52 protein-coding genes are annotated in these 57,671 nt (G+C 42.8%); 28 read left to right on the forward strand and 24 right to left on the reverse strand.

Going from position 1 to position 57,671, the window contains the following annotated elements; translation table 11 throughout:
• Nucleotides 1-188: 188 nt before the first annotated feature.
• Nucleotides 189-1,352: a methionine aminotransferase gene (locus M8998_RS15445; RefSeq protein WP_249994460.1), complete on the forward strand. Its 1,164-nt coding sequence runs from the start codon at nucleotides 189-191 to the stop codon at nucleotides 1,350-1,352.
• A 7-nt stretch (nucleotides 1,353-1,359) separates the two neighbouring features.
• Here M8998_RS15445 and M8998_RS15450 read toward each other — a convergent pair whose 3' ends face one another.
• Nucleotides 1,360-2,370, reverse strand: coding sequence for a LacI family DNA-binding transcriptional regulator (locus tag M8998_RS15450; protein ID WP_249994462.1), 1,011 nt, complete (start codon nucleotides 2,368-2,370; stop codon nucleotides 1,360-1,362).
• A 155-nt stretch (nucleotides 2,371-2,525) separates the two neighbouring features.
• On the opposite strand from M8998_RS15450, the gene M8998_RS15455 reads away from it, so the two are divergent.
• Both M8998_RS15455 and M8998_RS15460 read left to right on the forward strand, forming a co-directional pair.
• A complete protein-coding gene (locus M8998_RS15455) occupies nucleotides 2,526-4,772 on the forward strand; it encodes a GH92 family glycosyl hydrolase (protein WP_249994465.1) in 2,247 nt (748 codons plus the stop codon).
• Between the two features lie 48 nt (nucleotides 4,773-4,820).
• Nucleotides 4,821-5,141 (forward strand): DUF493 domain-containing protein, encoded by a 321-nt coding sequence (locus M8998_RS15460; protein ID WP_249994468.1) that lies wholly within the window; start codon nucleotides 4,821-4,823, stop codon nucleotides 5,139-5,141.
• Between the two features lie 74 nt (nucleotides 5,142-5,215).
• Here the strand turns inward: M8998_RS15460 and pnp are convergent, their stop codons facing one another.
• From pnp to rimM, 4 genes are all read right to left on the reverse strand, one after another.
• On the reverse strand, nucleotides 5,216-7,372 hold the full coding sequence (pnp, locus tag M8998_RS15465; RefSeq protein ID WP_249994470.1) for a polyribonucleotide nucleotidyltransferase: 2,157 nt from the start codon (nucleotides 7,370-7,372) through the stop codon (nucleotides 5,216-5,218).
• Between the two features lie 176 nt (nucleotides 7,373-7,548).
• A complete protein-coding gene (gene rpsO / locus M8998_RS15470) occupies nucleotides 7,549-7,827 on the reverse strand; it encodes a 30S ribosomal protein S15 (RefSeq protein ID WP_116776837.1) in 279 nt (92 codons plus the stop codon).
• A 112-nt stretch (nucleotides 7,828-7,939) separates the two neighbouring features.
• Nucleotides 7,940-9,157 carry an acyltransferase family protein gene (locus M8998_RS15475; protein ID WP_249994473.1) on the reverse strand — a complete coding sequence of 406 codons (1,218 nt, stop codon included), beginning with the start codon at nucleotides 9,155-9,157 and terminating at the stop codon, nucleotides 7,940-7,942.
• A gap of 61 nt (nucleotides 9,158-9,218) precedes the next feature.
• The gene (gene rimM / locus M8998_RS15480) at nucleotides 9,219-9,746 is read right to left on the reverse strand and encodes a ribosome maturation factor RimM (RefSeq protein WP_249994475.1); all 528 of its coding nucleotides are present in this window, start codon (nucleotides 9,744-9,746) and stop codon (nucleotides 9,219-9,221) included.
• 120 nt (nucleotides 9,747-9,866) lie between these two features.
• On the opposite strand from rimM, the gene M8998_RS15485 reads away from it, so the two are divergent.
• Nucleotides 9,867-10,814, forward strand: a complete 948-nt coding sequence (locus M8998_RS15485; protein ID WP_249994476.1) for a hypothetical protein — start codon at nucleotides 9,867-9,869, stop codon at nucleotides 10,812-10,814.
• A 65-nt stretch (nucleotides 10,815-10,879) separates the two neighbouring features.
• Here the strand turns inward: M8998_RS15485 and M8998_RS15490 are convergent, their stop codons facing one another.
• Nucleotides 10,880-11,416: a 30S ribosomal protein S16 gene (locus M8998_RS15490; RefSeq protein ID WP_249994477.1), complete on the reverse strand. Its 537-nt coding sequence runs from the start codon at nucleotides 11,414-11,416 to the stop codon at nucleotides 10,880-10,882.
• Nucleotides 11,417-11,573: 157 nt separating this feature from the next.
• Between M8998_RS15490 and M8998_RS15495 the strand changes: the two genes are divergently transcribed.
• Both M8998_RS15495 and M8998_RS15500 read left to right on the forward strand, forming a co-directional pair.
• Nucleotides 11,574-14,936, forward strand: coding sequence for a UvrD-helicase domain-containing protein (locus M8998_RS15495; protein WP_249994478.1), 3,363 nt, complete (start codon nucleotides 11,574-11,576; stop codon nucleotides 14,934-14,936).
• Nucleotides 14,937-14,971: 35 nt separating this feature from the next.
• The gene (locus tag M8998_RS15500) at nucleotides 14,972-17,908 is read left to right on the forward strand and encodes a PD-(D/E)XK nuclease family protein (RefSeq protein WP_249994479.1); all 2,937 of its coding nucleotides are present in this window, start codon (nucleotides 14,972-14,974) and stop codon (nucleotides 17,906-17,908) included.
• A gap of 22 nt (nucleotides 17,909-17,930) precedes the next feature.
• On the opposite strand, the gene M8998_RS15505 is transcribed toward M8998_RS15500, so the two are convergent.
• The gene (locus M8998_RS15505) at nucleotides 17,931-18,533 is read right to left on the reverse strand and encodes an NAD(P)H-dependent oxidoreductase (protein ID WP_249994480.1); all 603 of its coding nucleotides are present in this window, start codon (nucleotides 18,531-18,533) and stop codon (nucleotides 17,931-17,933) included.
• A gap of 92 nt (nucleotides 18,534-18,625) precedes the next feature.
• Here M8998_RS15505 and M8998_RS15510 point away from each other — a divergent pair, with 92 nt between their 5' ends.
• Nucleotides 18,626-19,525, forward strand: a complete 900-nt coding sequence (locus M8998_RS15510; protein WP_249994481.1) for a LysR family transcriptional regulator — start codon at nucleotides 18,626-18,628, stop codon at nucleotides 19,523-19,525.
• Between the two features lie 60 nt (nucleotides 19,526-19,585).
• Here M8998_RS15510 and M8998_RS15515 read toward each other — a convergent pair whose 3' ends face one another.
• The 3 genes from M8998_RS15515 to M8998_RS15525 all read right to left on the reverse strand — a co-directional run bounded on the left by M8998_RS15515 (nucleotide 19,586) and on the right by M8998_RS15525 (nucleotide 22,413).
• Nucleotides 19,586-20,458 carry a cupin-like domain-containing protein gene (locus M8998_RS15515; protein WP_249994482.1) on the reverse strand — a complete coding sequence of 291 codons (873 nt, stop codon included), beginning with the start codon at nucleotides 20,456-20,458 and terminating at the stop codon, nucleotides 19,586-19,588.
• 207 nt (nucleotides 20,459-20,665) lie between these two features.
• Nucleotides 20,666-21,433 (reverse strand): uroporphyrinogen-III synthase, encoded by a 768-nt coding sequence (locus M8998_RS15520; protein ID WP_249994483.1) that lies wholly within the window; start codon nucleotides 21,431-21,433, stop codon nucleotides 20,666-20,668.
• A 14-nt stretch (nucleotides 21,434-21,447) separates the two neighbouring features.
• Complete coding sequence (locus M8998_RS15525) at nucleotides 21,448-22,413, reverse strand: DUF4271 domain-containing protein (RefSeq protein WP_249994484.1); 966 nt, start codon at nucleotides 22,411-22,413, stop codon at nucleotides 21,448-21,450.
• A 101-nt stretch (nucleotides 22,414-22,514) separates the two neighbouring features.
• Between M8998_RS15525 and M8998_RS15530 the strand changes: the two genes are divergently transcribed.
• Nucleotides 22,515-23,081 carry a DNA-3-methyladenine glycosylase I gene (locus M8998_RS15530; protein ID WP_249994486.1) on the forward strand — a complete coding sequence of 189 codons (567 nt, stop codon included), beginning with the start codon at nucleotides 22,515-22,517 and terminating at the stop codon, nucleotides 23,079-23,081.
• A 16-nt stretch (nucleotides 23,082-23,097) separates the two neighbouring features.
• Here the strand turns inward: M8998_RS15530 and hpt are convergent, their stop codons facing one another.
• Together hpt and M8998_RS15540 are read right to left on the reverse strand one after the other, a co-directional pair.
• Nucleotides 23,098-23,658 carry a hypoxanthine phosphoribosyltransferase gene (gene hpt, locus M8998_RS15535; protein ID WP_249994488.1) on the reverse strand — a complete coding sequence of 187 codons (561 nt, stop codon included), beginning with the start codon at nucleotides 23,656-23,658 and terminating at the stop codon, nucleotides 23,098-23,100.
• A gap of 11 nt (nucleotides 23,659-23,669) precedes the next feature.
• Nucleotides 23,670-25,736, reverse strand: coding sequence for a transglycosylase domain-containing protein (locus tag M8998_RS15540; protein WP_249994490.1), 2,067 nt, complete (start codon nucleotides 25,734-25,736; stop codon nucleotides 23,670-23,672).
• 127 nt (nucleotides 25,737-25,863) lie between these two features.
• Between M8998_RS15540 and M8998_RS15545 the strand changes: the two genes are divergently transcribed.
• On the forward strand, nucleotides 25,864-26,922 hold the full coding sequence (locus M8998_RS15545; RefSeq protein ID WP_249994492.1) for an Mrp/NBP35 family ATP-binding protein: 1,059 nt from the start codon (nucleotides 25,864-25,866) through the stop codon (nucleotides 26,920-26,922).
• Between the two features lie 41 nt (nucleotides 26,923-26,963).
• Nucleotides 26,964-28,739, forward strand: coding sequence for an aminopeptidase P family protein (locus tag M8998_RS15550; RefSeq protein WP_249994494.1), 1,776 nt, complete (start codon nucleotides 26,964-26,966; stop codon nucleotides 28,737-28,739).
• Nucleotides 28,740-28,798: 59 nt separating this feature from the next.
• Here M8998_RS15550 and M8998_RS15555 read toward each other — a convergent pair whose 3' ends face one another.
• Complete coding sequence (locus M8998_RS15555) at nucleotides 28,799-29,929, reverse strand: hypothetical protein (protein WP_249994496.1); 1,131 nt, start codon at nucleotides 29,927-29,929, stop codon at nucleotides 28,799-28,801.
• Between the two features lie 141 nt (nucleotides 29,930-30,070).
• On the opposite strand from M8998_RS15555, the gene dacB reads away from it, so the two are divergent.
• The 4 genes from dacB (at nucleotide 30,071) to msrC (ending at nucleotide 34,962) form a co-directional block, all read left to right on the forward strand.
• Nucleotides 30,071-31,483 (forward strand): D-alanyl-D-alanine carboxypeptidase/D-alanyl-D-alanine endopeptidase, encoded by a 1,413-nt coding sequence (gene dacB, locus M8998_RS15560; protein WP_249994498.1) that lies wholly within the window; start codon nucleotides 30,071-30,073, stop codon nucleotides 31,481-31,483.
• 71 nt (nucleotides 31,484-31,554) lie between these two features.
• On the forward strand, nucleotides 31,555-33,831 hold the full coding sequence (locus M8998_RS15565) for an NADP-dependent malic enzyme (protein ID WP_249994500.1): 2,277 nt from the start codon (nucleotides 31,555-31,557) through the stop codon (nucleotides 33,829-33,831).
• A gap of 19 nt (nucleotides 33,832-33,850) precedes the next feature.
• Nucleotides 33,851-34,435 (forward strand): Holliday junction branch migration protein RuvA, encoded by a 585-nt coding sequence (gene ruvA / locus M8998_RS15570; protein ID WP_249994502.1) that lies wholly within the window; start codon nucleotides 33,851-33,853, stop codon nucleotides 34,433-34,435.
• A 41-nt stretch (nucleotides 34,436-34,476) separates the two neighbouring features.
• Nucleotides 34,477-34,962 carry a free L-methionine (R)-S-oxide reductase MsrC gene (msrC, locus tag M8998_RS15575; RefSeq protein WP_249994504.1) on the forward strand — a complete coding sequence of 162 codons (486 nt, stop codon included), beginning with the start codon at nucleotides 34,477-34,479 and terminating at the stop codon, nucleotides 34,960-34,962.
• Here msrC and M8998_RS15580 read toward each other — a convergent pair.
• The 11 genes from M8998_RS15580 to M8998_RS15630 form a co-directional block, all read right to left on the reverse strand.
• Complete coding sequence (locus M8998_RS15580; RefSeq protein ID WP_249994505.1) at nucleotides 34,959-35,858, reverse strand: WD40 repeat domain-containing protein; 900 nt, start codon at nucleotides 35,856-35,858, stop codon at nucleotides 34,959-34,961. The two genes, msrC and M8998_RS15580, sit on opposite strands and share 4 nt — an antisense overlap.
• 295 nt (nucleotides 35,859-36,153) lie before the next feature.
• Nucleotides 36,154-36,744 (reverse strand): bifunctional phosphoribosyl-AMP cyclohydrolase/phosphoribosyl-ATP diphosphatase HisIE, encoded by a 591-nt coding sequence (hisIE, locus tag M8998_RS15585; protein ID WP_249994506.1) that lies wholly within the window; start codon nucleotides 36,742-36,744, stop codon nucleotides 36,154-36,156.
• Between the two features lie 17 nt (nucleotides 36,745-36,761).
• Complete coding sequence (gene hisF / locus M8998_RS15590; RefSeq protein WP_249994507.1) at nucleotides 36,762-37,517, reverse strand: imidazole glycerol phosphate synthase subunit HisF; 756 nt, start codon at nucleotides 37,515-37,517, stop codon at nucleotides 36,762-36,764.
• Nucleotide 37,518: 1 nt separating this feature from the next.
• Nucleotides 37,519-38,271 carry a 1-(5-phosphoribosyl)-5-[(5-phosphoribosylamino)methylideneamino]imidazole-4-carboxamide isomerase gene (locus M8998_RS15595; RefSeq protein WP_249994508.1) on the reverse strand — a complete coding sequence of 251 codons (753 nt, stop codon included), beginning with the start codon at nucleotides 38,269-38,271 and terminating at the stop codon, nucleotides 37,519-37,521.
• A 110-nt stretch (nucleotides 38,272-38,381) separates the two neighbouring features.
• Entirely contained in the window at nucleotides 38,382-38,972 is a 591-nt protein-coding gene (gene hisH / locus M8998_RS15600; RefSeq protein ID WP_249994509.1) for an imidazole glycerol phosphate synthase subunit HisH, read from the reverse strand.
• A 29-nt stretch (nucleotides 38,973-39,001) separates the two neighbouring features.
• Entirely contained in the window at nucleotides 39,002-40,141 is a 1,140-nt protein-coding gene (gene hisB, locus M8998_RS15605; RefSeq protein WP_249994510.1) for a bifunctional histidinol-phosphatase/imidazoleglycerol-phosphate dehydratase HisB, read from the reverse strand.
• Between the two features lie 6 nt (nucleotides 40,142-40,147).
• A complete protein-coding gene (gene hisC, locus M8998_RS15610; RefSeq protein WP_249994511.1) occupies nucleotides 40,148-41,200 on the reverse strand; it encodes a histidinol-phosphate transaminase in 1,053 nt (350 codons plus the stop codon).
• Nucleotides 41,201-41,291: 91 nt separating this feature from the next.
• The gene (locus M8998_RS15615; protein ID WP_249994512.1) at nucleotides 41,292-42,212 is read right to left on the reverse strand and encodes a ribonuclease Z; all 921 of its coding nucleotides are present in this window, start codon (nucleotides 42,210-42,212) and stop codon (nucleotides 41,292-41,294) included.
• Nucleotide 42,213: 1 nt separating this feature from the next.
• A complete protein-coding gene (locus tag M8998_RS15620) occupies nucleotides 42,214-42,588 on the reverse strand; it encodes an STAS domain-containing protein (protein ID WP_249994514.1) in 375 nt (124 codons plus the stop codon).
• Between the two features lie 2 nt (nucleotides 42,589-42,590).
• Nucleotides 42,591-43,553 (reverse strand): phosphoribosylaminoimidazolesuccinocarboxamide synthase, encoded by a 963-nt coding sequence (locus M8998_RS15625; protein WP_249994517.1) that lies wholly within the window; start codon nucleotides 43,551-43,553, stop codon nucleotides 42,591-42,593.
• Between the two features lie 86 nt (nucleotides 43,554-43,639).
• Nucleotides 43,640-44,626, reverse strand: a complete 987-nt coding sequence (locus tag M8998_RS15630; RefSeq protein ID WP_249994519.1) for a PhoH family protein — start codon at nucleotides 44,624-44,626, stop codon at nucleotides 43,640-43,642.
• Nucleotides 44,627-44,877: 251 nt separating this feature from the next.
• Here M8998_RS15630 and M8998_RS15635 point away from each other — a divergent pair, with 251 nt between their 5' ends.
• The 14 genes from M8998_RS15635 to M8998_RS15700 all read left to right on the forward strand — a co-directional run bounded on the left by M8998_RS15635 (nucleotide 44,878) and on the right by M8998_RS15700 (nucleotide 57,617).
• Nucleotides 44,878-45,666: an SAM hydrolase/SAM-dependent halogenase family protein gene (locus tag M8998_RS15635; RefSeq protein WP_249994520.1), complete on the forward strand. Its 789-nt coding sequence runs from the start codon at nucleotides 44,878-44,880 to the stop codon at nucleotides 45,664-45,666.
• Nucleotides 45,667-45,699: 33 nt separating this feature from the next.
• The gene (locus M8998_RS15640; protein ID WP_249994521.1) at nucleotides 45,700-46,266 is read left to right on the forward strand and encodes a hypothetical protein; all 567 of its coding nucleotides are present in this window, start codon (nucleotides 45,700-45,702) and stop codon (nucleotides 46,264-46,266) included.
• A 74-nt stretch (nucleotides 46,267-46,340) separates the two neighbouring features.
• Nucleotides 46,341-48,176: an ABC transporter ATP-binding protein gene (locus M8998_RS15645; RefSeq protein ID WP_249994522.1), complete on the forward strand. Its 1,836-nt coding sequence runs from the start codon at nucleotides 46,341-46,343 to the stop codon at nucleotides 48,174-48,176.
• A 99-nt stretch (nucleotides 48,177-48,275) separates the two neighbouring features.
• Complete coding sequence (locus M8998_RS15650) at nucleotides 48,276-48,650, forward strand: YtxH domain-containing protein (protein ID WP_249994523.1); 375 nt, start codon at nucleotides 48,276-48,278, stop codon at nucleotides 48,648-48,650.
• A 55-nt stretch (nucleotides 48,651-48,705) separates the two neighbouring features.
• The gene (locus tag M8998_RS15655; protein WP_249994524.1) at nucleotides 48,706-49,365 is read left to right on the forward strand and encodes a heme exporter protein CcmB; all 660 of its coding nucleotides are present in this window, start codon (nucleotides 48,706-48,708) and stop codon (nucleotides 49,363-49,365) included.
• 24 nt (nucleotides 49,366-49,389) lie between these two features.
• Nucleotides 49,390-50,067 carry a cytochrome c biogenesis protein CcsA gene (ccsA, locus tag M8998_RS15660; RefSeq protein WP_249994525.1) on the forward strand — a complete coding sequence of 226 codons (678 nt, stop codon included), beginning with the start codon at nucleotides 49,390-49,392 and terminating at the stop codon, nucleotides 50,065-50,067.
• Between the two features lie 5 nt (nucleotides 50,068-50,072).
• Nucleotides 50,073-50,276: a CcmD family protein gene (locus M8998_RS15665; protein ID WP_249994526.1), complete on the forward strand. Its 204-nt coding sequence runs from the start codon at nucleotides 50,073-50,075 to the stop codon at nucleotides 50,274-50,276.
• Nucleotides 50,277-50,288: 12 nt separating this feature from the next.
• Nucleotides 50,289-51,272, forward strand: a complete 984-nt coding sequence (locus M8998_RS15670; protein WP_249994527.1) for a DUF6427 family protein — start codon at nucleotides 50,289-50,291, stop codon at nucleotides 51,270-51,272.
• A 141-nt stretch (nucleotides 51,273-51,413) separates the two neighbouring features.
• On the forward strand, nucleotides 51,414-52,730 hold the full coding sequence (bamG, locus tag M8998_RS15675; RefSeq protein ID WP_249994529.1) for a BamG family beta-barrel-assembly machinery protein: 1,317 nt from the start codon (nucleotides 51,414-51,416) through the stop codon (nucleotides 52,728-52,730).
• Nucleotide 52,731: 1 nt separating this feature from the next.
• Nucleotides 52,732-53,328, forward strand: coding sequence for an LPS export ABC transporter periplasmic protein LptC (gene lptC / locus M8998_RS15680; protein ID WP_249994531.1), 597 nt, complete (start codon nucleotides 52,732-52,734; stop codon nucleotides 53,326-53,328).
• A 219-nt stretch (nucleotides 53,329-53,547) separates the two neighbouring features.
• A complete protein-coding gene (locus M8998_RS15685; RefSeq protein ID WP_249994533.1) occupies nucleotides 53,548-55,641 on the forward strand; it encodes a peptidylprolyl isomerase in 2,094 nt (697 codons plus the stop codon).
• Nucleotides 55,642-55,707: 66 nt separating this feature from the next.
• Entirely contained in the window at nucleotides 55,708-56,223 is a 516-nt protein-coding gene (locus tag M8998_RS15690; protein ID WP_249994535.1) for a DUF2480 family protein, read from the forward strand.
• A 31-nt stretch (nucleotides 56,224-56,254) separates the two neighbouring features.
• Nucleotides 56,255-57,043, forward strand: coding sequence for a DUF3108 domain-containing protein (locus tag M8998_RS15695; RefSeq protein ID WP_249994537.1), 789 nt, complete (start codon nucleotides 56,255-56,257; stop codon nucleotides 57,041-57,043).
• Between the two features lie 7 nt (nucleotides 57,044-57,050).
• Nucleotides 57,051-57,617: a DUF3109 family protein gene (locus tag M8998_RS15700; protein ID WP_249994540.1), complete on the forward strand. Its 567-nt coding sequence runs from the start codon at nucleotides 57,051-57,053 to the stop codon at nucleotides 57,615-57,617.
• The last annotated feature ends 54 nt before the right edge of the window (nucleotides 57,618-57,671 follow it).

Raw genomic sequence — 57,671 nt, forward strand, 5'->3', positions numbered from 1 at the left:
AAACCCACTTTTATATCCTTTCACCACTCTTCCTCCCTTGCGGAGTGGTGCAAAGGTAGAATAAACTTTTACTCCCGCAAAACCTTTTCTACATTTTCATGTTTACACCTCCCTAACTGCCTTATCCACAAGGAGATTTTTTTGATCGATAATTCTATTATCTTCGCGTAGACGATTAATACCCTAGCATGACAACACCCAAAAATATCCTATTGACTTCCAAACTACCGAATACAGGAAACAGCATATTCTCTAAAATGACGGCCTTAGCACAGCAATATCAGGCCATCAACCTTGCGCAAGGTTTTCCAGACTTCCCCGTTGATCCAAAATTATTGGACTTGGTGAGCTCGGCGATGCATCAGCAGGCTAATCAATATGCCCCGATGCCAGGCCTTCCGTTGCTTCGTGAGCGTATCGCAGAAAAATACCAAAGTTTCTACCATGTAAATGTGGACCCCGAAAGTGAAATCACCATTACGAATGGGGCTACACAAGCGATATTTACCACTATCGCTACAATTATACATGCGGGCGACGAGGTTATTATTTTCGAACCAGCATACGACTGCTATCGCCCAACCATCGAACTTTTTGGCGGTAAAGTGATCGCTATACCTTTAGTAGCACCGGAATTCACCGTAGATTGGCAACAGGTCGCCGAACAAGTAACGGATCGCACGCGTATGGTTATCATTAACAATCCTGGAAACCCCAGCTGCACGGTGTGGACCAAGGAAGATCTCTTGCAATTGCAGAAGATCATAACTCGCCATGAACTAATTGTACTCAGCGATGAGGTGTACGAACATATTATATATGATGAAAGGCAACATCAATCGGCGTTGCTGTTTGACGAGCTTCGTGCGCGCAGCTTTGTAATTGCCTCGTTTGGAAAGTTATTGCATTGCACGGGTTGGAAATTGGGTTATGTGGTCGCACCAAAAGAACTCACTGCTGAATTTCGAAAAATACACCAGCAAAATGTATTCAGCGTGAATACTCCCATGCAGCACGCCATTGCAGCCTATCTGGATAACCCAGAATATTATCACGAACTTTCTACCTTTATGCAGGGAAAGAGAGATAGGGTAATCAATGGACTGGCTTCCTCTGCTTTTCGAATCACACCCTCCGCTGGAACCTATTTCTTACTGTTAGATTATAAGAACATTAGCCACAAAACAGAAATGGATTTTGCCATGCAACTCATCGAACAACATGGTGTGGCTTTGATCCCAATAGCTCCATTTTATCATCATGCTACCGAGCAACATACCCTTCGTTTGTGTTTTGCAAAAAAAGAGGAAACCTTAGATCGCGCTATTCAACTATTAAACAAGGTGTCTTAATAGGCTACTATTTACCCGAAGTAGATGTAGAGGAGTCTCTGATCTTAAGGTCACACGGCACCACAATGTGCTTGACATCTGCCTGCGGATTACGGATTTGTCGCAACAATACCTTCACGAGCTCTTCGGCAATGGTCTCAAGTCGTTGAGATACAACGGAAATGGATGGCTCGTGCAATTTAAACAAGGTATGATCATCGAACGCGACCATGGCTGGTAGCTTTCCATACTTTTTGTGCACCTTCAATCCAGTAATTGCCAAGTAATTCGTCGCGAATAACACTGCATCCAATTTATTTTCTTCAATGAACTCAAAAATTTGAGCGATAGCGATATCCTCTTGTTCGTCAATTTGAATTTTTTTGATGTAAGCCTGGCGTTGGTATTGATCCAATGCTTTCATGTACCCATCCATACGATCACGCATTTGTGTCTGATCCGAATACAACGATACGAAACCTATACGACGATTATCAGCATTCTCCAGAAGGTGCTTGGTAGCACGAAAGGCACCATTAAAATTATCCGACACCACATAGTTGGTTTCCACTTGTGGTATATATCGATCGAAAAGCACCACCGGCACATTGTTTTTTAATAAAAGTGCCACGACATCTTCTAGGCCTTCTGTTGGGGTGATGATAAAACCATCCACTTGCCTATCATAAAATAACTGAATCAACTCCTTTGCCTTTACGGTATCATTCCCCATACTACAATACAGCAAATGGTAGCCGCTAGAGTAAGAAAATTCCTCGATATGCTTAGCGATATTGGCAAAAAACGAGTTGGAAATATCTTCTACTAATAACCCCAGAATTTTCGTTTGCCCAGTACGCAAACTTTGCGCTAACTGATTGGGCTTGTATCCCACTTTTTTGACATACTCTAATACCCTGTTGGTCAATGCATCACTGATCCGTTTTTCTTTGGCTTTGCCATTTAAAATAAAGGAAATGGTGGTGACAGATACGCCTAGTGATTTAGCGATATCGCTGATCAGGATTCTTTTACTCATAATTTATTGGAGTTGTTTTTTGTCTAAAATATATAATTTTTAGCAAAATTTTTAGCACATGACAATATTTAACACAGAGTCTTTTTTGCTAAAAGGTTTTAATAGTGGTCAATATAAATTTTGTAGATTTACATATTCAATATTCCTAAACACAGATGTTAAGAAAACTAATAAAGCAAACTAAATTCATTTTAGCCATCGCAGTTGCATCGACTGCGCAAGCACAGCAAAAGCCGACTGCCTTTGTAGATCCATTCATTGGCTCGGCCGAGCACGGACACGTATTTGTAGGAGCCAACGTACCTTTTGGTGGTGTGCAACTAGGACCAACACAAATTGCCCAAACCTGGGATCAGTTTAATGGATGGGACTGGTGCAGTGGTTATAATTATATCAGTGAGGATATCCTCGGATTTACACATACGCATTTAAGTGGTACTGGTATTGGCGACCTGAATGATATTATGATTGTTCCTGCGACAGGCCAACTTCAACTAAAGCCAGCAGAATTCGACAAAATGCATACAGGGTATGGTTCTCACTTTAAGAAAGAGAACGAAATTGCTAAACCTGGTTTTTACAGCGTATACTTAGACGATTACAAAGTAAAAGCAAATTTAACAGCCTCCGAACGTGTTGGCTACCACCAATACATATACGACAACACGGATAATGCCCACGTGTTGGTAGATCTGGGATTTCGTATGAATTGGGATAAAGCCACGGATACGTATTTAAAGCAGATCGATGAAACCACATTTGTAGGCTATCGTTTCTCTTCTGGTTGGGCAACCGACCAGAAAGTGTACTTTGCGATCAAAACCTCCAGACCAATCAAGGAAGTAAAATATTTCGATGGTGATGTATCGCGAACTGGCTACAATGCTTTTAAAGGTCTAGCCATTAAAGCAGCATTATTTTTCGACGCCGCTAAAGACAATACCATCGAACTTAAGGTCGGGCTTTCTCCGGTTAGCACCGAGAATGCATTGGACAATATTGAAAAGGAACTTCCTAATTGGAATTTTCAAGAGGCAACCGCTTCGGCAGATGCAAAGTGGAATGAGACGCTCGGAAAGATTGACTACGACAGTACCGACGAATTAAAGAAGGTATTTTACACAGCATTATATCATTCGTACTTCGCTCCTACTATTTTCGATGATCACAATGGCGATTATATGGGTACGGACAAACAAGTTTATCGTAATGCGGACTTCGTCAATTACACGATTTTCTCTTTATGGGATACCTACCGTGCACTACATCCGTTGATGACTATTTTGGAGAAACCAAAAATAACATCTGATTTCATAAAAACATTTTTGTCTATCTATCAGCAACAAGGAAAATTGCCAGTATGGCATTTATGGGCTAATGAAACCAATACGATGGTTGGCTTACCTGCAATTCCAATTATCGCCGATGCATTTTTAAAAGGATTAGTAGCCGAAGAAGATCACGAGCTATTGTGGGAAGCGGTGAAAACAACGGCTATGGGCGACGATTATGGCTTGAAATTCGTTAGAGAGCTCAGTTTCATCCCGATCGACAGCATGGATAATGAATCCGTAGCCTGGGGACTGGAGTACGCAATTGCGGATTATGGTGTGTACCGCATTGCCGAAAAACTAGGTAAAACGGAAGATGCGGAATATTTCAAAAAACGTTCGAAGCTGTACGAAATCTATTTCGATAAAGACGAGCGCTTTTTCGTAGGCCGCTACGCTAACGGTGATTTCCGTCGTCCGTTCGATCCGTTGATGGCAGAACACCGCAAAAATGATTATTGCGAGGGCAATGCTTGGCAATACCTTTGGTTGGTACCGCATGATGTAGATGGGTTGATGGGCCTATTAGGCGGAAAGAAAGCATTCATTGATCGCTTGGATGAATTTATCAACTTGCCCGAAGAGTTGGATAATGCATCACCGGATATCTCCGGATTGATCGGCCAATATGCGCAAGGAAACGAGCCAAACCACCATGTACCTTATCTATATGCGATGGCGGGCGAGCACTGGAAAACAGCCAAATTGGTCAACGAAGCGATGGTGCAAAACTATACCTCAGCGCCAAACGGCCTATGTGGAAATGATGATGCTGGGCAAATGAGCGCCTGGTATGTATTTTCGTCTATGGGATTGTATCCTGCTAACCCGATGAGCGGCGAGTATGTACTAGGATCACCTCGGATGAAGCAGGCATCGATCAACCTGCCAAATGGTAATACCTTTGTGATCGATGCAAAAAATCAAAGCGATGCCAACATTTATATTACATCAGCCAAATTGAACGGTGTGGCATTGAAACGCACGCATATCACACACGAAGAACTCCTAAAAGGCGGCAAGCTGGAGTTGGAAATGAGCAACAAACCAAACAAAAAATTTGGCAAATAACACAAAAGTTAAGTATACTTATTGCTAAACCAGTAGAGAGGATTACATATGTCAGATATTAGTAACATCAATGTCCAGGATATGGAAGATGGAAATGACAAAGATTTCTATCAAAATTTTAAGGAGAAATTGCTCGATGTAGAGCAATTTCCTTCCGTATATAAGTTTAAGTTCATTGTGAAAAGCGACTTGAATAAGGAGCCGGAAATTGAAAAGATTTTTGAGCAGACCAATTCCAAGTTTACCTTTAAGGAATCTAGCGGTGGTAAGTATAAATCTATCACCGTAGCCACCTATGTACAAAGTGCCGACGAAGTGGTGAATTATTACAAATCGGTATCAGAGATTGAATCGGTGATGATGCTTTAGATAGCAATGACGTTATTACATAATAAAGGCTCGCTAAAATAGCGAGCCTTTATTATGTAATATGAAAAACCGGATTATTCTGCTGGTGCAGCAGGTGCTGGCTTCTCTTCGCGTGGAGGGCGTGGTAGTAATGCTTTTCGAGAAAGCTTCAACTTACCTTGCTTATCCACATCTAATAGTTTCACTTTTACAATCTCACCTTCGGTGAATACACCGTCCATATTTTCTAGACGAGTCCAATCGATTTCTGAGATGTGCAACAAACCATCTTTTCCTGGCATAATCTCTACAAAAGCACCGAAAGCCATAATAGACTTCACTTTACCTTCGTACACTGCGCCAACCTCTGGTTTAGCAGCGATCGCTTTGATGCGTCCTAAAGCAGCATCAACCGCTTCTTTGTTGTCCGCGAATACCTGTACAACACCTTTGTTGTCCACTTCTTCGATAGAGATCGATGCACCAGTTTCGCGTTGCATCTCTTGAATGATTTTACCACCGGGTCCGATTACCGCACCGATAAATTCTTTATCAATCGTGATAGAAACCAAACGAGGCGCATGAGATTTGTAATCTTCACGTGGCGCTGTCAACGTTTTGTTCATTTCGCCCAAGATATGAAGACGCGCTTCTTTCGCTTGATCTAAAGCTTGTGTCAACACTTCCCATTTTAGACCATTGATCTTCAAGTCCATCTGGCAACCTACGATACCTTTTGCAGTACCAGTTACTTTGAAGTCCATATCTCCTAAGTGATCTTCATCACCTAAGATATCAGAAAGAATCGCGTATTTACCCGATTTCTCATCGGTGATCAATCCCATCGCAATACCAGATACTGGTGCTTTAATTTTTACACCGGCATCCATCAATGCTAGCGTACCCGCACATACGGTAGCCATAGAAGAAGAACCGTTTGATTCCAAAATATCAGAAACAATACGAATCGTGTATGGGTTTTCGTCTTGAGCAGGCAATACTTGCTTCAACGAACGCATAGCCAAAGCACCGTGTCCTACTTCACGACGACCAGGGCCTCTATTTGGTCTTGCTTCACCAACAGAAAATGCAGGGAAGTTGTAGTGTAAGATAAATTTATTGTAACCGTTGATGAATGCACCATCGATCATTTGCTCATCATCTTTACTTCCTAATGTAACAGAAGTCAATGATTGCGTTTCGCCACGCGTAAATACTGCCGAGCCGTGTGCAGCAGGCAAGTAATCTACTTCAGTCCAGATCGGACGTACTGTTGTCGAGTTACGGCCATCCAAACGGATACCTTCGTCCAACAAAAGGTTACGTACCGCATCATACTGTACATCGTGGAAATATTTTTTTGCTAAAAATGTCGTATCCGCATCCAACTCTTCGCCTAATGTCTCGAAGAATGCTTTGCCGATAGTCGCAAATTGCTCCGAACGCTCGTGTTTCGTTGAACCCGATTTCGCTACAGCATAAACTTGATCGTAAGTAGCTTTGAAAGCCGCTTCGCGCAATTCTGGATTTGTCGGCTCGTGGCTGTAAGTACGTTTTACTGTTTTGCCTACTTGCTCTGCCAACGCAACAACAGATGCTACTTGTTTTTTGATCGCATCGTGCGCAAAAGCAATCGCTTCTACCATTTCGGCTTCCGAGATCTCATTTGCTTCACCTTCTACCATCACGATATCCTGTGCAGATCCAGCAACGATGAACTCTAAGCTCGCTTTTTCTAATTCAGTTCTTGTCGGATTGATAACCAATTGACCATCGATTTTCGCTACGCGAACTTCAGAAATCGGTCCGTTGAAAGGAATATCCGATACTGCAAGAGCAGCAGAAGCTGCTAAACCTGCTAATGCATCTGGCATCACTTCTTTGTCTGAAGAGATCAAAGAAATCATTACCTGCGTATCAGCGTGATAATCTTCAGGGAACAAAGGACGTAGCGCACGGTCCACAATACGAGAAATCAACACCTCGTAATCAGATAATCTTGCCTCTCTACGTAAAAAACCACCAGGTATACGTCCGGTAGCTGCATATTTTTCTTGATAATCTACAGATAATGGAAGAAAATCCACTCCTGGTTTTGCCTCTTTGGCAGACACTACTGTTGCCAACAGCATGGTGCTTCCTTGTTTCAACACCACCGATCCGTCTGCCTGTTTGGCCAGCTTTCCAGTGGATAGCTCGATCTGGGCTCCATTGCCCATATCGATGGTTGTTTTGATTTCGTTATAACTCATTTTGTGTTCATTATGGTATGTTTTCGTCATGGCGACATACCGAAAATACTAAGACTTTTAATTTCAGCACAAAGGTACACTAAATATCGATAGCTTATTCAATTTTCTGAAGGGTGGAGAAAAAGAAAAAGCCACCCGATTTATCGGATGGCTTCTCATTTGTTTTTTACTAAAACTTATTTGATGATTTCACGCAAGCCTAAGCCTTTGATAATCGCACGATATCTTTCGATATCTTTCTTGTGCAAATAAGCTAACAATGAACGACGTTTACCTACTAATTTTTGTAGTGAACGTTGTGTATTGAAATCTTTTCTGTTTTTTTTCAAATGCTCTGTTAAGTGAGCAATTCTTTTAGTAAATAAAGCGACTTGTCCTTCTGCAGAACCAGTGTTTGTTGCTCCACCTCCGAACTCTGCGAAGATATCTGCTTTGTACTCTTTACTTAAATACATTCTTGAATAATATGAAAGCTGTAAATAAAAATTGTTAATTATGCCGCAAAGCTACTAAATCTCAAACAAATAGACAAGCTATTATTAGTATGATGCCTATCTTTTCCCTGCATTACACCTTGATATAGATTTTATTTTTGTCAAGGATGGCACAAATCAACCACATAATCACTAAAAAACACAGGGAATAAAAAAATGAGCCTACTTCGGCTGGGCCAGGCAATGGCGCGCAAACATGATCGTAGAACCATTGTAATGGTGTGGTATAGATGGCACTCCCATTTTCGTCAGTGTCCTGCCCTATCCGGATTAGCCCAGATATTCTGGGTAGCATACCGCTCAGGACAAAGATAAACAGTGGATTTTTCCCAAATACGTCGAAAAAGCGAGTAATTCCATTGCGAATGCCTTGCAGATCAGTGTACCAGATTACACCACCCAAGGACAGTATGGCTAAACCGGTCGTGTAAAACACGTAAGAGCTCGTCCATATTTTTTTGTTGATAGGAAAACCCAAGGACCAGACCCAACCTAGCACCAATAAGAGAAATCCAGTTACCATGGCACCAGCGATTAACTTAAAATGTGATTCCTGCAATGCTGGCACACTACCCCAAAGCCAAGACACGGATCCTTCTTTGCGAATAAACACACCGGTCAGAAAACCAAAAACAACTTGAATGATAGCCGGCAGTGTGCTGGCGATTCCTTCCGGATCGAAAGGCACTCCTTCGCCTTTGTATAGGTGTGGCACTCCAATCAGTATCTTGTCGATATCTGTACCGAACCATCCTGCCAAGGAATAAGGATCTCCCGTTCCGAGCAACGCGCATAGTGCCCAATAAACCAGCAACAACGCGACGGCAGTATAGATCAAAACTTTTGGCTTTAAATAGTAAGCTAATACCGAAGCGCCTAAATAAGCAATAGCAATGCGTTGTAAGACGCCGAAAATCCGGACTCCACTATCCCCATTACTACTACTAATCCACTCTTTGAAAACTAGACCATCGGATGACCAGCTGACAAATGGAAACCAGTTCAAGAACAATCCGATTAAAAAGATCAGCACACTGCGCTTGAGCACCTTTTTCCAGAAAACAGCATCACCCGCTTCCTGTAAACGAGGCATAACAAACGCCATCGCATTACCGACCGCAAATAAAAAGAACGGAAAAACCAGATCGGTCGGCGTACAACCATGCCAAGGGGCGTGCTGCAACGGAGCAAACATATGAGACCAGCTCCCGGGATTATTGACGAGAATCATCAAAGCCACGGTAGCACCGCGAAAAATATCTAAAGAATAATAACGGGGTTGCATATTCATAATGACGTAGATCGGCACCTAATATAAAAATAAATCCCCGACCAATGTCGAGGATTTATTTTTATACTTCTCGGTAGAGTGCCACTAAGCCTTCTGGCAAATCCACTTCCAACAACTTGTCGTCCTTGCCTACATTAATAATCAATTGCTCTGTAAGCGGAAACATCAGCTCTTTCCCTTCCATATCTACTGTGGCGACATGTTGTTGTGGCAACTCCTGCACGGCAGTAACGATTCCTAGCTTCCCTTCTACTCTATCGGACACCTCGTAACCAACGAGGTCGCTATACCGAAAATCCTCTGGATCGCGTACCGGCATTTTATCATTCGGTAGATATACCTTTTTACGCACGAGTGCCTGCGCTTTATCAATATGATCCACATCTTCCAGATTTACGTATGCGGTGCTGTTGTTTTGCACTTTTATCTGATCGACGAAGAAGGGCACTAATTTTTTTTCAATCTCGACGAAAATAACATCAAATTCCAGATCGCGATAATCTTCAAATTCGAAAAAGAACTGTAATTCTCCTTTTAATCCACGCGTTTTGGAGATGTAACCGATATAGAAACTTTCTGTTATGTTCATGCTGCAAAATAAGCAGATATATTCCAAACAGGAAAGCTCTTGTTAGAGAAATTAACTATATTTACCTTTCTAACCCTTTATTTTGACACATAAAGGCACGCGCTAACCACGATTTCTCCTATGAAACGACTAAACATGTTTTCCAAGCTATTGCGTTCGATTTATGCTTTTACGCTCAGCACATCGTTGATCCTCATTTACACCTCCTGCCAAAAAGAACAAACGCCTACTGTTCCGCTTGTAGACGACAGCATGAAGGAACTCACACTACATGGCGGTAGCGCTGGCACCATTCCTATTCAGGCAACAGATTGGAAAGTTAATTATGTACGACTCGAAGATCCGCTACGTTTGTTAAGAGATACGGCCGGAGTGGTTATGGAGGTCAATAGTACAGATACTGTATCGGCAAGTGGTGGTTGGTTGCGTCTGGCGAAGTCTGCTCAAGGCGATAGCCTATTCTTTGATTTGAAAGAAAATTTCGCAGATACACCGCGGACTCTACTTATAGGCTTACATGCTAACGGTCAAGAAGAAGTAATTCGCATTACACAACGCCGTCCAAAAAGCTATAAAATCACAAACAAAAAGATTACAGAACTCGAAGAACATCGAAAAATATATAAAAGCGATCACGAATGTACCACTATCGTACTATCCAATAATACCTCAGAAACCAAAAGGATGGAAGCTGATGGTGTCTTCCGGTCCGTAAAACATGTATCTACTTTTGAAAGTGACGATTATGGCGCTTTTGACTGGATACATGGTCAGGATTCGTTGTTATTTATGCAGGAGCTAATCATGGATGGAAAAAATTGGTGGTCGAAACAGGTTCCCTACCGAAAGGGAACCCTTCTGACACCCTATCTGAGCCTAACTGGCTCTCGCACGCTTTTCCACGTCGACCCCTATACAAATATCACAGTAAGTGGAGAGATGACTTATGTGGAGCGCGTATGTCAATATACGTTTACCATTCAGAACGAAGAAACCGGCCATACATTCAATGTATCTGGAATATGGAGACATACTCTGCCTCTAATCCCTTCTCTCACCATAATATAATTAAGCGCATAAAAAAGCCGATCCTGTTGGGGATCGGCTTTTCTAAATACCTTTTGGAGAAAGAATTATCCTTCTGTCTCTTCCGTGTTTTCTTCTGTACCTTCAGCAGCTACTACTTCCTCTTCAGGAGCTTCTTCTGCTACGGGTGCATTTTTAGCCGCGATTGCCGCTGCTTTGTCTTCTTTTTTCTTAGCTTCTGCAGCTAGAGCAGCTTTCTTAGTATCCTCTTTAGAAGATGCTAAGTTAGATTTTTTGCCTTCGATGCGAGACTCTTTACCTTCAGACCAAGTAGCGAAAAGCTCTTCCGCTTTAGCTTCGTCGAAAGCACCTTTTTTCACACCACCTTGCAAGTGTTTTTTGTACAAAACACCTTTGTAAGAAAGGATAGCACGAGCTGTATCCGTAGGTTGCGCACCTTTGTTGACCCAATCCAATGATTTTTCGAAATCTAATACGATAGTCGCTGGATTAGTGTTCGGGTTGTACGAACCAATACGCTCGATGAATTTACCATCACGTGGAGCACGAGAGTCTGCCACTACTACATAGTAAAAAGGCTTTCCTTTTTTACCGTGTCTTTGCAATCTGATTTTAGTTGCCATTTTCTTTTAATTATTTATGTATTCAACATATCCCCCGAGCTTATCACAAGAGGGGACGCAAAGGTAACTATTTGATTGGTAAAGACAAAATGAAATCTACACCTCGGATCAAGTTCTGCCTTTTCCAAATGCCAGCCTTAGTTATTACCTTCACAAGATGAAGACGGTACCTCCTTTAAAGATTCTCAAAGCATCCGCCGGCTCGGGCAAGACGTTTAGCCTCACCATTCACTATCTCACGCTGCTGTTGAATAACGAGAACAGCTATCGGGAGATTCTAGCCGTCACCTTCACCAATAAGGCAACTGCAGAAATGAAAGAGCGCATTTTATCGGTACTACAAGGATTGGCCGAGGGAAATCAGAACCCTAAAATAGTCGACTTCAGAAACATCCTATTAGCGCAATCGCCTGAGTGGACGGAAGCGATTATCCAAGAAAAGGCACACCAGGTATATCGAAGAATATTACATGACTACAGCCATTTTACGGTGAGCACCATCGATGGATTCTCCCAAAAAGTAATTCGCAGCTTCACCTACGAATTGCACCTGGATGCGGGCTATAAGGTAGAGATGAATATCAATAAGGTAAAAGCCGAACTGACCGTGATGCTCAATCAACTATTAGATGATCGGCCGGACTTACTGGAATGGATCATCGAGTATGCCGAGAAAAAGATCGCTAACAATGAAAATTGGAATTACCGACAGCAACTGCTGTCGCTGGCTGGATTAATCTTTTCAGAAAACTTTCAAGAGTTTGATGCGCACATCCTTAAAAACGATGCCCGCAAAGTTTTCGAAAGCCTAAACCAAGAAAGTGCTACAATGACCACAGGTTATACCGATGCCTTGGCAGAAGCCATTCGTACTTTTCAGGACATTTATAGTGCTTCAGGAATTCAGGCAGAAGAGTTGAAAGGGAAATCACGAAATCCAGTATTTTCTGCCAGTAAATTAGGAAGTAAAGTAAGTAACTTATCGAATAGCCAACTTAAAGAACGTATAGAAAAGTTTACAAAGCTCATCGATCATGAAGATGCATTTACCGATCAGCAGAAACAAGTGCGGTACGACTTGATGGCACAATTCAGACCGGTACTACAGAACATGGCCGAAATAGAGAAACTCTTCCCTACTTTCGTGGCGTACCAATCGGTACAGGCAAACTTGTATTTCTTACGCTTGTTGAAAGAAATGAGCGACTTACTCGCCCGTTGGCGCAAAGAAAACAGCGCACAGCTCATCTCCGATTCGCAGCTACTGCTTAGTAAGCTCGGATTAGATGCGCACAATGACCCTACTTTTATTTGGGAGAAAATCGGAAACCGATTCCGATATTTTCTATTTGATGAATTTCAAGATACTTCCCGTACCCAGTGGAAAAACTATAGCCCACTGCTGATAAACGCCTTAGGAAATGCAACCCGAGAGCTGAGCGAGCACCTGATCGTCGGCGATGTGAAGCAAAGCATTTACCGTTGGCGAAATGGCGACTGGCGCATCTTGCTTCAGCAAGTAGAAGAGCAGGTTGGGTCAGCTTTTCACTTAATTGAATCAGACAAATCCAACTTTATCGCCAGCGAAACACTGGACGTCAACTACCGAAGTTTGCCCCATATTATCCAATTCAATAATCACATCTATGCAGGATTACCAACGCATTTACAGCAGGTTTTAAATGCTCATGTAGCAGAAGCGCTGAGTGCCGAAGATCTGGCATGGTGGCACCAATCCGGCAATGACCGGATGTTGGTAAAAGCATATGAAAATAGCCAACAAGCGGTACCTGCCGGCAAACAAAGACCCGATGCACCTCAAGGTGAGATCGATCTGGTATACCTGCCGGTAACGGAAGGCAGATTTCGTAGCAACCGAGTGGCTGCAGATGCGATCCAGAAATTGTGTGAGCAGATTGGCGAATGGATTTCTTCGGGCAAGTACCGGGCAAATCAAATTGGAATCTTGGTTCGTAGGAATAAAGAGGCACAAGATATTATTCAGGCCCTAATGGCCTATAAGCAGAACACCAACCTATCTTTTGAAGTAATTTCGGGAGATGCACTTAGCCTACAGGCTAACGATGCAATACAGCTTTTGATAGAAACGCTGCGCGCCATCGTGTACGGATCGGACAAGCACAGTGTGCACAAAGCTAATATGGCCTATCTCTACCAAATCTTGCAAAACCAGCAAGCATTCGATCAGGAAAACTGGCTGCTCTTTAAAGAGAATGACATCCAGCGCTTACATGCTATTTTGCCCCAGACATTGATCGAGTTTTGGGATCAATGGCCGAGGCTTCCGTTGGTACAACTCATCGAACGACTCATGGATATTTTTGGATTTTCCGAGCCAGGAAACCTTCATATCCCCTACCTATTGGCCTTTAAAGATTTAGTCGCTGGGTTTTCGGCGAATGGCGAACGGGGTATTCATCTATTCTTGACCTATTGGGAAGAAGACGGATATCGCGCTGTACTGCCTTCTGGCGGCAAGGTTGACGCCATTGAAGTGACGACGGTACATAAGTCGAAAGGGTTGGCTTACGATGTCGTCATGATTCCTTTTGCGGCTTGGAATCTCGACGGCATGACCTTAGGCGATTTCTGGATCAATGCAGATGGAACGCCCTTTGAAGCGCTGGGAAAAATTCCATTAAAATACACCTCCAGCTTAGGTCAATCCCTTTTTTATAAGCAGTACTTTGAAGAAATGCTGTTCAATTATATGGATGCACTAAACACCTGCTATGTAGCTACTACACGCGCGATCAAGCATCTGTATATTACCGCTCCGTTTTTCAAAGAAACTGTCGACAAAAAAACCGGGGAGATCAATGGATTGGAAATCAAAAATGACTATATCTCTGATGCCATCTATCAGGTATTGGATGTGCCAGACAGTCCATTCGTCATAGAAGAATCCGAGTTGCGTATTCATGATCTGATAACGACGCCCGCGACTACTACAAGTGCATCTTCTGATGCAAACACGGTTTCGATTGCTCAATACCCAATTTCCGCAGAGTTGGATCAGGCTTGGAGCAAATCCAGCCGACGGCCTTTGACGATGCTGCCGCAAGTAGAGAAAGCAGCTCAGTATGGCATTATGGCACATGAGATTCTATCCGAAGTGGCCAACGAACAGGAGATCGAAGCTCGGATTAATCAATACATTGAAGAAGGAATTTTAGCTAAAGATGATCAGGAAGAGTTGCGCAAGCAAATCCATCAGGTATGGCACCATCCACGCATTAGCGAATGGCTTACGCCAAATTACAAAACCTGGAATGAAGCCAGCATTATCACAAAAGATGGAGAAACAATTAGGCCAGACAAAGTTTTCACGAATGCTACGGACACCATTGTACTCGATTTTAAATTTACACAAGGAGATTATGTGGGGCATCAGGCACAAGTGGATAAGTACATGCAAGCGCTGCGCAACCTGGGTTATCAAAACGTGAAGGGTTTCTTGTACTATGCCCTATCTAATCAGTTACAGGAGGTCGTATAGCGATGCGAAGCGAAACATTAACAACAGCCAACCCCATGAAGCCATTCTTACAGTTAGTAGCAGAAGATATCCAGCAGCGATTTGGACAAGATCTATCCGAAATTGCCATTGTATTTAATAACAAACGGCCCATTACTTACCTTAAAAAATACCTGTCAGAGGTATATGGGCAGGCGATCTGGTCACCACAATTTTTCACGATTCAAGACTTTTTCAAACAGGCCACAGACAAGACGGATGCTTCGGCCTTGCGGCAGTTCTTTTACTTGTACGAGCTTCATAATGAATTGCTGCAGCAAGAAGGAAGTGACCCAGAGAGCCCGGAAGAATTTTACCCGATTGCAGAGCTTATTCTAAGTGATTTCAGTCAATTGGATTATGAGTTGGTCGCAGTAGATCAAATTTACACAGAATTGTACGACACAGGAAAGATTGACCTGGAGTTTCAGCATCTTACATCCGAGCAGCAGGGATATATCCGTCAGTTTTGGCAATCCTTCTCCATGGCTGGCCATACAGGTGTGCAGCAACGTTTCTTACAGCTGTGGAAAAGACTTCCGCTATTGTACAATCGCTTTAAAGAGCGATTAACACAGGAGAAGCAGACGAACTACCCGACGCTTTATCGGGAGCTAGCGGAAGGACGAACCACCAAGCAACACTTCATCCAACCCTACAAAAAGATTATTTTTGTAGGGTTTAATGCGCTGAATCGTGCGGAAACCACCCTATTCAAACGATGGCAGGAGGAAGACAAGGCCTTATTCTATTTTGATACCGACGCGTATTATGTGGATGACACCATGCAAGAGGCTGGGCTTTTTATCCGACGTAATATCGGCAACAGCGGTCTAATCAATTCGCTGGGAGAAGCACCACATATCATTGGCCAGCGCAAAGATGATATACACCTGTACGCTGCATTAGGGAGAGTAAGCCAGGCAAAACTCCTTTACCAACTTCTAGAGAAACACGAAAAGGAAGGCCAATCGTCTGCCATTCTACTGGCCGACGAAAGCTTACTGGTGCCTCTCTTACAAAGCTTACCTGCTATTCGGGTAAACATCACAACAGGCTTCCCATTATTGCAATCGCCCTTATTCGGTTTGCTCGATCTTTGGTTGACCGTACAGGAAGAAGTGAGCTGGCGCAAAAAAGACAAGCTACCTTACCCGCTTATTGAAAGCTTCCTCAGCCATCCGCTCATAAAGATTGCGGCTGAGCAAAAGAATAGCATTCAAAAGGAAGTGCTAGACAAGCAACTTTTTGAGGTGGGGTTAGAGGTATTGAAGATCAACAGCTCGGTGGTTCCAGATTTCTTTCAGCCAGTTGGCGGCTCCATCGCTTTAATCCCTAACATGATGGCTATTTTGGAAAAATTGCAGGGCGCCACCAGTGGCGAAGGCATCGCCTTGCAGATCGACTATACCCTACTCTACGAGACGCGGCGCGTACTGCAACAACTTTTGTTAGGCATGGATCAAATCGGCCCATTGACTATTCCTTTTCAGATCGGCCTGATCCGCAAAGCGCTCATGCCAATATCAGCAGCTATAGAAGGTGATCCATTGCAGGGTGTACAAATCATGGGATTGTTGGAAAGCCGAAGTCTCCACTTTGATCACATCTATATTTTAGGTGCCAATGAAGGTATTTTGCCAAAAACAACCAACTCACCTACCTTCTTACCGGATAATCTGCGCCGCGCTTACGGGTTGCCCGTACTAGCCAATCAAGATGCACTATCGGCCTATATCTTCTATCGTCACTTTCAGTACAGCAAATCCATTCATCTGTTTTACAACAGTATAGTAGATGAAAACAGCTCTGGCGAGGAAAGTCGATTTATTAAACAATTAGCTTTTGAAAGCCAGTTTAACATCATCCATCATACCCAGCAGCAACCCATTTCTTTCCCTGCGAAAGAGCCAGAACTCGTGATACAAAAGACCGGAGAGGTCTGGGATGCCCTGTATAATAGTTACCTAAAAGATCACAGCAGCCATATCTCAGCTACCGCATTAACGACCTATCTACAGTCGCCGTTGCAGTTTTTCTTAAAACACATCGCTGGCATCAAGGAGCCGCCTTCCGTATCACAAGAGTTTGAAATCAACAACCTGGGTTCTATCATTCACGAAGTGATGGAACGGATATTTAAACCGTATCAGGGGGGCACTGATTTTACGCCTACCCAACGTTTAGAAGAAAGCATCCCACACATCGAGATTATGGTGGTAGAAGAGATCGGCCATCAATACCACAGCCCTTATCAAACCGCCGCTGACCTCAATAGCCTGCAACGCATCATGTTGCAAATTGCTTCGGCTTATATCCGTATGTATTTGGAATATGATATAGCGCAGTATACCATGTTCCGCATTATCGAGTTGGAAAACAGTGAAGACTATTTCCTCCACTTCCCCATCACCGTACAAGGTAAGGTCGAACATGTCAAAATTTATGGGATAATCGACCGGATAGACGAGGTGGTAACACCGGATGGTGAAGTAAAAACCCGCATTGTGGATTACAAGACCGGCGCGGATAAGGTGACTTTCAAAAAAAGCAAGAACAAATCTGATGAGGAAACTGCCACAGCGGTATTTGCACTTACGGACGGCACCAATGACATCCATAAAGCGCTGATACAAACATTTTTTTACACGTATGTATTCGAGGAAAAAACGGGACTTCACGATTTAGAACCGCATCTCTACGTGGCAAGGCGTATGCGCGAAGACGGCACTTTATTCTTTAGCAAGGAGGTGGGCGCGCTGGAAGGAGATTATCTGCGAGAGCAGAAAGCCGAGTTTGTTACTTTTCTGCGTAAGACATTAGAGGAAATCTTCGATCCAAGTATTCCATTCCGACACAAAGCGGATATGCATGTGTATCCGAGCGATCCTTACACCTTATTCTATCGAAGCACTACCCCAGATATAGATCTAGAAGAGCAGCAGATAGCGTAAATGCTGCTCTGGGTTGTGCGGACTAGGTCGAGAACGTTTGTTCTAAGAAACTCAGATATTGATCCTTGTAGGCACTAATCTGTTGATCCGTTACATTCTTTTCCAGATCATGAAAATGTATTCCTTGGATCCTCTCGAGCGACAGGAAAGCATTCATGCGATGAAAGCCAAAGAGTACACCATCATCGACACTGGTCTGTTGAAAAAACTCTCCGGGTAACGTGAAAGCTGTTTCCGGAGCATTCCATGAAGAAGTAGCTAGGTACTTTCTTCCATCTAACGCGCCTCCTTTCCCATAGTTGATGTCCGGATTAGACCGCTTGCGGCCATCACTATAGTACATTCCGGCACGGTGTCCTGCGGTAAAAACCTCATCTATATACTTTTTCATTTTATGGGGCATAGAAAACCACCATACCGGAAAATGATAAATAATAATATCAGCCCAAACATATTTTCCCACCTCATCCTCTGCGTGATAACCCTGATCGATATGAGTTACCTGATGTTCGAAACCACGCTCTTTAGCAAAAAATTGCTGATCCAAATCGGTTAAAATCTTATTGAAGGCGCCACCTGAATGTGCAAATTGTTGTCCGCCATTAATCGAGAATATCTTTTTCATACTTTTTATTACTGTTCGGCTACAAAATTGCGCAACCAACATGTATAATAAAAATAAGTATATTCATACATTTGTATTATAAAAATAATACAATGGTCAATAATCTGGAATGGTTTCGTACTTTCAAAACGATTTACGAGACCGGTACGCTTTCGGCCGCGGCACAAGCGCTATTCATATCACAGCCGGGAGTGAGTCTCCATTTAAGCTCTTTAGAGTCTTTTACTGGGCAAAAATTATTTGAACGGTCAGCGAGAAGAATGATTCCCACCGAACAAGGAAAAATTCTGTACCACTTTATTCTGGAGCCGTTACAAAAGCTAGAAGTTGCGGAGCAGAATTTTCATAAAAGATCATCAGCAGCACGCCCGACTATTCGTGTAGGCATGTGTTTTGAAACTTTTCAATATACCTTAGAAGAGCATATTGCCCAACTTCCTTTCAATTTAATTATAAAATTTGGAGAGTATACTGCTATGCAGAAAGACTTAGACAATGGCTTGCTGGATCTTATTATTTCACCAAAGAAAGGAAATCAACAAAACCTTGATTACCGCAACTTCTCCAAAGAAAGGATTGTACTCGTAGCCGGAAAAGCTACCGACACATCCGTTTTAACGGATCTGTTGCACAATGGCCAGATTGAAGAGGCAGGCGCATTACTCAAACAACAGCTATGGTATAGTTCGGCAGGCGACATGGAACATCTCACACAATTTTGGCAACGTCATTTTAATGAACAACCGAATTTCATCCCCAACTATATTGTACCAAATATCAGTTCAATTATCCGTTGTCTTCAGAAAGGAAGCGGATTTTCCGTTGTGCCCGATTTCTTGTGTCAGGAGGCGTTCAATACTGGAGAAATTAAGCTAATCTGGGTGGGTGACCATCCTGTCGAAAACACCTTATATTTCGGAACGCGTAAAAAAACGATCTATGAAAAAGAAATTAGACAACTGGAAGAGATCTTTCAGAATAAATGGGGTTAGATATATCCCGGTATTGAGCAAAGTAATGATAAAAGGAGGACTTGAGCCCTCCTTTATGTATTAATTCTTTACGCGTTTGCGCACGGCGCGCTCGCCCCGACGTAGTGCGGTCTCTATTTTATAATTGTACCAGCGATCCTTGAAAAGCTTCCGCATGGTGTCATCAAAGTGCCGCGTGATAAATAGATTTCGCGCGCCTTTGATTTTTTCCGACAGTGAGCTGGGCAATGCGCGTACTGAGATCGAATAGCCTTCTGTCTCGTACTGTATATAATGCCACCATCCAGCAGGCATGTACAAGGTATCACCTGGATTAATCACCGCTTCGTAACCGTCTAGTAACTTCAATCCTGGATATTCTTCTGGATTTCCGGTTTTTAGGTTAACGATTCCATGAAAATTGTAAGGCAATTTGTACATCAGTTCAGACTGGTCATTTGGAAAAATCCAAATACGCTTAGCACCCTGAAACTGCGAAATGAACACGTGCGACATATCGATATCAAAATGATTACGTGTGGCAGATCCCTCACCTCCGAAGAACATATAGGGCAACCACTGCAATACTTTACCACCGGTTACGTCATTAAAAAGTACATCTTTCTTTAGTTCAGGTCTGATTTTCATCAAATTGAACAAGAACAGTCTGAGTTCGGTTGGTTCTTTGCGAATGAGGTCGAGGTACTCAGCAAACGTCATCTGCCCAATCGGCGGACTTGCGGCATGCTGTTGGCCTTCCTCTTCACGCCCGTAAACATTTATTTTTTCGTTACCTGCTATCTGTTTGAAATACTCATAATTCCACTTTGTCCAACATGGACTGTCTTTCCTTATAAAATCCTTGATCAGCACAGGCTGACCTTTGCTCAGATAATCCCTCACAAAATCTTTGGAGGATATTCCCGAGATGCTTTCGACTGGTTTTAGTTTCACAAGCTCACCTATTTTATATAAGTACAAACATAAAAAAATAATCACTACAAAAATCAACCCAAGCGCATTTGGAGTTGGCAAGTGATCAGAATCATTAAAAACTGCTACCTTGGCTAAACGATACTATGCAGGATCAAAAAAGGATGACAAATGTCATCCTTTTTTGATTACTGTGTGATCTTATATAGCTGCTAAACAGGCAGCGGCCTATTTGTTAACCGATTTAATGTACTGCTCTACCGCCATCGTCATGCTCGGTGCTTCTGGTGTGGGTGCGGGAATATCTAAGATTAATCCGTGATCCAACAGTGCTTGCTGCGTAGTGGCACCAAATGCCGCGATGCGTGTTTTATTTTGTACGAAATCCGAAAAATTCTCGAATAAAGATTGAACGCTAGAAGGACTGAAAAATACAATTACATCGTAAAAAACTTCCTTTAAATCATTTAAATCACTGATTACGGTCTTGAACAACACAACTGGTGTAGAGTCGTACCCATTATCCTGCAACCAGTTTTGCGTTTCTTCATTTGCCACATCAGAACAAGGAAAAAGAAACTTTTCGGAATTATGCTTTTTCAAGACATCTTCCAGATCCTTTGCGGTCTGCTTTCCGAAGAATATCTTACGCTTGCGGTATTGAATATACTTCTGAAGGTACAATGCAATGGCTTCTGTAATACAAAAGTATTTCATATCTGCCGAAACTTCGAAACGCATCTCTTCACATACCCGAAAGAAGTGATCGACTGCATTTTTACTGGTGAAGATCACCGCAGTATAATCTGTAAAATTGATCTTATCCTTCTTTACATCCTTGCCTGAAACCCCCTCTACGTGAATAAAGGCACGAAAATCCAGCTTTAAATTATATTTTTCCGCAAGCGCGAAATAAGGGGATTTATCATTTTCAGGTCTCGGCAAAGTCACGAGTATGCTTTTTACTTTCTTTGCTCTTTCTACATCAATCTGCATAAATATGAAATTATTTAGTTGCCCAAGGCTCTAATCAGCAATAGGATTGGAGCAATTTCCAAGGTGCAAAGATAAATAATTAAATAGGATATAGAAAAGCGAGTCTGGCCAAATACATTTAAAACTGTTCGTAACACCCTATATACAAACATAATAGATATAGATAATACGAATAGAATTAATATTATATTAAAATAAGCCGTCGGCGAAAGTATAATAAACAGCAAAAATGGTAAAAGAAATAATATGCTGTTAAAATATACCAAATAGATAACGGTGATATACTCTCGGATGAGCCGTTGCAAGCCAAAAACAAAGGAAATAAAGCGCACCAATAATATTTTCAGAATAAAGAGAACCGCAATCAATCCAGATGCTCTCATATAATTCCCAAAAGTTAAGAAATGGGCGTCTCGAAAACTAGACATATACACCACAATAAATAAACCTAATGCAAGACTAAAGATGGTGTATAGGAAAACATAAGGCCAGGATGTAGCCATACTATCCTCTTTGCTGATCTGCTGTAGCAAACGTTCTCGATAATAGGCATCAATTATAATATGAAACTCCGCTGGAAATATAAACCGTATCATGCCTACACACAAAAAGAGCAGCATGGCGGTTCCGAATACCCACAAAGGCCTTTGAGCCCTATCGATACCCACTGCTATCGAATCGTTAGACGATTTGGACAGGTATTCATCCCAAACCAATAGTTTGCCAGGCGCTGTATCTAAAATAGCGCGCAGACGATGGTCTAGAAAACCTTCTCGATAAGGATTATCATAAATAAGCGCGGTGTATTTCGTCGCAAAAACCTGCCGAATGGAATCCTGCAAGTATGCCCGATTCAAGCTATCTTGCAATCGCATGACAGAATCAGTAGCTACATCTTGGCTCTGTGCTTTACTCGAAGCAGTAGACAAAATCAGGAGCAATGTCACGAAGAAGGAAATCCAAAAAGTTTTTATTTGCATGCAGTCGTAAAAATAGAGAGTTAATTGGGAATTGGCAAAAGATAAATAGGAAGATCTACCGATACCATTTATTGAACGGAAACTCGTAATTTCACCAAACTATGCTAAAAGATAATTTGAAACGATGCGGATGGTGCGGCCAAGATGAATTGTATCGGGAATACCATGATAAGGAATGGGGGCGAGTAGTGACAGATGATCGGGTATTATTTGAATTTTTGGTACTGGAATCTGCACAAGCTGGCCTAAGCTGGATCACTATTTTGCGCAAACGTGAAAATTATCGCCGCCTTTTTGCTGACTTCGATGCAAAGGCCGTGGCTCAATTCACCTCTGAAGATGTAGAAACCATTTTGCTTGACGCTGGCATTATTCGCAATCGCTTAAAAGTGAAAAGCACGATTACCAACGCGCAAATTTTCTTACAGATTCAAGAGGAATTTGGAAGTTTCTATCATTACCTGTATTCCTTCATGCCAGACAATCAACCCATCATCAACAATTTTTATAGCCTAAGCGAAGTGCCGGCTGCGACGCCGATATCCGACGCAATCGCCAAAGATTTAAAAAAACGTGGCATTAAATTTTTCGGCACAACCATTTGTTACGCCTATATGCAGGCTGTAGGAATGGTTAAAGATCATATCACGGACTGCTCCTTCCGGTAGGATTTTACGCTACATCTCACACATGTTCCTCTTCATCACGCGGAACATGCTTGTAAATATGCATCAGATTTCGGCACATGCCATTGTAATCTAGGCCATAGCCCACCACAAATTCCTTTTCAATCTCGAAGCCGGTATACAGGATATTGTCGAACTCGTGCTCCATGCTCTCCGGTTTGATTAGAAGAGTACATACTGCGATAGATTGCACTTCTAGCTTCTCCAGCGCTTTCATCGTATGCTTAAGACTGTTGCCCGTATCTATGATATCCTCCACAATAATAATGTGCCTTCCACGCAGATCCATCTCCAAACCCAACAACTCTTTGACATCCTGCTGCGCTGTGCCATGATAAGATGATAGCTTGACAAAAGACATCTCGCAGGGAATGGTAACCTGTTTCAACAGATCAGCCATAAACATAAAGCAACCATTCAGCACACCTATAAAAATGGGCAGCTTATCTTCGTACTTCATGTTGATATCTATACCAATAAGGCGAATACTCTTCTGTATCTGGTCATTGTCGATCAACAATTCAAAATCCAGATCGTCAATTGTAATTTCATTATTCATGAATGGCGGATTTAGTCCTCTATTTCTTCTTGTTCTTTTTTACCAAAAATACGTTCCAATAAACTTCGGCGCTGTTGCTCCTCCACATCAACCCCTTCAATGAGATCGTGTAGTTCGTCGGAAGAAGGTACAGAATCTACCACACCATATGGTCTAGGCGGACGTAGATTGGGCTGTAAGGTTACGCTATAAAAGCCATAGGCTTCTGGCACGGCGATGTCGTTTAGCTGGTTCAGCTTTGACAGGATATACCCATACGTATTAAAATGCCTACGTACCCAAGGTTTTAAGTGCCCGGTATAATCGAAAGAGGCCAAACCGGTTTTTGGCCGTGGAATGATACTCGAGAGAAACAAGCTTTCGCCAATGTCCAATGCATCTGGTGTTTTGCCGAAATAATACTTGGCCGCCTCCGTAATACCGTATACATTTTTGCCCCACTCAATGATGTTTAGATAGATTTCAAACAGCCGATCTTTACTCACGGCTTGCGAACGTTCCATTAACCACACCAGCAAAATCTCTTCAAACTTACGCGTCATGGTTTTATTGCGATCGAGGTACAAGTTCTTCACCAGCTGCATTGAGATCGTACTCGCGCCTCGTTTGAATGCCCGCTCTTTGATATTAGTAACGATAGACAATTTGAAGGCTTCTTCTTCAAAACCGTGATGTTTATAGAAAAAAGGATCTTCTGTATTGAGCACAGTTCGCTGCAAAATTGGTGCAATTTGTGTCAGGTGTCGAAAGTTGGGGTTAGCAGGAGCTACTAAAATATCTCTTAACTTAGTAGTATCTTCGTATACGCCGTGTACGAAGGGCTGGTTCAAGGCGGCTACATCTGCCTTTCCCCAATTTACAATCTGTAATTCCCGATCATCCATCCGAGATTGAAATACCAAGTCTTCGGGCTTATCGAAGTCTACTTTAAAATCCAATTGATAGGCGATATCACCTTTCACCTTCAACCCATCCAAGGTTTCAAACAGGCCGTGTGGAATGGCATCAAAGAAATCCTGCGCAGCGAACTTTCCGGTGTGCACAGCCAACTGTAGCAATTTATTCGGCGTATGGGTATACTTGAGCTGTGGCTTCAACACAAAGTCGCGTACCTGGATGGCTGAGTTCTCCAGCAACTCAACCGAATTTTCATCCAATAGAAAACCACCTTCTGCAGAGGCCGCTGGTATCACCATCGGTTTTTCAGATAGCCTTCGGTGTTGTAGTTGCAGCGAGTCCACTTCCCAATTCCCGGCCAGTTTAAGCTGGTCTTTACCATGACGCTTAATCTCCTTAAGATCAAAAGTTACGGCTTTAAACCTTACTGCCAAGCCTAGTCTACTACGTAAAAATGGAACTTCCATATCCGGGCGATCCGAAGTAACCGTCACACTGAAGGCCTCGTCACCGCCATCTATTCTTCCTTTAAGATTCCACTTATCATTGACTTCATTCAAGAACACATCGACATCGTAGCGACCATTACGCATTTTTCCTTCGGGAATACGAAGGCCTTGTATGCCCGAACTATCCTGATAAGTAACATACACTTCATTCAAATCCAAATTAGAAGGAATTTTATCAAATGCTTGCCGGATAAGCCGATCGACGGTTTGCGCTAAGCTTCTTGCTTTTGCGGTCGTATCGGCAGTTGGCGTGGCTTTCTTACTAAACAAGAAATCGTAGTTGGCACGATCACCATCCTTTACCATCGTGAGGGTAGCATGATCCATCCCTACCGCATCCAGCTTGATTCGTTTCCGCAGTAAAGGCCAAAATTCTACCGAAACCTGCAGTTGCTGCATTTCCATCAGCTGCGCACCCGAGTCCGGAATCAGGGAAACACGGTGTAGCTCCACGGTACTTATTCCGGCGAAGCCGTAATCTTCTACGCGTAGCGTAAGCCCATAATCCGCCTTCAATTGCGTCTGTACGCGCGCCATTGCACGGTCTAACAAACTTTGCCGAACGGAAAAATAATAAATAAAACCAACCGTCAATAACAGCAATAGCGTGGCCAAAGAAATGAAAAGCCATTTTTTTTGTTGAGGTGTGATATGAATCTTCGTAGCGAACATAAAGCGGCTATCCAAGGATAATCTGATGAGAATAATATGGGTTAAAAATAGACAAAAAACATTAAAAACATCCAAATGACAAGAGTATGCACCGCATTATTTAGCTTTGTATCTCCAACAAAAGATAATGATTACGCAAGAACAAATTCTACATGCGCTTGGTCACGTGGAAGAGCCTGATTTAAAAAAGGATCTCGTGACGCTGAACATGATCCAAAATATAGAGATCCTTCCCAACAAAATCCGCTTTGATGTCGTTTTGACCACGCCTGCTTGCCCGCTTAAAGGGCATATAGAGCATGCCTGCCGGAATGCCATTAGCTTATTTGTGTCGAAAGAGATCGCCGTGGATATCAATATGACATCCCGTGTAGTTGCAGCAGATAGTAACCAACTCAAAGGCATTAAAAACATTATTTTAGTTTCTTCCGGTAAAGGAGGCGTTGGTAAATCTACCGTGGCAGCCAACCTCGCTCTGGCACTTAGCCAGCAAGGTGCTCGTACCGGTCTGCTTGATGCCGATATCTACGGCCCTTCCTTGCCGATTATGTTTGGTTTGGAAGGTGCAAAACCACAATCCACCCAGACTTCCGGTGGACAAACTAAGATTTTGCCCATAGAAAAATTCGGTCTTAAATTATTGAGTATCGGTTTCTTTACTGATCCAAACCAGCCCATTCCATGGCGTGGCCCGATGGCTACTTCCGCTATCAAGCAACTTTTTAATGACGCAGACTGGGGCGAGATCGATTACCTGGTGGTGGATATGCCGCCCGGAACCGGCGACATTCACATTACCGTATCACAAACCTATCCCATATCTGGCGCCGTCATCGTAACCACACCGCAACAGGTAGCTTTGGCAGATGCCATCAAAGGGATGGCGATGTATCGTATGGAAGGCATCAACGTGCCGATCCTCGGGATTGTTGAAAATATGGCCTACTTCACCCCAGCGGAATTACCCGATAAGCAATATTATATTTTTGGTAAAGATGGCGGAAAGCGACTGGCTAGGGAAAACAACGTGCCTTTTTTGGGAGAAATCCCATTAGTAAAAGCGGTGGCCGACTCCGGCGATAATGGCTTCCCAATTTTGTTGGATGATCAGGAGACGGTAGCAGCAGCATATCAGCTTATCGCAGGGCGTGTAGCACAGGAATTATCTATTCTGGCAAATACCTAAGTAGATTTTTTAGCATACTAACAGAAATAATATACAAACATATGGAGCATATCAAAAAGCTGGCAGCTGTTCGCGAATCCATGGCGGAGCGTGGCATAGATGCCTATATCATACCTTCTGCCGATCCGCATATCAGTGAGTACTTGCCGGATCGTTTTAAAGCAATTGCCTGGACATCCGGATTTACCGGATCAGCGGGCACCTTGGTTATTACCCAAAATTTTGCCGGGTTATGGACAGATGCACGCTACTTTGTCCAAGGTCGCGAGCAATTAACGGACACCGGTTTTGAACTAGTCAAACTAAAAGTGCAGCATAAAGCCGAATATGTAGAATGGCTTGGTGAAAAGTTTGGCAAAGGCAATACGGTAGCCTTCGATGGCAATTTAACCTCTCTTCTTCTTGCAAAGACGGTCAAAGAAAAGCTGGAACCTCTCGGTATCGTGGTAAACGGTAGCGAAGACTTATTGGATGCAGCCTGGGAAGATAGACCATTGCTTCCAACCGACTCCGCGTACCTTATCCACCCGGATACCACCGGACAAGATGCGACCAGTAAGATTGCAGCTATTCGTCTTAAGATGGAAAAACTCCATACGCAAGCGCATATCATCTCATCGTTAGACGACTTAGCATGGACATTAAACATTCGTGGAAACGATGTACCCTGCAATCCTGTGGTATTAGGCTTCCTAATCATTGAACTACAACGCGCAACGTTATTTATTGATCGTACAAAACTTTCTGCGGAAGATCAGGCGGAGCTGAATAGAGCGGGCGTAGATATACAGCCCTACGACAGCGTGCATGCCTATATTCAGCAGCTTGCGGTGGAGCAGCTATTGATCGATCCTAAGCGCACTTGTTATGCAGTTTACGAAAGTATTCCTGCACATGTTACCGTGTTGGAAGATACGAACCCATCTACGTTTCTGAAGGCGGTAAAAAATCCGACGGAGGTAAGCTTTACACGCGAAACGATGTTGAAGGACGGTGTGGCACTCACACGTTTCTTCAAGTGGCTCGAAGAAAATGTAGGTCATGAATCTTTAACAGAAATCAGCATTGCTGATCAGCTGCAGGCTTTCCGCGCAGCACAGGATGGTTTTGTCGATATTTCGTTCGATACCATTGCCGGATATTTGGAGCATGGCGCTTTACCGCATTACAAAGCAACTCCTAAAAGTGATGCAACCTTGAAGGCATCGGGATTGTTGTTGGTAGATTCGGGTGGTCAATATACTTCTGGAACCACAGATATTACACGCGTGGTTTCTTTGGGAAATATCACCCAAGTCGAACAAGAAGATTATACTATAGTACTAAAAGGGTTAATCGAAGGGTCGATGGCGATCTTCCCACAAGGCACTCGCGGCTATCAGGTAGATGCGATTACACGTCGACCAATTTGGGAGACCCTTCGCAATTACGGACATGGTACTGGACATGGTGTGGGTTTTTTCCTGAACGTGCACGAAGGGCCACATGTCTTGAACCCCTCCAATGTTGATGTCGCCATCGAAGAAGGCATGATTTCTTCCATAGAGCCAGGACTGTACCGCGAAGGATCCTACGGTATTCGTATCGAAAACTTGGTATTGAGCCGTGCACTATCTCATAATGAATTCGGTGATTTCATGGACTTCGAGACATTGACTATTTGCTATATCGCCACAGATTTGGTTAATAAATCATTGCTGGATACAAAGCATATCGAATGGCTAAACGAATATAATAACTGGGCTTATAATCAACTAGCGCCTTTGCTCACCGCAGAAGAAGGTGACTGGTTGAAAGAAAAGACTCAGGCAATTTAATAAAACTGGCCGTGAGACATATCTCACGGCCATTTGTTCTTTTCTTCGCTCCGATTGTATTATTCGGCCTCTTTTGGCTTAACCTCAAAAAATTGTTCTTTAGGTTTGTGGTACACACCGGACAGTGTAGTTACATATACCTTGTCATCGAATTCATTTAAAGAAGTGATGAGATTACCGGTAAGCCCTTCATTTACCAACTCTTCCACCTCATATCCTGAATCATGGAAATTAAATTTCCAAATTTGACCATACCGATAACCAACTAGTTGATCTCCGACTTGACTAAAGCTTACGTCACTTAAAAATCTTTCAACATCGTAGGAACTCATCCAGCTATTGCCTTTATCCGCAGATTGATAGAAATTACCGTCTCGTCCAAAACCGTACAACATACTATTGTGTTCAAATGTACGAACCAATGCCCTATCCAGCACCTGACGGTAGTTGCCATCGGAGTCTACTAAGAGCGTTCTTGTATGGGAGGATATTAAAAAATGATCCTCTATCGCCATGATCATATCCAAACCATAGTGTTCACGATCGTCCAAAGCGATTACTTTGGTAGCCGGTATGTTCAGCCAGGTGGGTATTCCCTCTTGGCCACCTCCTGGATCAACGTCAACCAGGAGCAATCGCATGAAAGGGTAATTATCTGCACCATTAGCTCTGTATGCCATAAGCGTCTGATTCCGATTATTTATGGCCATAGATTCTCCGAAATGACTATGGATGTATACCATTTCATTGAATTCGGGATCGATATCGCGTACGTCTAACCGTTTACTTAGTCCAGTGCTTACAGGAAGGTCGGAATTCACAAATAGAACTGTGCTATGTTGCATAGAAGCGCCCACGAAAAACTGCTCGCTAATTGGCAACTTTACATTGATAGAAGGCTGAAAATAAATCGCATATCTTTTTATATCAGCAGTTTCTTGAGAGACATCTTGTTCAGATGGATATAAATTAGTGTAACCGTAAGGTCCTATCATAGCCAATCGATTACCAATTTTAGTAGCATATAATTGTGTTTTATGATGATATTCGAAACGCTCGTCGCTTGTCCAAGAATTTGAATTGGCTATTTCATTTTCTAGCTCAAGTGGTGTATCCTTTGAACAAGACGAAATAAGGAAAAGCAATGTCGCAACCGACATAAGTTTTAGTGAAAACAGGATATACTTCATGATTAAAGAAAAAGTTAGATAGTTAGAATTCCGAATTTAAACAATTTTTACCTGTAAATGGAAATTTATAAATGAAAAATCGTCAGTTTGATAGCTAGACCATATATCAACATTATCGGATTAGATCACGATATTTGTACTATGGTATTTTTTAGATTCTTATTATCTTTTTTGTTTACCTGTTTGCTTGCCAATAGCTATGCGCAAAGCCTAAGCAGTAAATTACCAGTGGCGTTCACTCAGTTTAGAAACGAAGGCGGACTTGCCTCCGATAACGTATCCCTGGTAGTGATGGATACTAAAAAAGGGGATATCCTATTTGAACATCGAGCCAATACTGGGATGGCTACCGCCTCTACACTAAAAGTAATCACCAGTATTACCGCATTGGATGTACTTGGGCCAGAATACAGTTACACGACCACAGTTTCTTATGCCGGCACTGTAGACAAATCGGGCGTCTTAAAAGGAGACCTCATCATTAAAGGTACTGGCGACCCAACGCTTGGCAGTGATCGCTATGCGAACACCAAAGCACAAAACATTCTGGACCATTGGACATTTGCTATTAAGCAGCTCGGCATTACACGCATTGACGGACGAGTTATTGGCGACGATCGTATATTCGGAGGAAATCAAGTGCCTGCTGGATGGCCAGCTGCGGATATAGGCAACTATTATGGAGCAGGCATATCGGGCTTGAACTGGAAGGAGAACAAGACAGGCATTACCTTCTCGCCCGCAGCCATTGGCAGATCTGCTATCATAAAAAGCATTTCAGACGACCTGAGTTATCTGACGATCCGCAATGAAGTGACCACCGGAAATGCAGGAACAGGCGACAAAGTTTTTGGTTTTTCCAGCCCCTATGCTAGTACTATTCTTTTAAAAGGGACTTATGGCAAGGACCTTAGAAAAACGATAGAAATCTCGATTCCTGACCCAGCGTATCAGCTTGCTCGCGACTTGAAATCAAATCTGGAAAAAGAAGGCATTACGATAAATGGTGTGGCTGCGTCCGCTTACAAATTACCGGATTACGCGGATCACATCGGAAAAACAATTGCGGTACATCAATCTCCAAAATTAGCAGAGATCATCTATTGGTTCAATCAGAAAAGCATCAATTTATATGGAGAAGCGCTTTTAAAAACAATCGGCAAGGAAAAAAGTCATCTAAAAACCACCACTGAGAGCGCTGAATATGTGATTGCTTATTGGAAAAGTAAATTGAACATTCCCAAAAAAGATCTCGGAATGTTGGACGGTAGCGGCTTATCGCCCGCTAATCGCATTACCGCTAGCGCCATGAGCAGCATCATGCTATACGCTCGCGATAGAAATTGGTATACCGATTTTCACAATAGCTTGCCCAGCATCAACCACATGAAGATGAAGAGTGGTACAATCGGTGGTGTACTCGGCTATACCGGGTTTCAGACGAGCGCCGGCGGAGAGGAGCTCACCTTTACTTTATTTGTAAACAACTACAAGGGAAGTTCGGCCAATATGCGTCAGCGGATGTTCAAATTACTGAACGTCTTAAAACAATAGTTCCCCAAGTCATGGAATAATAATAGATTTGTAGCCACAAACATAAACTTACACATCAAAAATAGAATTCAATGAGCAGTGCAAATAGAAAGAAGGACGCTTTACGTTACCACTCATCCGGTCGTCCGGGCAAGATCGCGGTTGTTCCAACTAAACCTCATAGTTCACAACGAGATTTATCACTAGCCTATTCACCAGGAGTTGCAGAGCCATGCTTGGCCATTGCAGAAAATAGCGAAGACGCGTATAAATACACCGCAAAAGGCAACTTGGTGGCTGTTATTTCTAATGGTACTGCTGTATTAGGGTTAGGCGATATTGGTGCACAAGCGGGTAAACCGGTCATGGAAGGAAAAGGCTTATTATTTAAGATCTTTGCCGACATCGACGTGTTTGACTTGGAATTGGACACGAAGAATGTAGATGAGTTTGTTCGAATTGTTAAAGCTTTGGAGCCGACTTTCGGAGGCATTAATTTAGAGGATATTAAAGCTCCCGAATGTTTCGAGATTGAACGTAGGTTGAAAGCAGAGATGAACATTCCGGTCATGCACGATGATCAGCATGGTACGGCCATCATTTCTGGTGCAGCCTTGATCAACTCCTGCGAATTGCAACAGAAAGATATTAGCCAGGTAAAAATCGTCGTAAATGGAGCGGGCGCAGCAGCAATCTCTTGTACCGCGATGTACATCGCGGTAGGTGCTAAAAAGGAAAACATCGTGATGCTGGATAGCAAAGGTGTAATCCGTCGTGATCGCGAAAACCTGGATGCAACTAAAGCCGAATGGGCCACAGACCGTGACTTATATACGCTGGCAGATGCAGTAAAAGATAGTGATGTATTTATTGGACTTTCTGCTGCGGATGTATTAACGCCAGCTATGCTGGAATCCATGGCTGCCAAACCTATTGTATTAGCCATGGCTAACCCGAACCCGGAGATTGCCTATGATCTGGCTTGCCAGACGCGCAATGATATGATTATGGGTACTGGCCGTTCTGATTTTCCAAATCAGGTGAACAATGTATTGGGCTTCCCGTATATCTTCCGCGGTGCGTTGGATGTGCGCGCGACAGCGATCAATGAAGAAATGAAGATTGCCGCGGTACATGCGATTGCTCGATTGGCAAAAGAACCGGTTCCGGAAGAAGTAAACCAAGCATACAACACCAATAATCTGCGCTTTAGCGAGGAATACGTAATCCCCAAGCCAACCGACCCCCGCCTGATTACAGAGGTATCTGTAGCGGTAGCCAAAGCAGCTATTGAATCTGGCGTTGCGCGGAAATCTATTGAAAACTGGGACGAATATACCACAGAATTGCGCAAGCGTCTGGGTAAAGATGATGGCATCATGCGGACACTTTCTGCGCGTGCACAAAACAACCCAAAACGCGTGGTTTTTGCAGAAGCAGACAACTACAAGACATTGCGTGCTGCACAGATCGTACAAGAAGAAGGAATCGCAATTCCTATCCTATTGGGCGACGAGGAACGTATTCAACATATTATCCAAGAATATGCTTTCGAATTGGAAGGCACGCAGATCATTGATCCTAGCAAACAAACTAAAACAGATACGTTTAAGCAATTTGTGGATCACCTATACACGAAACGCCAGCGCCGCGGAATCAGCCGTTTAGAAGCGGAGAAATTGATGCGTGGTAACCGCAACTATTATGCTGCTTCGATGGTAGAGTTTGGTCTCGCAGATACGTTTATCTCTGGTCTCACACGCACATATCCTACTACTATCCGACCTGCGTTACAGGTTATTGGAGCGAAACCAGGTAGTCGTGTAGCGGGGATGTACATGATGTTGACGAAAAAAGGGCCTATCTTTTTGGCCGATACCACGGTCAATGAAGATCCGTGTGCAGAAGATTTAGCAGAGATTACCATCTTGGTGAACAATGCGGTAAAAGAACGCTTCAATATTACACCACGTATCGCGATGCTATCTTATTCCAACTTTGGATCGACCGAAGGCCGCGTAGCAAACAAGGTACGCGAAGCAGTAAAAATATTGCATGACAGAGCGCCTGAAATCATTGTGGATGGTGATTTGCAAGCAAACTTCGCCTTGAATAAAGATATGCTAAATGCGAACTTTCCATTCAGCAAGTTAAATGGTGAAGCAGCAAACACCTTGATATTCCCGAATCTCGAGTCTGGTAATATTGCGTACAAATTATTGCAAGAAGTGGGTGATGCAGAAGCCGTGGGCCCCATCTTATTGGGTATGAACAAGCCGGTGCATGTATTGCAATTAGATAGCTCGGTTCGCGAGATTGTCAACATGGTAAAGATTGCTGTTGTAGACGCTCAGTCCAGAGAAAACTAAGTAAACCTAACAAAAAAATATGTACGAGTACCTCGACGGACAACTGGTATTTAAATCCCCTACCCACGTCATCATTGACGTGGGTGGCGTGGGTTACCACGTTCACATCTCTTTGACCACGTTTACCCAGGTAAAAGAGGTCGAACGCTGTAAGCTATTTATTTCATTTCAGGTACGGGAAGATTCGCAAACTATGTATGGCTTTGCAACAGAAAGTGAGCGTCACCTATTCAACCATTTGATCTCTGTCTCTGGGATTGGGCCAAATACGGGTCGCATGATGCTTTCGTCCATCACTCCAGAGGAGATACAGCAAGCTATCGTACAAGGACAAGTAGCCGTGATCCAACGGATCAAAGGCATTGGCCCTAAAACCGCGCAACGCGTTATTCTTGAATTACAGGATAAGCTCAAAAAAGAAGGACCAAATGCGCTATTGCTGGATCATATCCCAAGCCAGTCAGCACACGAAGAGGCTACCTCTGCTTTGGTTATGTTGGGATTCCCAAAACAGCAAGTGGAAAAAGTCATGCAACAAGTCTTGTTGGGTTCCGAAGATCATTCGGTAGAAAGCTTGATCAAGGCGGCCTTGAAAAAACTGTAATCCAACCACTTCTTTTATAATCATTAACGAAGCATGCTGATATGGCAGAAGATTTAATACGAGCAAAAGGCACTAAAGAAGAGCAGTACCAAGCGTTGATTCCACAGATCAAAGCACTGATCGAATATGAACAGGATTTTATTGCCAATATGGCGAATCTGGCAGCCGCTTTAAAAGAGCAGTTTGACTTTTTCTGGGTAGGTTTTTACTTGGTAAAGAACGAAGAATTGGTATTAGCTCCATTTCAAGGACCGGTAGCCTGCACACGAATTGCATATAATCGGGGTGTTTGTGGCACATCCTGGGCACGTCAGGAAACGTTAATTGTTCCCGATGTGGAAGCCTTTCCAGGGCATATCGCTTGCAGCTCGCTTTCCCGTTCCGAGATCGTCCTTCCTATGATGTACGAAGGTAGGTGTGTTGGCGTTTTGGATGTAGACAGCGCAGAGCTAGATAGCTTTGATGCCATCGATGCACAGTATTTACAGGAAATGATAGATATTTTAATGGCAGCGTCAAAGCTTTAATCTGCCGACACGTCCCACACCTTAATAGTCTTATCGTCACCAGCAGTATACACCCTCTGCTCATGCCAAAGGATGGTGTTTATGGATAGCTTATGGCTATCATAGCCTCGATCTACACTAATATTCTTCAGTAAGGTCAAGGTTTTAGGATCCCAAATTTTCCATGTTTTATCGCGACTCGCTGTCGCAATCTGCGATTGATCGGCATTACTCACAATGCCATATACCGTAAACATATGTGGCGTTATTTCGTGCTGCACGGCAAAATCGGGTGTAGCTATTTGATACAGCTTAGCATCTCTGCCACCAGAAAGAAGTTGTTTGCCTACTAAACATAAACTCGTGACGGGCATCGTATGTACTAAAGCCTGCTGCATAGGTTCGTAATCCGCCAAACTATATTGATAAATGGCACCCGCTTTATCGCCAAAATATACAGTAGAAGCCACGCTGTCTAGCGCGATGGTACGCACCGTATCTTTAGACACGCGAAAGCGATACAAAAGCTTAAAATGAATGGTATCGTATACGTAGGCAACTCCTTCCTCACCGATCGCAATAAGCTCTGATTTCTCCGGTATAGCTTGCAAGGCAAATACAGCACCAGATTCGGTTTTCATCTTAGCCACCAATTTTTGCTGCACATAATCAACGATCATGACCTCACCAGATCGCAGGCCAATAGCCAGCAAATCGGTGTTAGGGATGTGGTGAAGCGCATAGACGGAATGTGTTACCGCACAAAGAATCCGCCTGAACTGCATGGTATGCAAGTCCCACTCTACCACACCCTTGTCATTACCTCCAGAAAACAAGGTGTTACTAGCACCTATGGCTAAGGTAAAAATAGGATTTTGGTGACCACTTAGCGTATGAAGTAAAGAGACATCTGGCATAGACACAAAGATACGAGTTCGATTGCCAGAAAAACAATTTCAGGCCATTAGGTGTACTATTCTTGACCGTACTACGATAATACGTGTCCTTTAAAGTATTCCCGTTATGAAAAAAGTTTCGTTGGTTATTATTATTGGTTTTAGTGTACTCGCTGTAGTCGCTTTATACTTCTTTCTAACTGAACAAATAGGTATTAAAGCTTTCTTATTTAATATGCTAATATGTGCTATTGGAATCGTGGCGCAGGTTTTCACCATGCGCCGCCGAAAAAAGAATATTATGCACTAATACCGATTATTGATGGCGCGTAGCAAGGTTTGCAGCAATCTCTCGCAACCCTAAACCCTTTTCCTTCAAAAGCAAAATAAGGTGAAACATTAAGTCCGATGATTCATTGATAAAGTCGTGTTCCGTCTCTGCTAAAGCGGCAATTACCGTTTCCACCGCTTCTTCTCCAACTTTCTGAGCAATCTTATTCAATCCTTTCTGACGTAGACTGTTCACATACGATCCTTCGGAAGGCATATCTATTCGTTGCTGGATCACCCGTTCCAATTCAAATAGGAAGTTTTGGTTATGATCAGTATTAAAGCAACTCCGGCTACCGGTATGGCAGGTAGGACCGAGCGGTAGCGCTTTGATCAAAATGGTATCCTGATCACAATCTATATGTAGATCTTTTACTTCTAAATAATGACCACTTTCTTCACCCTTTGTCCAAAGACGTTGTTTACTGCGGGAATAGAATGTAACGCGGCGCTCTTTTTGGGTTTTCTCCAAAGCCTCGTCATTCATATACCCCAACATCAATACCTCCAACGTTTGTGCATCTTGCACAATCACTGGAACCAAACCATCTCCTTTTGAAAAATCTACCTTATGCATAACCCGATATCCGATTTTTATCTTCTTACCACAATGTGGTTGTTTTTTAGTGTCTCTTTTAAGTCTGGAATCAATATTTCTCCGTAGTGAAATACCGATGCCGCCAAAGCAGCGTCTACTCCGCTGTCTTTAAATACATCTACAAAATGTTGCTCAGTCCCGGCGCCGCCCGATGCAATTAATGGAATATTAATCGCTGCATTAATCTTCGACAGCAAAGATACGTCGAATCCATTTTTTGTGCCATCATGATCCATGGAAGTTAATAAAATCTCTCCTGCTCCGCGACTTTCTGCTTCCTTGATCCAATCTTCCGTAATAATATCAGTCAATTCGCGCCCCCCGCGCAAGTGTACGAAGTTCTGTGTGGCCACGAAACGCGTATCCACCGCAACAACCACAAATTGGCTACCGAAAGATTTAGCCAATTCGTCTATCAAGGTTGGATTTCTGACCGCAGCAGAATTGATGGATATTTTATCAGCACCCGCTGCCAATAAAGCATCAGCATCTTTCAACTCATTAATCCCCCCACCAATCGTAAAAGGAATATTGACCTGCCTGGCGACAGATTTCACTAAATCAATCGTTGTTTTACGGCCTTCGTGTGTGGCGGTAATATCAAGAAATACCAATTCATCTGCTCCCTGCTGTGAATATTGCCAGGCCAACTCGACCGGATCTCCGGCGTCGCGCAGGTCTACAAAGTTAACGCCTTTGACCGTGCGCCCGTCTTTCACGTCCAGACAGGGAATGATCCGCTTTGCTAACATACTAGAATTTGATCAACGCTTTTAAGTTCCAATCTTTGATCTCATCAATAGAGATACGATTTTCGTAAATGGCTTTTCCAACGACCACCGATTCAATCTGTTCCAAATCTTGTAACGCTTGTATATCCGCCATGGAGCTGATTCCGCCCGAGGCGATCAACTTAATAATCGGGGAATGATCCAATAGCTTCTTGTATAATTCTACACCAGCTCCACCCAACTTGCCATCTTTACTAATATCAGTACACAAAAAGCGGTAAAAGCCTAAAGAAAGACACTTATCAATGTACTCAATTAATTTGATCGGCGAACTTTCCAACCAACCCGAGTACTTAATCACTTCGTCCAGTACATCAATAGCGACCACAATGTGATCCGCATATTTCACACGCCCTTCGTTCAATGCACTAAGCTCTTCCAGAAAAGTTGGATTCGTAATTGCCTGCGTACCTACGATAACGCGATATACGCCCGCATCTACCAATTCTTTGACCTTATCAATACTACGTACACCTCCGCCATATTGCACCTTCATGTCCGTTTTTTTCAATACCTCAAATAGATATTGCTGATTCGAGAAATCGCCTTTTGCACCATTCAAGTCAATGATATGTACGATCTCAGTACCATTAGCATGATAGTTAGCAATCTGTTCTTCTAGCGAGATCTCATAATGAGTAACATCATCATAGTTTCCTTCGCGAAGGCGAACTACTTTTTTGTCTAAAACGTCAATAGCGGGTATGATATACATAGTAAAATCAATCAATATTAAAAATCAGTTTATTGTGTAAAAATAGTGAATAATCAGTAACGGTGTACGCAAAGCTCCGAATCATCAGAAAACATGCGCAATAAGGTTATTTAAAGGTTTGCAAAGTTCACCAGCAGTTGCTCGCCAGCGGAACCAGATTTCTCCGGATGAAACTGTACCCCATAGAAATTATCTTTATGAATGCTCGCCGAGAAGTCGACACCATAATTTGTAGATGCCGCCGTATACTCCTGTTGAAACTCAATAAAAAAAGAATGTACAAAGTAGAAATACGATGCATCTGGTATATCGTCAAACAGACGGCAATCTTGACAAATCTGTATGGTATTCCACCCCATATGCGGTACTTTCCCAGTGATGCGCTGCTGAAAGTGCAGGGTTTGAATCGGAAATATGCCCAGCATATCTGCGGCACCTTCTTCCGAAAAACTGGTGAGCAGCTGCATGCCGACACAAATCCCCAATACCGGTTTGGTGAGCAAAAGAATGGCCTCCGCCAATCCAGAATCACGCAACTTCTGCATAGCAGCACCCGCGTGACCTACGCCTGGAATGATGATCCGCTCGTATTTATCAAAATCAGCGGGTTCATTGATCATGCCATAGGGCAGATTGCACCGCACTAATGCGGCTGTCAATGAAAATATATTTCCTGCTCCGTAATTTACAATTCCAATCATGATAGGTTGCTCATTTGCTTTGGTAATGATTACAACAAGCCTTTTGTACTCGGCAGTTGCATATTATCTGCGTCGCGTCGTACCGCCTTTTTTATCGATTTGGCAAATGCCTTAAAAATAGCCTCGATCTTATGGTGCTCATTATCGCCTTCGGCTTTGATATTGAGGTTCGTGCGAGCAGCATCGCTAAATGATTTGAAGAAGTGAAAAAACATTTCTGTTGGCATATCACCAATCTTCTCTCGCTTAAATTCCGCATCCCACACGATCCAGCTTCGACCTCCGAAATCAAGGGCCACCTGCGCCAGACAATCATCCATTGGCAACGTAAACGCATAACGCTCTATGCCGCGCTTGTCACCCAAAACCTGTGCAAAGATTTCGCCTAAAGCGATCCCGGTATCTTCTATGGTATGATGTTCATCGATATGTAGATCTCCTTTGGCACGGATGGTTAAATCCAAGGCACCATGCCGAGCGATCTGATCGAGCATATGATCAAAAAATGGTAAACCCGTATCAATATCCGACTTTCCACTACCATCAAGATTTATTGCAATGTATATATCGGTCTCATTCGTCTTTCTTTGATGAGAGGCCGTGCGTGTGCCCAATTTCAGAAACTCGTAAATATCCTTCCAGTTGGTTGTTTCCAGCGCAACCGTGTCTGCCGATATTTCTACCTTTTCTGCTTGACCAAGCGCCGTATTTCCTCCTAGCCAGATCGCCTTGGCACCCAGATTTTGCGCAAGCTTAACATCATTCACACGATCGCCGATGACAAATGAATCTGCCAAGTTGTAGTTTTCGGTATTGAAATATTCTCCCAACAAACCAACTCCTGGCTTACGCGTAATCGCATTTTCGTGCGGAAATGTGCGGTCGATATGTTCGCGAGCAAACACCACGTCTTCGCCGGCAAATGTTTCCATCACGAATTGATGCACCGGCCAAAATTGATCTTCCGGATGAGAATCTGTGCCTAATCCATCTTGGTTGGTGACCAAGACGAGTTCAAAGTCCAATTCCTGGGCAATTTTCGGCAAATACTGCAGTGCTCCTGGGTAAAATTTCAACTTCGAAAACGAATCAATCTGTTCGTCTTCCGGCTCCAGTATCAAGGTGCCGTCACGGTCGATAAATAAGACTCGCTTCAATAAATCTGACATATCGTATTAGGTATAGAATTCTTTAATTTGGGATAGCAACGTTTGATTTTCTGCGGGTGTACCAACGGTCATCCGCAGGGCACCTTCACATAAAGTAACGCTAGATCTGTCGCGCACAATGATGCCTTTACTCACCAAATAGTTGTACAAAGCACGTGCCTGTTGAAGACGCACCAATACAAAATTAGCATCTGATGGCGTGATATGCTCTACCTGAGGAATGAGCTGTAACTGCTCTACCAATAAGGTACGCTCGCCAACCGTTTCCCTAATCCATTCATTCACCGTATCAATACGCTCCAATGCTTCGAGCGCGTAGCTCTGTGTTGCTTGGTTAATATTATAAGGTGGTTTTATTTTATTAAAAACCTGAATGATCTCTTGGCTGGCGAAAGCCATCCCCAGGCGTAATGCTGCTAATCCCCAGGCTTTAGAGAGCGTTTGCAAAATCACTAGATTCGGAAACTCGTGTAAGCTCGGTAAGAAGGAACTTTGCTTTGAATAATTAATATATGCTTCGTCCAATACCACAATACCGTCGAAGTTTACCAGAATCGTTTCAATATCCTGTCTTCGAATACTATTGCCCGTCGGGTTATTTGGCGAGCAGATAAAAATCATTTTGGTATGCGCGTCTATCGCTGCCGCGATGGCATCAATATCGAGTTGATAATCGGTCGTAAGATTCACTTTACGTATTGCTACATCGTTGATATGAGCAGATACCTCGTACATCCCATAGGTGGGCGGTAGCAAAATGATATTATCTAATCCTGGCCGACAGAACGCTCTAAACAATAGATCTATTGCTTCGTCGGATCCATTTCCTAAGAATATCTGGTCTACAGCAACGCCTTTAATACCGGACAATTTCTGTTTTACAGCCAGCTGTAATGGATCGGGATAGCGGTTGAATGGCTGGCTAAGCGGAGAACCGAAAGCATTTTCGTTGGCATCCAGCATAACACTGCCTTCTCCATCAAACTCATCTCTAGCGGAGGAGTAAGGATGAAGATTTTTTATGTTTTCCCTTAAAAGAAGGTCTAATTTAAATGACATTACTAATTAAATAGTGGAAAAATTATGATGTTGTAAATATGAGGAAAATATCATGAATTACGTGAACTATTTTGGCAGAAGCACGACTTGTTTAGACGACATCGTACCACTTTCCTTCAACAGAAAGTTCGCTTTGTGGGAATGCCGAACGCGCTTCATCCAACAGCAAGGTCAGCTCCTTCGTTTTGTACCTAGCCGAATAATGTCCCAATAGCAAATGCCCGACAGCAGCTTCGGCAGCGATCTCCCCTGCTTCCAGCGAGGTGGTATGGAAGGTTTCGACAGCACGATCCTTCATTTCATGTAGAAACGTGGACTCGTGGTACAAGAGGTTGGCTCCATGGATAGCCGGAAGGTAATCAGGAATGCGAACCGTATCCGAGCAATACGCATAACTTCTGGGCACTGGTGCCGGAGTAGTTAGTTCATTAGAAGGATACACCTGTCCGTCTCTATCAGTAAAATCTAAACCCCATTTAATGCCATTCAGCAAGGCTGGAGGTATCTCTAGTTTGGCTACTTTTTCCATATTCAATTTGGCCGGACGCACTCCTTCCTGAAAGCGAAAGCCCGTACAGGCGATACGATGACGTAATGGAAATGATTCTACGCGTAGCAACTTAGATTCAAAGATAACTTCCGTTTCGTCCGGATTCGTGGGATGAAAAATAAGATTGTAGCGTAGCTCCGTTTCGGAATATTTAAAGTTCAACGCCAAGATTTCTTGTAATGGCGCTGGCCCATACAAATGCAGGTCGCTTTTACGCCCCATCAAGTGCATAGAAGAGACCAAGCCGACTAGGCCAAGGTAATGATCGCCGTGCAGGTGACTGATGAAGATATGATTAATCCGGTTACTTTTGATCCCATAACGGGTGAGCTGGATCTGCGTGCCTTCACCACAGTCGATGAGATACAATTGTTCATTGTGATTGACGACCTGCGATGTGGGATGCCGCTCATAAATAGGCGTGGCGGAGCTATTACCTAGAACAAGAACAGAAAAGCGCATATTAATTATCGCCCCTCAACTCTAAGCGAATCTCATTGCCGAAGATCATATCTTTTGCCTTCTCTACATCTTTAGCTGTTTTAAAATAGGATTCCATACCAACCGTCTTCATAAAACCGGATACGTTTTGATGAATGTTGACCAGGATAAAGAGACCACCCATAGCTTTGCACAAGCGTCGAGCCAGCAAGCCAACACGGATACCATCTTCATCCACCGATTCCACCCGGTTAAGATCCAGGATAATATTTCTTTGCCCTCCGGTATTACGCAGCATAAATTCGCCTTTCAGTTTACCGGCCACTTCTCCATTCAAACAGGAAGCATGCGGTTCAATAACCACAAAACGTTCCCCTTTTTCCACCGTGAATTTCATACCTATCCTTCTTTTGTGGCAAAGATCTCTGTCAATGCCTGATCTACATTTTTCTGTATGCGTTCGTTGACTTCTCCCGCTTCTGGGTAAACGAATCCTTCGCCCGTAATGTGCTCGTATAATTCAATATAGCGTGCTGAGATCGAAGAAACCACTTCATCGGTCATCTCCGGTATCTGCTGACCGTCCTTACCTTGAAAACCATTATCCATCAACCATTGTCTTACAAATTCTTTGGAAAGCTGTTTTTGAGCACTTCCGGTAGATTGACGGTCGTCATAGCCTTCTGCATAAAAATAACGGGAGGAATCTGGTGTGTGTATCTCATCGATCAAATAGATCTGATCTTCTTTCTTACCAAATTCGTATTTCGTATCTACCAGAATAAGGCCGCGTTCGCGGGCAATTTCTGTACCTCTTTGAAATAATGCTCTGGTATATTTTTCCAATTGTGTGTAATCTTCTTCGCTTACAATACCGTTCGCAAGGATAGCTTCTCTGGAAATATCTTCATCATGCCCCACCGCAGCTTTAGTCGTTGGCGTAATGATGGGTTCAGGTAATTTATCGTTCTCGCGAAGACCTTCTGGCAGCGTAACACCACACAGCAATCTGCCTCCATCACGGTAAGTACGCCAGGCATGCCCCGATAGGTAACCACGAATTACCATTTCTACTTTGAAAGGCTCGCATGCATGCCCAATGGTAACACTGGGATCCGGTGTGCTTAATACCCAATTGGGCAAAATATCGGCCGTAGCCGCCAAAAACTTAGCAGCAATTTGATTTAAAACTTGTCCTTTATGAGGAATGGGCCTGGGTAGCACCACGTCGAATGCAGAAATGCGATCCGAAGCAATCATCACCAAATAATGATGATCGATCGTATATACATCGCGTACCTTGCCTCTGTAAAAAGCAGTTTGTTTATTAAATTTAAAGTTCGTTTCGTTTATTGCATTCATTCTCAAAGCGGTTTTTTGACTTGACCCCCACGTCGGGTAGACGATGGAGGGACTAAAGTACGAAGTTTTCAGGAAAAGGTGGTGCCTTAAGAAGGTTTGATATCCCCGTAAGCCTCTAAAATCCTTTTAACCAACTTATGTCGCACCACATCTGATCCGGTGAGATGCACAATATCAATTCCCTCGATGTTGTCCAACAAATTAATGGCTGTTGCTAATCCCGACTGCGTTTTCTTCGGCAGGTCGATCTGCGTTAAATCTCCCGTAACGATGAACTTCGCCGTAGGCCCCATCCGCGTCAAAAACATTTTCAGCTGCATATCGGTCGCATTCTGTGCCTCATCAAGGATCACAAAACAGTTATCTAACGTACGGCCACGCATAAATGCCAAAGGCGCCACTTCGATCGTTCTATTTTCTAGATAGCCCTTGAGTTTTTCCACCGGGATCATGTCATCTAACGCATCATAAAGCGGTCTTAAGTACGGATCCACCTTTTCTTTCAAATCGCCGGGCAGGAAGCCCAAGTTCTCACCTGCTTCTACCGCTGGTCGCGTGAGGATGATCCTTTTAATTTCTTTATTGCGCAATGCACGTACGGCTAAGGCTACCGCAGTATAGGTTTTACCTGTTCCGGCAGGGCCGACAGCAAACAGGATGTCATTTTTAATAATGCTATCTACCATACGCCGCTGATTTGGCGTACGAGCACGCACGATGATACCATTGGTACCATACACAATGGGTTCGCCACGCGAAAAGGTTGGATCTGTAATAGCAGCCACCTCTTTGGAAGCGTTGCTAAGAATAGGTGCTGGCACCACATCGCTTACAATACTCTCCAGATCTAGCGCAGAAAGATTCTGCAAGCGCTGTACATGCTCCAGGACTTTTTCGAAGGTCTGACCAAATAAAACCTGCTCCTTCTCCTCGCCCAGCACCTTCAGCTCATCACCTCTGGCGATCAACCGCACTTTCGGAAACACTTTTTTCAAAAATTCGTAATTCTCGTTTTGGGCACCCCAAAGCGTTACAAGATTGACTTCTTCCAGCCGAATAACTAATTCACTCAATTTTATCCTTCCTTACGGTAAAAAAATTAACTTATACTCCTGTGTACTAAAATAACATTCTTCAATCTACTTTGCATCATATCGCATTTTTATTTTTTTAAACAAGGCCTGTGCAAAGATTTAGTTCTGTGCACTACGCATGGCCGTAGATTTTGTTACTTTTGTAGCTTAGCAATTGACTAAGGCTAATGGAGTATTGCTATCTACCGAAGTGAAAAAGGGACAGGATAGAAAGCTTTCACGTTTTGCATATGGGCGTAATTACTTTAACGACAGATTTAGGACACCGGGATTTCTATCAGGCCGCACTGAAAGGAAGTATTATCTCCTTATTGCCTGATGTAAGGTTGGTAGACATTACGCATGAAATCCCCTCGTTTAACATACAGCATGCTGCTTTTGTAATCAATAATGCCTATCGTTACTTTCCGCCAGAGACCGTCCATCTTATTGGCATAGACACCGTTTTTCTGGAAGGATCCCGTTACATTGCCATGAAATTTAGAGGTCATTATTTTGTGGGCGCTGATAATGGTATTTTCGGAATCATTCTTGGCGAAGAAAAGGCCGACGAGGTAGTCGAGATCAATATCATGCAAGATCTCCGGTATTTACATTTCCCCTTGGCGGATATATTGACCAAGGCGGCTTGTCATATTGCCAGCGGCGGTTCGCTTCAGGAAATCGGTTTACGCATTGATACGCCCGTATTGAAAGGCACATTACAACCTGTATACACCACAGATAACATCAAAGGGCACGTGAGCTATATCGACTCTTTTGGAAATGTCATTAGCAACATTAGTAAAGATCTATTCAACCGGGTGCAGGCAGGCAGAAGATTTACTTTGCGCTTTAAACGCAACGAAACAATCGATCAATTGTGTTGGCATTATAACGAGGTGTCTGAAGGAGAGAAACTCTGTCTCTTCGGCATCAGTAACTTTTTGGAAATCGCGATCAACAAGGGCAATGCCAGTAATTTGCTTGGTCTGCATCAAGATGAAAGTATACTCGTAGAGTTTTCTAATAAAATATAAGGCAGATTCTTCACCTCATAATAAACTTAATTCATGTCGACAATAAATAAAACCTGGGTTTTTAAGGTGATTATAGTAATCACCTGTTTGCTGTGCACCGCATCATCCATTAGTTTTGCTCAAGTAAAAAGCACAGTAGATTCACTATCCTACGAAACGCAGAGACAGAAAGTAAACAACCTTCTGGAACAACGACGACAGAAGTTTGGTGAATTTGACCAATCGGTGCTCAAAAAATCGGGCGTATTTGGCATCTTCAAGACGAAGCGGGATATGCAGCAATCCATTGATATATTGAAGGCTGTCGTGATCAATGACAATCACATTTTCCTGGAAACACAAAAACTGCTGAGTCTAAAAGATTTTGAAAAGGCTCATTATCAGAAACTGGCCGATGAGTACGACACACAGTCATCTGCCTACATGCGTACGATTACCAAGCTACAAACGGAAAACGAAAAATTGCGCGGCCAGGTCGATAGCTTGGATGAGGAAGAACATCAGGGTAATGTGTGGCTATACCTTTGCCTAATCGTCATTGTGGGCTTGGCAAGCTATGTTGTTTACCTCCATAGGCGTAATTCTCTCTCCAAAAATTGACGAAACTCTGATAGGCACAAATTGATATATGGTTAACTTTGTATGTTCCCAAAATTTAGGGATAGTAGATTGACATGGCGAGACAACGATTGAATAGCGGCAACAGTAACGGGGAAGATCTACCTAAGCCGAAATTGAATTTAGACGTAATGAAGAAGGGGTATCAAATATTTAAATATATACTTCCTTACCGTTCGAAATTTATTTGGGGCATGGTGTTCCTGATCCTTTCCAGCTTAACCATGCTGACTTTTCCTGCTTTACTTGGTGCGATGATTGATGCCGCTCAAGGTAAACAAACTTATTCTTGGCTTACTGCAAGTATCGTGCAGATTGGCCTTATCTCTATGTCTATCCTCTTTTTTCAGTCCTTTATCTCTTTTTTTCGCATCCGCCTATTTGTAGAAGTTTCCGAGAAGGCATTAGCTACTATTCGCCAAGAAGTATACCATAAGCTAATCGCATTACCGATGGATTTCTTTGCCAACCGTCGTGTAGGCGAGTTGAATAGTCGGATATCATCCGATCTTTCCCAGATTCAGGATACCATGACCACCACCTTGGCTGAGCTAATGCGACAAACGATTAGTTTGGCATTTGGCGTTGCGCTACTCATATTTGTATCTCCCAAATTGGCGCTGATGAATCTGGCGATATTACCTATCATCGTATTGACCGGCTTGATCTTCGGACGGTTTATTCGTAAAATATCTAAAGAAACACAAGACAAGCTTGCCGACTCTAATGCTATCGTGCAGGAAACTTTGTCTGGCATTTCTAACGTAAAAGCATTTGTTAACGAGTACCGGGAAACTACACGTTACGCCGACAAGCTCTGTGAGGTGGTAAATCTGGCTGTACGTGGAGCAACCTTTCGTGGGGTATTTGCTTCATTTATCATTTTTTGCGTTTTTGGAGCAGTAATCGTTGTCATTTGGTATGGCGCCACCCTTGTTTCGCAAGGGGAAATTACGGTCGGTGATCTCACTACATACATCTTGTATTCTATGTTTGTCGCGGGTTCAATGGGAAGCTTCCCAGAATTGTATGCCAACTTACAGAGAGCCATTGGCGCAAGCGAACGGGTATTAGAGATATTGACCGAGAAGCAGGAGAAATTGGATATTTCTGCTCGCAATAGAACTATTACTAAAGTTATTCGGGGCGATGTTACTTTCAACGACGTAGGATTTTCTTATCCGACCCGCCCAGACATACAAACTTTGAAGAGCATTTCGTTTCATGTGAGTGCTGGGCAGAAGCTTGCCATTGTGGGGCCGAGCGGAACGGGCAAGTCTACAATCGCCTCTTTAATATTGCAGTTCTACGAACCTAACCTCGGCACTATTTCTTACGATGGCGTGCCTGCAGAAGATTTTTCACTAACAGACATACGTAATCAAGTAGCCATCGTACCGCAGGATGTACTCCTATTTGGCGGTAGTATTGCAGAGAACATTGGCTACGGAAAGCTGGAAGCAAGCTTAGATCATATTGTTAATGCCGCTAAGAGAGCGAACGCACACGATTTTATCATGAGCTTTCCAGAAGGATACCAAACTATGGTTGGGGAGCGGGGAGTCAAGTTATCTGGCGGTCAGCGTCAGCGCATTGCGATTGCACGAGCGCTATTAAAAGATCCAGCTATCCTGATTTTGGATGAGGCGACATCCTCATTAGATTCTGAATCCGAAAGATTGGTGCAGCTCGCTTTAGAGGAATTGATGCGCGATCGTACTTCCATTATCATTGCCCATCGCTTATCGACGATTCGGGATGCAGACACCATTCTGGTCGTGGAAAACGGCGTCGTTTCCGAATCTGGTAGTCATCAGGATTTAATGGCTAAGTGTAACGGGCTCTACCACCATCTGTATTCGTTACAATCGCTGGATGTGGTAACAGGTTAAAATTTGTTAATTTCACTTTTACGCAAACCTTTTGGAATAACCCTTGTTTGAAAACTAATAAGAAACAACAGATTTTTAGACAATTAAAAGGTAGAAAGCATGAAAAATAAGAACGGATTAGTAGCCTTTGCACTTTTAGGATTAGCGGTAGGAACAGCAGCATATTATCTATTGGGCACAGAGGATGGCAAAAAGCAGTTAGACTGTGCAAACAAAGGACTGAAGGATCTAACTCGGTCAGTAAAAGATTTATCTAAAAAAGAGGCTAAACGCGCTCGCGAATTCGCGAAAACAGCTAAAGAAGATTTAGATGAATTAAGAAGCAAAGCAAAAGATGCAGGTAAAAACGCAATCGACAAAGCTGCGGTAAAAGCAAATGAGTGGGCAGAGAAAGCTTCTCAAGCAGCTGGTAACGCGAAAGACGTTTCTAGTGAATACGCTTCCAAAGCGAAGTCAGAATTGGACAAAGCGTAACATTTTACCTTCCAGATAGTCCTGTCCACTATAATCCTTACTATCTTTGCATAGTATGAATTTATTGGAGCAGGTAAAAGTTTTGGTAATAAAAGATATTTTGCTAGAGTGGCGCTCTAAATCCGCCATAAACAGCATCTTATTATATGTCGTATCCACAGTATTTGTATGCTATCAAGCATTCAAATCTGTGGATACGCTTGTTTGGAATGCACTGTTCTGGATTATCTTGTTATTTGCATCCATCACAGCAATATCCCGAGGCTTTACACAAGAAACTCAGCATCGTTATCTTTATTATTATAGCTTGGTAAACCCGAAAGCACTAGTGCTTTCAAAAATTGTCTATAATGCTATTCTGATGAGTTTAATTGCCGGAGCAGCATTCATCGTATATGGTACCATTTTTAGAAACCCAATCGAAGACCTTTTATTGTACTTCGCTGCAGTAGCTCTGGGTGCTATCAGCTTTTCTTCTGTATTTACAATGGTCTCCGGAATAAGTGCCAAGACAGGGAGTAACACAACCATTATGGCTATCCTGAGCTTCCCGGTAATTATTCCACTATTAATCGTACTCATTAAGCTTTCCCTACATGCTATTCAAGGCGTAGAGCGAGCATCAAGCTACAATGAACTACTGGTTTTGATCGCAATTAATGTAATTACGATTGCTATATCTTTATTGTTATTTCCTTACCTTTGGCGGGATTAAAAGTCTTGTTTTCTTAAAAACGATATGCGAAAAACCTGGTGGAAAATACTAGCCGTAATAATGGTTGGCGGCTCAGTCGTAGCGGGATTATTAGGCCCGGTTCCGGAACTCCCTATACTCAATGAAACCATTCGCAATGTGTACTTCCACGTACCGATGTGGTTTGCCATGATTATACTTTATCTAATTTCTGTTATCTATAGTATCAAGTACTTGGGCTCCTCTAACAGAAGGCATGATCTTATCGCAGTGGAAGCTGTGAACACCGGAATACTTTTTTGTGGATTGGGGTTGCTCACCGGTATGCTGTGGGGATATATTACTTGGGGAGATCCCTGGCCAAACGACCCTAAACTGAATGGCTCTGCGATCGCTACGCTCATGTATCTAGCCTATTTAGTGTTGAGAAATGCGCTGGAGGAAGAACAAAAACGTGCAAAAATATCTGCTATCTATAATATATTTGCCTTTCCGGTAATGATTGTATTGATCTATATCTTACCTAAGCTAACAGACTCTTTGCATCCGGGAAGTGGTGGCAATTCTACCATAGGAAGCTTGGATATGGATAATTATATGCGACCGGTATTTTACACAGCGGCGATTGGCTGGATATTGATTGGCGTCTGGATTGGTACCCTGCGATACAGAATCCGTCTGATTACGGAACAGGAAGAAACTATTGAAAATTCACACGCTTAGCACTCATGAAAAAACAAATTACACTTATACTGGGAATGATATTTTCCTTAATGCAAGTGATAGCACAACCGGTAGAAATGGCTACTACGCTCCGTTCTGAGGGAAAAATCTATGTCGTAATAGCCGTTATGTTGATTATCTTTATTGGAGTGGCTGCTTACCTTTTCTCGTTAGACCGTCGCGTAGCTAAGCTAGAGAAAAGAAAATAAGTCCTTTTACGAATGATCATCTCCCAACACCGCAACTTATCCGCACTAAATATACTTTTGGTATCGGTTGTTGGACTCATTTTGTGCTTGGGTGTTTTTTTGCAATTGCCCAAAAAGCTTGAACCCGTTCTTTTTGAGCCTGCCCTTCACAATCTTATTGGATTTCAAATTGGGGATCGCCTGCCTCCTTACCTCAATGTGTTGACTACATTAATCTTAACTCTTTTTCAGGCATTCCAACTAAACCGTGTAATCAACTATTACAATTTTTTAGGAAAACCGAGCTTTCTAACCGCTTTGATGTTTATGACTTTAGTCAGCTTGTTTTTGCCCTTCTTGGTTTTATCTCCGACCTTGATATGCAACTTTCTGACGATTTGGATGCTATCCAAATTGTTTAAGATTTATAAGTTAAGCAACATCAGAGGGCGCATGTTTGACCTAGGCATCATCGTGGCGCTAGGCAGTTTAATATACTTCCCGTTTACCATCATGTTATTGCTATTGTGGGCAAGCCTATTAATATTCAGGCCATTTGACTGGCGAGAATGGATCACCCCACTACTGGGATTTATTACAGTATATTTCTTACTTGGTGTTATCTATTATTGGAATTATCGCACGGATGAATTCCTCCAGATTTTCTCTCCTTTCACGACCCCTTTCAGCGTAAGCATACACGTCGATTATTATGATCTCATCGCTCTGGCACCTGTTGTGATTGCCATGTTACTTTTTATGGGTGTACTAAAGGATCAGTACTTTAAAAGTGTGGTACACGTGCGAAAGTCCTTCAAACTGTTGTTCTATATGCTATTGCTGATCTTAGTATCTTTTTATTTAGATGCTGGCATTACGATCAACCATTTCTTGCTATGTGTCCCGCCACTTTCGATCTATCTAGCTTATTACTTTACACATGCGAAAAACAAATGGATTTACGAATCGGTGTATTTGTTAATGATTATTGGAATCATTTGTTCTCAATTCTTATAAGGCTTTGAAATAGAATCGTTTAACCTTTTTTAACAAGATAATCAGGTGAATGCGTTAAAATTTAAATAGTTTTGTACCAAAATTTCACCTGAAAAAATTCTGAATCCTGGTGGATACCGAGAACACTTAATATTACACGCGTTGAAAAATAGATTACTAAGGGTTGCTTTTTCCATTTTGTTTTGTGGCGGATTACTATGTCTCAGCGAAACAACTGTTCAGGCACAAACCACCACCTCCCACTCCCCTTATTCCCAATTCGGTTTAGGTCAGATGCGAGAAGATTTAACGCCTCAACAACGTTCTATGGGTGGCATCGCCTCCGGGTTACGTTATCTGGGTGGTATGCCTACATTAAATGTTTCCAATCCTGCTTCTTATTCCGCCATGAATCGCGTCATTTTCGATGGTAGTATGTATGGTAATTTCACGCAACTGAGTAAAGGAACAACTTCAGACAACACGGCCGATTTTGCGTTTGGACATATTACATTTGGTGTACCATTGAAAAAAGCCGGTGGCTTATCTTTCGGTTTGCTCCCTTTTTCAGACGTGGGTTATAATGCGTACGAAGATCAGAATCTCGGCGATCTCCGCTACCGTAAAAGTATCGCTGGCGAAGGCGGCTTGAATAAAGCGTACATCGGATATGGTGTAAACCTTCCAATAAAAGGATTGAGCGTTGGTGCCAATGCAGGCTATTTGTTTGGAAACCTGACGGATAGATCGACGGTAGAGTTCCCTAATAATGCGGATATTTATAATACTATCCAAACAAACAACCGCTACGTACGCGGATTTTTATTGGATTACGGTATGCAATATTTCCGCTCATTGGGCAATCGTATGAGCATGACAATCGGTTACTCTGGGTCATTGAACAATCAGGTAAGTAATGAAACCACCTTGATGGGTACCATTACCCCTGGTGGTGGAAGCGCACTGGATGCCGTTGCATTGGATACTATTATTAGTCCAGTGAGTTTTGGACAACGCCTTAATCTACCACTAAAGCATAATATCGGTATCACCGTGTCCAAAGGATATAACTGGACTGTTGGTGCGGATTTTAAATATGCCGATTGGTCTTACATGCAGCCACGTGAAGGGCAGGCTCCTTTAGGCAAAAATATTGGTGTGGCTATTGGTGGGCAATTTAAACCGGATGCTACATCACCAAAATACCTGAATATCGTAGATTATCGTCTCGGTTTCCGATATAACCAAACGGAGGTAACTTTAAATAATCGACGAATTAATGATATGGCAGTTTCTGCTGGTTTTGGTATTCCATTAGCCCAAAAAAGCTTTGGCCGTACTTTCTCCATGTTGAATATCACAGGAGAATTCGGACAACGCGGCACGCTGCAAAACAATCTAGTTCGTGAACGCTATATCACCATTCACTTAGGCTTTACCATCAACGATACTTGGTTTGTCCGAGGTAGTATAGATTAACATGATGCGGCCACATACATGGCATAAATCGCTAGTCCTATCGGGATTGTTGTTTGGACTGATATCCTTCAGTGCCTGTGAGAACGATATGCGAGATATTGATCGCATCGCTTCCATTCCAGAAGAGGAAGCCGTGGATATATCATCAAATGTAGCGGTTACCTATAGTGATTCAGCGAAGGTAAAAGCAGTAATGACTGCTCCGGAGATGCGAGTCTATCACGACAGCACGGATAATTCAGAATTTAAAAAGGGTGTGGAGATCATCTTCTATGATGAGAATCTTCGGGAGACACAACGTATAAAATCCAATTATGCCCTGCTCAGACAGAGCGAGCAGCTCACTGAATTTAGGGACAATGTAGTGGTGACCAAAGCGGACGGATCTGTCATCAAGACCGAAGAGCTTTTCTACGACGAGAAAAATCAACGCTATTACAATACCGTACCTATTATTTTCTTTTTCAGCGATGAGCGAGGGAATCAAGCGGCGACATCCTTTAGTGCAGACGCCAACTTTACCCGGATAGATATGGTATCTCCTACTGGGTATTATATCTCGCGAGATAACAGCCTCTTCCCTTCCACCGGATTTTAGAATTAATAGAAACTATAGAGCTGTAGTTTTCATTCGGCAGGCAAGCTATTATATCACAGTATAGCATATTACATTAATCTGCCTTTAGGCTGAAACAAAATGTTTTATGACCCGACTGATTTTTTAATAAAAATTGTATCTTGCGCCTTGTTTTAAGAAACGTAGATAAAACAGATAAATCAAGCAATTAACAACATCAAATAGATAGATATGGGATTAATGAGCTATTTACGAAGCCGTGCTGGCTTAGTGATATTCGTTATTGGATTAGCAATTGTAGCATTCTTGTTAGGTGACGTAATCAACTACGGTACGCCATTTTGGATGAAAAGCCAAAACGAGGTGGGTAGCGTAAATGGAGAAGGTGTAGATTACCAAACCTTTAACGTACAGGTAGATCAAGCAGTAGCTGGCTTTCAGCAGCAAATGGGCGGAGGCAGTTCTCCGCAGATGCGTAGTTATGCCGTACAGCAAGTATGGAATCAGTATGTTTCTGAAGAGTTACTAAAACAAGAAATTGAGAAAATTGGAATCACTGTTGGAAGAGATGAATTGAATAGCTTGGTATTTGGCGAAAACCCTTCCTTACAAATCTTACAGCAGTTCACTAATCCACAAACGGGTCAGTTTGACAAAAATCAGGTGGCGATGGTAAGTAATGAGGCCAAAACGAATCCTGAGCTAGCAGCTCAATGGGAGGCATTGTTGGAAAGCATTCGTGCACAGCGCTTGAACGAGAAATACTCGAATCTACTATCTAATAGTACTTATACAACCGCTTTAGAAGCGGAGCAGGAGCATAGTTCTCGTAATAAAATTGCCAACTTTAAGTATGTGATGTTGGATTATGCTTCGGTAAAAGATTCTGAAATCAAATTATCGGACAGCGATTACAAAGAGTACTACGACAAAAGAAAGAAATCATTTAGAAACACAGAAGAGGTGCGCTCTCTGGAATACATCACATTCGATGCTAGACCTACGGCTGCGGACACTGCTATGATTGTTTCTGAGATCAACCAGTTAAAATCAGACTTGCAAAACTCCACCACGGAAGAGCAGTTTGTAGCAAGCACATCAGAAACAAAATATCCTGTTCGTTATTACAGCCGCAACCAATTAAATCCAGCTTTGGACTCTGTCGTCTTCAATGTTCCTAGCGGTACAACGGTGGGGCCTTTCCTAAGCGGTGGTATGTACGAAGTTGCTAAAGTATTGGACACTAAATTTAGTCCAGACTCGGTAGAGGCAAGTCATATCTTGTTGAATCCTGTCGCAGAAGGTGGTGTAGAACAAGCAAAAGCGAAAGCAGACTCCATTAAGCAATTGATACAACGTGGCGAGAGCATAGCAGGACTGGCTGTAGAATTCAGTGTAGATGAAGGCAGTAAAGTAAACGGAGGTAGCTTAGGCACCTTCACACGTGGCCGCATGGTACCAGCATTTGAGGATGCAGCATTCGGCGGCAAAGTTGGCGATGTCGTTGTTGTAGAGTCTGATTTTGGCGTTCACGTAATTAAAATTGAGAAACAAGTTGGCAACTCTAAAATTGTAAAGGCAGCGATTATTGATAAACCAATCATAGCAGGCCGTGCTACTCAAGATGCGGCCTACTCCAAAGCCAATGCATTCTACTCTGAAGCAGATAAGAAAAACTTCAGAGAGATCGCTAGCAAACAGGGATTGAATGTAGAAACTTCTTCGCGCACCTTGGCGATGGACGGCAGTCTAAATGGAACCGAAGTGCCACGCGAATTGCTTCGTTGGGCTTTCGGCGCAAAGAAAGATGAAATCTCCGATAAAGTATACGAGTCTGAAAGTCATTATATTGTAGCCCGTGTAACTGGCATTCAAGAAAAAGGTATTCAGCCACTAGAAACCGTAAAAGGCGAAATTGAACCTGCTGTTCGTAATATGGTGAAAGCAAGAATGTTGAAAGAGAAATTGAACAATGCGATTAGCGGTTCATCATCTATCGAGCAAATTTCACAAAAAGTAGGCAAAAATGTACAGACGGTAGAAAATGTGGTATTTGCTAACCCAGTTATCCCAGGTATAGCTTTAGAGAATGCCGTAGTAGGTACGGTGTTCGGGTTACAACCGAACAAGCCTTCTACAGCGATCGAAGGCAATCAAGGCGTATACGCAGTACAAGTGATTGGCTTCGTGAATCCTAAAGCATTGTCTGGAGAAGATTTGATTAAGCAACAACGTCAGATGATGACGACCAATACGCAGCGTGCTTGGGGCGGTATCTTCAGAGCGCTACAAGACAACGCTAAGATTGATGACAATCGCATTAGATTCTATTAGGATATAATAACTAGATTTGTAGCCGGACATATATGTTATATGTCCGGCTTTTTTATTTTTAAGGCTATGGAGATACAAGAAACTATCGTAAATAAGGTCGCACAAAGCGGTTTGATGACCGTGGATCTTGCACACTTTGCCCCTCAAGAGGAAATTGTAATCTACGACATCAAAGACAACCTGTTTCATGGGCTGATCTTGAAAGAAAAGGATTTCCGGGATTTCATTAAGACCAATGACTGGTCGACATATACTGATAAGCATGTGGGCATTATCTGTTCTACAGATGCTATCGTACCTACCTGGGCATACATGTTACTGTCCAGCAAATTAACGCCTATTGCGGCATCGGTTCATTTCGGAGATGCGGAAATCGTTCGCGGAAATCTATTTCGCGATACCCTTGAGCACTTGGATTATGCCCGTTTTGCCGATCAACGGGTAGTGGTAAAAGGTTGTGGAGATATTCCTATTCCTACCGAAGCCTTTGTAACTTTTACCGGAAAGCTCACACAAACCGCTAAAAGCGTGATGTATGGTGAACCCTGTTCTACTGTACCCGTTTTTAAACGAAAACCTTAAACTATACCGCTTCATGCAGGTCTAAAACGCTATGAGAAGAACGTTAGCCACATTTATTTTAACCTGCTTGATGGCCACGCTATCCATCGCTCAGCATCTACCCTACCTTTCTGAACCAACTTTTAAAGGTGGTGAAAAACTCCGTTACAAGTTAAAATACGGATTCTTGAATGCCGCTTCAGCCTATTTGCAGGTGAGTGATTCGAACCTCAAATTTGGCCCGGACCCTACCTTTCGATTATTTGCCAGTGGTGAAACTTCAGGTGCATTTTCTCTATATACTGTTAAAAACAAATACGAGTCTTACATCAATAAAAAAACATTGATGCCCTACCTGTACGTTGAAAACATTCAGGAAGGTAGCTACCGAAGAGAAGAGTACGCTTCCTTCGACCATAAAAACAAAACGGTAACCGGGAAGAAAGGAACCTTCAAAAGTAATCAGCCTCAATTTTTCGACCTTGTATCGGCGTATTATTTCGCACGAAATCTCGACTTTTCCAACCTGAAAAAAGGCGATAAATTCAATATTAACTACTTCCTCAGTGATGAGATTTCTCAATTGAGCGTGGAGTATGTTGGTATAGAGAAAGTGAAAACAGCGCTCGGCATGCTGGAATGTATTAAGCTAAGTCCAGAGATATCCCCAGGTCGTATTTTCAAAAAGGATAGTAAACTGTATCTTTGGGTCACTAATGACGGAAACAGAATCCCAGTGAAAGCACACGTGGAAATTCTGATCGGTTCAGTGACGTTAGAATTGGTGAGTGCCGAAGGATTAAAATACAAATTGGGACAGCGCGCCAGCTATTCAAAATAATAAGACCATGATTGAAGTAGGTAGTGTCCTCGTAAATGAAGATGTGATCAACAATGACTTCGTTTGCAATCTGAACAAATGCAAAGGAATCTGTTGTGTGGAAGGTGATTCGGGCGCGCCCCTGCTAGCCCGCGAAATAGATATACTGAAAGAGATTTATCCGAAGGTAAAACCTTACATGACTGAAAAGGGCATTGAGGCAGTAGAACAACAAGGCACACACGTCGTTGACGTAGATGGAGATTTAACCACTACTTGTGTAGATGGAAATAAGGAGTGTGCCTATGTAATGTGGGAAAATGGCATGACCAAATGTGCTATTGAGAAAGCAAATGAGGATGGTGTAGTAGACTGGAAAAAACCCGTTTCCTGCCACTTGTATCCAATCCGCACCACGCACTACCCTTCTTTCGACGTGTTAAATTACGACCGATGGTCGATCTGCAGCGATGCATGCACTTTCGGCAAAGAGTTGGGCGTACCGGTATACAAATTCTTGAAAGATCCGCTCATTCGGGTGTACGGCGAAGCATGGTATGAAGAGTTAGAAAATGCAGTTAATTCTAACGCATAATTTTTAGTATTTTTACCTCCAATTAGCAACCGTTAGACAATTTTTATTCGGTTT

This window comes from Sphingobacterium sp. lm-10 (assembly GCF_023554555.1).
Lineage (GTDB): Bacteria > Bacteroidota > Bacteroidia > Sphingobacteriales > Sphingobacteriaceae > Sphingobacterium.

Bases quoted from the DNA above. Each gene is read 5' to 3' on its own strand.
- hisH (WP_249994509.1), bottom strand. From the start codon at position 38,972: ATGATTGGAATTGTAAATTACGGAGCAGGAAATATATTTTCATTGACA.
- M8998_RS15655 (WP_249994524.1), top strand. From the start codon at position 48,706: ATGAATTTATTGGAGCAGGTAAAAGTTTTGGTAATAAAAGATATTTTG.
- M8998_RS15670 (WP_249994527.1), top strand. From the start codon at position 50,289: ATGATCATCTCCCAACACCGCAACTTATCCGCACTAAATATACTTTTG.
- rimM (WP_249994475.1), bottom strand. From the start codon at position 9,746: ATGAACATAACAGAAAGTTTCTATATCGGTTACATCTCCAAAACGCGT.
- M8998_RS15565 (WP_249994500.1), top strand. From the start codon at position 31,555: ATGAGCAGTGCAAATAGAAAGAAGGACGCTTTACGTTACCACTCATCC.
- M8998_RS15500 (WP_249994479.1), top strand. From the start codon at position 14,972: ATGAAGCCATTCTTACAGTTAGTAGCAGAAGATATCCAGCAGCGATTT.
- M8998_RS15625 (WP_249994517.1), bottom strand. From the start codon at position 43,553: ATGAATGCAATAAACGAAACGAACTTTAAATTTAATAAACAAACTGCT.
- M8998_RS15640 (WP_249994521.1), top strand. From the start codon at position 45,700: ATGTCGACAATAAATAAAACCTGGGTTTTTAAGGTGATTATAGTAATC.
- M8998_RS15595 (WP_249994508.1), bottom strand. From the start codon at position 38,271: ATGTATATCATACCCGCTATTGACGTTTTAGACAAAAAAGTAGTTCGC.
- M8998_RS15455 (WP_249994465.1), top strand. From the start codon at position 2,526: ATGTTAAGAAAACTAATAAAGCAAACTAAATTCATTTTAGCCATCGCA.
- ruvA (WP_249994502.1), top strand. From the start codon at position 33,851: ATGTACGAGTACCTCGACGGACAACTGGTATTTAAATCCCCTACCCAC.
- msrC (WP_249994504.1), top strand. From the start codon at position 34,477: ATGGCAGAAGATTTAATACGAGCAAAAGGCACTAAAGAAGAGCAGTAC.
- M8998_RS15475 (WP_249994473.1), bottom strand. From the start codon at position 9,157: ATGAATATGCAACCCCGTTATTATTCTTTAGATATTTTTCGCGGTGCT.
- M8998_RS15650 (WP_249994523.1), top strand. From the start codon at position 48,276: ATGAAAAATAAGAACGGATTAGTAGCCTTTGCACTTTTAGGATTAGCG.
- M8998_RS15615 (WP_249994512.1), bottom strand. From the start codon at position 42,212: ATGCGCTTTTCTGTTCTTGTTCTAGGTAATAGCTCCGCCACGCCTATT.
- hisB (WP_249994510.1), bottom strand. From the start codon at position 40,141: ATGTCAGATTTATTGAAGCGAGTCTTATTTATCGACCGTGACGGCACC.
- M8998_RS15510 (WP_249994481.1), top strand. From the start codon at position 18,626: ATGGTCAATAATCTGGAATGGTTTCGTACTTTCAAAACGATTTACGAG.
- M8998_RS15460 (WP_249994468.1), top strand. From the start codon at position 4,821: ATGTCAGATATTAGTAACATCAATGTCCAGGATATGGAAGATGGAAAT.
- pnp (WP_249994470.1), bottom strand. From the start codon at position 7,372: ATGAGTTATAACGAAATCAAAACAACCATCGATATGGGCAATGGAGCC.
- hisIE (WP_249994506.1), bottom strand. From the start codon at position 36,744: ATGCATAAGGTAGATTTTTCAAAAGGAGATGGTTTGGTTCCAGTGATT.
- M8998_RS15445 (WP_249994460.1), top strand. From the start codon at position 189: ATGACAACACCCAAAAATATCCTATTGACTTCCAAACTACCGAATACA.
- M8998_RS15645 (WP_249994522.1), top strand. From the start codon at position 46,341: ATGGCGAGACAACGATTGAATAGCGGCAACAGTAACGGGGAAGATCTA.
- M8998_RS15555 (WP_249994496.1), bottom strand. From the start codon at position 29,929: ATGAAGTATATCCTGTTTTCACTAAAACTTATGTCGGTTGCGACATTG.
- M8998_RS15530 (WP_249994486.1), top strand. From the start codon at position 22,515: ATGCTAAAAGATAATTTGAAACGATGCGGATGGTGCGGCCAAGATGAA.
- hisF (WP_249994507.1), bottom strand. From the start codon at position 37,517: ATGTTAGCAAAGCGGATCATTCCCTGTCTGGACGTGAAAGACGGGCGC.
- M8998_RS15635 (WP_249994520.1), top strand. From the start codon at position 44,878: ATGGGCGTAATTACTTTAACGACAGATTTAGGACACCGGGATTTCTAT.
- M8998_RS15450 (WP_249994462.1), bottom strand. From the start codon at position 2,370: ATGAGTAAAAGAATCCTGATCAGCGATATCGCTAAATCACTAGGCGTA.
- M8998_RS15620 (WP_249994514.1), bottom strand. From the start codon at position 42,588: ATGAAATTCACGGTGGAAAAAGGGGAACGTTTTGTGGTTATTGAACCG.
- M8998_RS15700 (WP_249994540.1), top strand. From the start codon at position 57,051: ATGATTGAAGTAGGTAGTGTCCTCGTAAATGAAGATGTGATCAACAAT.
- dacB (WP_249994498.1), top strand. From the start codon at position 30,071: ATGGTATTTTTTAGATTCTTATTATCTTTTTTGTTTACCTGTTTGCTT.
- M8998_RS15685 (WP_249994533.1), top strand. From the start codon at position 53,548: ATGAGCTATTTACGAAGCCGTGCTGGCTTAGTGATATTCGTTATTGGA.
- M8998_RS15545 (WP_249994492.1), top strand. From the start codon at position 25,864: ATGATTACGCAAGAACAAATTCTACATGCGCTTGGTCACGTGGAAGAG.
- M8998_RS15550 (WP_249994494.1), top strand. From the start codon at position 26,964: ATGGAGCATATCAAAAAGCTGGCAGCTGTTCGCGAATCCATGGCGGAG.
- M8998_RS15490 (WP_249994477.1), bottom strand. From the start codon at position 11,416: ATGGCAACTAAAATCAGATTGCAAAGACACGGTAAAAAAGGAAAGCCT.
- M8998_RS15695 (WP_249994537.1), top strand. From the start codon at position 56,255: ATGAGAAGAACGTTAGCCACATTTATTTTAACCTGCTTGATGGCCACG.
- hisC (WP_249994511.1), bottom strand. From the start codon at position 41,200: ATGTCATTTAAATTAGACCTTCTTTTAAGGGAAAACATAAAAAATCTT.
- M8998_RS15690 (WP_249994535.1), top strand. From the start codon at position 55,708: ATGGAGATACAAGAAACTATCGTAAATAAGGTCGCACAAAGCGGTTTG.
- M8998_RS15665 (WP_249994526.1), top strand. From the start codon at position 50,073: ATGAAAAAACAAATTACACTTATACTGGGAATGATATTTTCCTTAATG.
- rpsO (WP_116776837.1), bottom strand. From the start codon at position 7,827: ATGTATTTAAGTAAAGAGTACAAAGCAGATATCTTCGCAGAGTTCGGA.
- M8998_RS15495 (WP_249994478.1), top strand. From the start codon at position 11,574: ATGAAGACGGTACCTCCTTTAAAGATTCTCAAAGCATCCGCCGGCTCG.
- lptC (WP_249994531.1), top strand. From the start codon at position 52,732: ATGATGCGGCCACATACATGGCATAAATCGCTAGTCCTATCGGGATTG.
- M8998_RS15505 (WP_249994480.1), bottom strand. From the start codon at position 18,533: ATGAAAAAGATATTCTCGATTAATGGCGGACAACAATTTGCACATTCA.
- ccsA (WP_249994525.1), top strand. From the start codon at position 49,390: ATGCGAAAAACCTGGTGGAAAATACTAGCCGTAATAATGGTTGGCGGC.
- M8998_RS15520 (WP_249994483.1), bottom strand. From the start codon at position 21,433: ATGCAGATTGATGTAGAAAGAGCAAAGAAAGTAAAAAGCATACTCGTG.
- M8998_RS15525 (WP_249994484.1), bottom strand. From the start codon at position 22,413: ATGCAAATAAAAACTTTTTGGATTTCCTTCTTCGTGACATTGCTCCTG.
- M8998_RS15485 (WP_249994476.1), top strand. From the start codon at position 9,867: ATGAAACGACTAAACATGTTTTCCAAGCTATTGCGTTCGATTTATGCT.
- hpt (WP_249994488.1), bottom strand. From the start codon at position 23,658: ATGAATAATGAAATTACAATTGACGATCTGGATTTTGAATTGTTGATC.
- M8998_RS15580 (WP_249994505.1), bottom strand. From the start codon at position 35,858: ATGCCAGATGTCTCTTTACTTCATACGCTAAGTGGTCACCAAAATCCT.
- M8998_RS15540 (WP_249994490.1), bottom strand. From the start codon at position 25,736: ATGTTCGCTACGAAGATTCATATCACACCTCAACAAAAAAAATGGCTT.